This window comes from Pseudomonas sp. MAG002Y (assembly GCF_019400845.1).
In the GTDB taxonomy this organism is placed as follows: Bacteria; Pseudomonadota; Gammaproteobacteria; order Pseudomonadales; family Pseudomonadaceae; genus Chryseomonas; species Chryseomonas luteola.
In genome coordinates, this window is sequence record NZ_WOEJ01000001.1 from 114,346 (window position 1) to 170,586 (window position 56,241).

Here is a 56,241-nt window from a genome sequence, read left to right on the forward strand (position 1 = left end):
CCAAGCGGGTACGGATGGTTTTAAACGCAGCCACAAGCACCAGCAAAATGCCGATTAACAAGGCAGCCTCGACGGCCCAGATTGCCGTTAGCTTACTGACTTCGCTGGTAACAGGCGTTGCCAGCCCCGGTAGCGTTAGCGTGTGCGTCTTGCCGTACCACTGAGGAATCCAGTGGGTAAATAGCAGATTCATGACGCCGACCAGGATAAGTGGCGACAGCGCCAGAAGCGGGTTCGGCAAGTTGATGTTGTCCGGTGTTTCCGGCTCGTTGCGCAACTCGGTGCCGTACCCTTCTCCACGCGCCATCGCTTTACGACGCTGCCGCCCCAGATAGGTCAACCCGACCGCGATGACAAACAACGAGCCGATCAACCCCAGCCACGGGGCGGCCCAGGCCGTCGTGTTGAAGAATGTCGTAGGAATGATGTTCTGTATTTGAGGCGTACCCGGCAAGGCATCCATGGTGAATGAAAACGCACCCAGTGCAATGGTGGCTGGAATCAAACGTTTGGGAATGTTGCTCTGACGAAACATCTCGGCTGCGAATGGGTACACCGCAAACACGACAACGAACAGCGAGACGCCACCATAGGTCAGCAAGGCGCAAACCAGCACGATGACCAGCATGGCCTGCCGTGTGCCCAGCAGACGAATCGCAGCAGCCACAATGGAACGGGAAAAACCGGAAAGCTCGATCAGCTTGCCGAAGACTGCACCCAGCAGAAAGACAGGAAAGTACAGCTTGATGAAGCCGACCATCTTGTCCATGAACACACCGGTAAATGCCGGAGCCACAGCGGAAGGATCGGTCAGCAGCACCGCCGCAAGGGCTGCAATCGGTGCAAACAGGATAACGCTATAACCACGGTACGCCGCCAGCATCAGCAGACCCAGCGCCGCCAGAGCAATCAATACGCTCATGTTTTCTCCTCGCTGGCCGGTCAGCACCGAACGCAGCGGCTAGTTATTGTTGTAGCTGTGGAGACAGCAAGGCTTTGTTAGCGAGATCCATGCCAGACACTAACACCTTGAATTACTTAACTAATTGCTCCTTCAATTCATTGATTTCTCCAATTGGAGACAACTTCGCATCGATTTTGTCTCCAACTTGAGAATAGTCTCTATTTCAAGACAAGAGCCCTAGGGCAGCCATTTTCTTATAAAGGGTGGAGCGTCCGAGGCCCAAGCGTTTGGCAGCCTCCTCGACCCTGCCTGAGCACGATGACAAGGCCTGGGTAATGAGCTCATGCTCGAATTGGCGCTTCGCCTCTTCATACGTCATGTTGTTACTAGGCGTACTGGTAGTGCTAATGGACACCAGCTCAATCGCTTTGGGTGGCAAGGGTTTTCCTAATGCCGAGCCAATGCTGAGCGCGCCAATAACGGCCTCATCACTCAACAGCGATGCGCGCTCTAGAACATTGCGCAGCTCACGTACGTTGCCAGGCCAATCGTAGCAGGCGAGCAAAGCCAGTGCTTCCTCATCCAGCTCCCGAGGCGCATGTCCTTCCGCCAGCAAACTGTCCAGGATGGCTTCGCATAACGCCGGCAGGTCTTCTCGCCGTTCACGCAGCGGCGGAACCACAATGGGCAGTACGTTCAAGCGGTAGTACAGATCCGCCCGAAATAAGCCTTCAGCTACCAGCGCATCCAGATTGCGTGAGGTTGCCGCAATCAGCCGAACGTCGCAGCGCAGCACCTCGTTGGACCCCAGCGGCTCGAATTCCTTTTCCTGAAGTACCCTCAAAAGTTTTGCCTGTAAGCTCAGGGGCATGTCGCCGATTTCGTCCAGAAATAGCGTTCCGCCCTGCGCAATCTGCAGTTTTCCTGCCCGCGCCTTGCGGTCCGCGCCTGTAAAGGCACCAGGCGCCGTGCCGAAGAACTCAGCTTCCAACAGATTTTCAGGGATGGCAGCCGCATTCACACTGACAAACGACTTATTGGCCCGAGGGGATGCCGCATGAATGGCATGCGCCAACAACTCTTTTCCTGTGCCGGTCTCGCCCAACAGCAAGACAGAGGTCTCTACCGTAGCTGCACGTCTCGCACGTCGCTTGACCTCCTGACTGGCCGGGCCGCTGCCTACGAAGTGGGCAAAACTGTATTTGGCCTGCCGGGCGTTCTGCAGCGACCGCCGCGTCGAAGCCAATTCCTCCTGAATCCGTAAGAACCGCGTCACCAAGGGGGCCAACGTCCGTAACTCATCGAACAAGGCAAAGCCAATGGCACCGATTACCTGACCGGTATCGTCATGAATGGGCAAACGCATCACCACCATTGGTCCTTTGGGTGTATCAAGCAGATCCAGCAGGATGGGCTGGCCCGTGTTGACCACCTCCCGCAACAAGCTTCCCGGAATCACCTGCTCACACACCTGCCCGATCGCCGACTTTGCGCTGGGCAAGCCAAAGCGCCGGGCATAACGCTCATTCATCCAGACGATACGGAGGTCACGGTCCACAATCACGGTGCCTTCGCTGCTCTGCTCGATGCTTTCAAATAGCGAGCGAATCGCCCGCAGACTAATCTGCTGATAGTCGCTCAGGTCATTGGCGGTCGCCATATCGACACCTGTATAGCGATTCATGGCCGCAAGGCATGCTGTAGCTGATGGGCACGCCGCTCGGCTATCCGCGCCTTGCGCTCCTCGCTCCACTCATAAAACCCATTGCCGCTGCGTAGGCCTGTTCTTCCCTGCCCGACGCGTTCACGCAAAACCTCCAGCACCTCCTCATCCTTGGCCAAGGTCGGCATCAGGTGGCTGGCGATATCCAGAAAGGTATCGAGGCCACCCATGTCTGCCGCTTCCAGTGGTCCCACCATGCCATAGCGCCTACCCAGAGAAGCTCGCATGACCCGGTCCACATCTTCAGGCGACGCCGCACCGCTTTGTACGATATGCAGGGCCTCACGTAGCACGGCAAACTGCAGGCGGTTGCCAATAAAGCCCGGAATCGCCCGCATGAGCAAAACAACTTCCAGGTCCATGACTTGCAATACATCCCGCACCCTCTCCAAACAGGCTGGGTTGGTCTTTTCTCCCGGCACCAGTTCGACCAGTGGAATCAGATGAGGCGGGTTCCAGAAATGAGCAATGAGCAACCGTTCGGGATATGCCATTCCCTGAGCCAGTTGATCGGGAGGAAAGCCGCTTGTGTTACTGGCAATGATGGCCTCTGGCGAAATGACTGACTCAAGCTCCGCATACAACGCATGCTTGAGCGCCAGCCGCTCAGGTACAGCCTCGATCAGTAGCGTGGCATCAGCCAAATCGGCCAGCGCATCGGTTGTCGTGATCCTGCTCAGCACTGCATGGGTCTGACTGGATTCAAACAGCGCAGCCGCTGATAGCTCTTCCAGAACACTTTTGGCAATGGCGGGCACATCGCTCAAACGCTCGGCGGAAACGTCTCGCAGCAGAACCGAATGTCCGTGACGAGCAAAATGAGTGGCAATCCCGACACCCATGAGGCCGGCGCCAATAATTGCGATTCGAGGCGTTTGCATTGTTGTTGTCCTGAATAGCCTGTCGAAGGGCCAGTCTGCAATCGTCCCAAGGCAAAGGGCAAGCGCCGGAAACAACAACGCCCCATCGCCAGCATGGCAGACGGGGCGTTAGGGAAGAGTAGCGAGCGATCAAAGCAGTTCGAAGTCGTCCACATCCCGATACGCGGGGAACGCATCGCGGTAGCGCGACAGCGTGTCGGCAGACAGCGACACCGTAAACACTCCTGCGCTGTCCTTGGCGTCTAGGAGCGGCTCGCCCTGGTAGTCCAATACCTGGCTGTCGCCGCTATAGGCGATTCCTTTTCCGTCTTCGCCAATGCGATTCACGGCCGCGACATAACAGAGGTTTTCAATGGCCCGAGCGGGAAGCAGCCGATTCCAGTGGTTACGCCGTGCGGCTGGCCAGTTGGCGGTATAGAGCAACAGATCAGTCTTGACTGGATCACGGCTCCACACCGGAAACCGCAAGTCGTAACAGATCAAGGGACGAATGCGCCAGCCGTTAAGCTCGAACACCGCTTGCGCTTCACCTGCGGTGTAATGTTCGTGCTCTCCGGCCATGCGAAACAGGTGACGTTTGTCATAATGGGACATCGTGCCGTCAGGCCGCGCCCACAGGAGTCGATTACGGTACTGCCCTTGGGCATCACGAACGATCAGACTGCCCGTTACCACAGCATTGAGCGATGCCGCCTGCTCGCGCATCCACGCATGGGTACGTCCGCCTTCATCCTCAGCCAGCAGGGCTGATTCCATCGAAAAGCCGGTAGTGAACATCTCAGGCAGTACAATCAGATCCGCGCCTTTCGCCTGTTGCAGCAAGGCAGTGAACCGGTCGCGGTTGGCCGAAGCATCATGCCAGAACAGTTCAGTCTGGATGAGTGCCAGTTTCAAATCAGGTCTCAGGCTTAGATCGCGCACAGTTTTTCCGCTGCTAGCCGCAGCGTCTCCTCTCGTTTAGCGAAGCAGAAACGTACCAGACGCAAGTCCTTTGGAGCTTCCTGATAAAACACGGAGATCGGAATGGCAGCCACACCGTGCTCACGCGTCAACCACTCGGCCATTTCGACATCGCTTACGTCATCCCGAATAGCGGAATAGTCCGCCAGCTGGAAATAGGTCCCTGCTGCACGTGTAAACGCCAATTTAGACGAACCCAACAAATCACAGAACAGATCTCGTTTGGCCTGATAAAACGCTGGGAGTTCGGTTACATGCTCGGGATGCGCTTCCATGAAATCCGCCAGTGCCCATTGCAAAGGCGTCACCCCGCAAAAGCTTACATACTGGTGAATCTTGCGCAGTTCGCTTGAAAGCTCGCGCGGAGCAATCACATACCCGGTCTTCCAACCTGTCACATGATATGTTTTGCCAAAGGAGCTGATAACGAACGCACGGGCGTAGAGCTCATCATGGGTGAGTACACTGGCATGCTCTGCTCCGTCGAAAACCAAGTGCTCATATACCTCATCACTGATCAGGTAGATATCCCGATCGCGAATCAATGCAGCGAGACGGTCCAGCGCGTCGCGACCAACCAGCGAGCCGCTCGGGTTATGGGGCGTGTTCAGCACGATAGCCCGTGTGCGCGACGTCAGGGCTGCCTGCAAACGATCCCAGTCGATCCCAAAATCCGGCAGTGCCAAGGGTAGGTGGATGCAGCGCCCACCGGCCAGTTCAACCGAGGGTGCATAAGAATCGTAGCAGGGATCGAATACAATCACTTCGTCACCGCTGCGAACCACGGACTGAATGGCGCAAAAGATGGCCTGCGTCGCACCGGGCGTAATGGTGACTTCCTGTTCGGCATCAACCGTGCGCCCATAGAGCGTAGCCACTTTGCGGGCCACTTGCTCACGCAAGGCGGGCAATCCTGTCATGGGCGCATACTGGTTATGACCGGCCATGACGTGCCGACTTACCGCCTCGCGCAAGGCATCCGGGCCGTCGAAATCCGGGAAACCCTGAGACAGGTTGATTGCACCCGTTTCCATAGCCAGCTGGGACATGCGGGTAAAGATAGTCACACCGAGGGAAGGCAACTTGCTCTGGATCATCGAACGCTCCGACAACAAGGCGGTCGGCTTCGATGCCGTCGACGGCTCAGCGAAGCACTATGCACCGCTATCATGACTTAAGACTGGCCACTCGGAAGGTGCCCGAGCGGCCTGGTATTCGAACGGGCCAGGCAGCGCTGGCCTGTTACAACAGAGAAGCGACTAGCGACGCTTATCCTTGCGCTTCTTCTCCGCTTTCTTGTGATGGCTCATCAAGCGGCGCTTCTTGTTCACCTGCCGCTCGGTCAGCGTGTTCTTCTTGTCGGCGAAGGGGTTTTCACCTGACTTGAACTCAATGCGAATAGGCGTACCTATCAGCTTCAATACACGGCGATAGGTGTTTTCCAAGTAGCGGACATAGGCGCGCGGGACCGCATCCACTTGGTTACCATGGATAACCAACAGCGGGGGGTTGGCTCCGCCCATGTGCGCATAACGCAGCTTGATTCGACGACCATTGACCAGCGGCGGCTGGTGCTCCTGAACCGCATCCTCAAGGATCTTGGTCAGACGACTGGTAGGCCAGCGGGTAACGGCCGAAGCGAATGCCTGCTGCACCGACTTGTACAGATGTCCCACACCGGTGCCATGCAATGCGGAAATGAAATGAATATCTGCGAAATTGGCAAACATCAGGCGGCGTTCGAGTTCGGTCTTCACGTAATCGCGCTCACTGGACTCCATGCCGTCCCACTTGTTGAGCGCAATCACCAGGGCGCGACCGGTTTCCAGGACAAAGCCCAACAGGTTCAGATCATGCTCGACTACCCCTTCACGGGCGTCCATCACAAAGATAACGACGTTGGCGTCCTGAATGGCCTGAAGCGTCTTCACAACAGAAAACTTTTCTACCGCTTCGAAGATCTTGCCGCGGCGACGCACACCGGCGGTGTCGATCAGCGTGTATTTCTCTTCGTTGCGCTCGAAGGGAATGTAGATACTGTCGCGAGTGGTGCCAGCCTGGTCATATACGATGACCCGCTCTTCGCCAAGCATACGGTTGACCAGCGTGGACTTGCCCACGTTGGGACGGCCAATGATGGCGATCTTGATCCCGGCCTTTTCATCCGGTCCCGGAATACGCTTCTCGATGACACTCTCATCCGAAGCCTGATCGCCCTCTTCGTCTTCCGCATCAACAATGAACTCTTCTTCCTCATCCTTAGGGAAGGAGCCCAGCACCTGCTCAAGCATGCCGTTGATACCGCGGCCATGCGCAGCCGCAATGGTCAGCGCATCACCCAGACCCATTGGGCTGAATTCAGCCCGGGCAATGTCTGGATCAACCGCGTCAACCTTGTTGGCGATCAAAAAGCAGCGCTTGTTACGCGTACGCAGGTGCTCGGCGATCATCTGATCGCCGGCCGTCATCCCGGCACGGGAATCCACCATGAACAGAACGGCGTCGGCTTCTTCAATGGCCTGAAGCGACTGCTCGGCCATTTTCATATCGATGCCTTCTTCGTCGCCGGAGATACCTCCGGTGTCGACAACGATGTACGTCCGCCCCTGCCAACGCGCCTCGCCATACTTGCGGTCGCGGGTCAGGCCCGCGATATCGGCCACAATGGCATCACGGGTTTTGGTAAGTCGATTAAACAAGGTGGACTTGCCTACATTAGGGCGTCCTACCAGAGCAATAACGGGAACCATACGGCTCTCCACAGGAATACAGAAAACACAAAGGCCGCTACCGTGAGGGCGATAGCGGCCATACACATACAGGACAGCTTAGCGAATGGTGTAGGCAGCCAGCTTACCGCCGTTGCCGTACACATACATCCAGTCGCCATCCACTAACGGGCGAACCCGAACGCCGCCGTTACCCAGCTTCTGACGACCGGCCATATGACCATCCGTCTGGCTTAGCAGGTGAATATAGCCTTCATAATCACCTACAGCGACGTAGTTCGACAGCACAGCCGGGGCGGACAACATACGACGCGCCAGGGAATCATTGCTCCACAGCGCTGAAGCCGAATTTTGATCTACTGCTTCAACGGTGCCATTTTCCAGGCTTACATATACGTTACCGAAACCTTCAGCGACACCGGTATAGCTGGATGCATCACGTTGCCAGAGCACACGACCGCTCTCAAGATCCAGTCCGGCAACCCGGCCGTGGTACGTGGCCACATACAGCGTAGTACCTGAAAGCAGCAGTCCGCCGTTGATATCAACCATACGATCCAGCTCGGAGCGCCCCTGTGGGATGGCAACCTGCTGCTCCCAGATCGGCAAGCCACGCTGTTCATCCAGCGCAATCACCTTTCCGCTGGCCAGGCCGGCGACAACATAGCGATTGGTTACGACCGGAGCACCTGTGCCACGCAGGGTCAGAACAGGCATGCTCTCCTCATAGAGCCAGCGACGGTCACCCGTCTCGGCATCAAGGGCATAAAGCTTGTCGTCCTGAGTCTGGACAGCCACGATGTCACCGTTGCTGACCGGCGGAGCCAGTACTTCACTGGAAACCCTGGCGCGCCATTTTTCATCGCCCGAGGTTGCGTCCAGGGCAACGACATCCCCTCTCAACGTACCAACCAGAACCAGCCCGTAGGCAGCGCCAACGCCACCTGAAACAGGCAGGTCCAGCTTTTTCTTCCAAATGATGTCACCGTTTTCACGGTTCAACGCCATGACCAGGCCTTCGTTATCAGTCACGTACAGGGACTGACCGTCAATGGCAGGCGTCAACAGGTTGTAGGTATCACCCTGCCCTTCCCCTACCGAGCGGCTCCATTGCTCCTGCAACTGAACATCGGCCTTGAAGTCCTGCAATTCAGCAGGCGGCAGCTCTTTTTTGCTGTTACTGCTGCACCCGACAGCAGTCAGGGCCAAGGCCAGTAGCGCAACATGTTTCCAACGCAGCATCAGGCATCTCCTTTTGCCAGGTCATCCAGCTTCATCTGCAGCGTGCCTTCGGCGGCATCGGCAGGCAATTCGGACTTGGCTTTTTCATAAGCGGCACGGGCATCGTCGACACGGCCCAGACTGACCAACAGATCACCACGTAACTCTTCGCGGTTGGCGACATAAGGCTCTGCAACCTTGCCTTCCAGTAGTTTCAGGCCATCTTCAGCCTTGCCCTGCGCAGCCAGCACACGCGCCAGACGCTGGCGTGCCAGTTCGCCCACAGTATCATCCGCCGGCTTATCGACAATCGCCTTCAGCTCGTTGGCTGCGTCATCCAGCTTGCCACTCTCAACAGCAACCTTGGCCACGAAAAGACTACCGTATTGGGAATAGGTAGTACCTGAATACTCCTGCTTGAGCTGGTTGGACAGGTCCGTTACCCGAGCGGTATCCGGTTTGCCGCTGGGATCCAGCGCTGCCTGAACCAGCTCCTGATATACGATGGACGCAGCCTGAGACTGATTGGTCTGATTACGCTCCCACCATTGCCAGCCCAGCACGGCCACCAGGGCCACAACGCCACCGGTGAGCAGCGGCTTGCCGTTACGCTGCCACCAATCCTGAAGGTGGGCGACATTTGGATCTTCATTCTGCGAACTCACCGGTCACTCCTATTCGCTTTCGCTGTGTGCGGACGTCTGCTGCTGCAAGCTATCGTGCAGGCGTGCGGACAACTGATCCCAGGCGACCATCTCCTGGGCACTATCATTACGCAAGGGCTTGAGGCCAACCTGGCGCTGCGCCAGCTCATCCTCGCCCAGAATCAGAGCAAACCATGCACCGCTCTTGTCTGCCTTCTTGAACTGACTCTTGAAACTTCCGCCGCCAGCATTAACCGCCAGACGCAAGGACGGCAAGGCCGTACGCAGCTGCTCGGCCAAGGCCAGACCGGCCAGTTCTGCCGCTTCACCAAAGGTGCATAGGTAGATGTCCATCGGACGGCTAAGCTCGGCGGGAATCTTGTTCAGCGTCTCAAGCATCAGCACCAGACGCTCGACACCCATAGCAAAACCAACGCCTGGCGTAGGCTTTCCACCAAACTGAGTGATCAGACCATCGTAGCGTCCGCCAGCGCACACCGTACCTTGTGCGCCCAGCTTATCGGTTACCCACTCGAATACGGTACGACCGTAGTAGTCCAGACCCCGTACAAGCTTCGGATTGATCGTGTACTCGATGCCTGCTGCCTCAAGGCGTGCCTTCAAGCCTTCAAAATGGGCACGAGACTCTTCATCTAGATAATCCGACAACGTGGGAGCATCGGTCAGCAAGGCCTGTGTCTGGGCATTCTTGCTGTCCAGAATACGCAGGGGATTAGTCGTCAAACGACGCTGACTGTCTTCATCCAGCTGATCGAAATGCTGCTTGAGGTAATCAACCAAGGCATCCCGATAGGCTGCACGCGCTTCGCTTGAACCCAAGCTGTTCAGCTGCAGTGTAACGGCATCATTAATACCCAGCTGCCTCCACAGGCGCGCCGTCATGATGATCAGCTCAGCATCGATATCCGGCCCAGGCAAGTTAAAGACCTCTACGCCAATCTGATGGAACTGGCGATAGCGTCCTTTTTGCGGCTTCTCGTAGCGGAACATGGGTCCCGTATACCAGAGTTTCTGAACCTGGCCACCGCCTGTAAGGCCGTGCTCCAGCACGGCGCGGACACACCCTGCTGTGCCTTCCGGACGCAGCGTCAGCGACTCACCGTTACGGTCGAGAAAAGTATACATTTCCTTGTCGACCACATCGGTGCCCTCGCCGATACCCCGAGCGAACAGCTCGGTGAATTCGAGGATAGGCAGTCGGATTTCCTTGTAGCCGTACCCATCCAGCAAGGTAGCGAAAGTTGTTTCCAGATAGCGCCAGGCTGGCGTCTGCTCTGGCAGTATGTCGTTCATGCCACGAATGGCTTGCAAAGACTTGCTCACGAGGAGTCCTTAATTCAATTCTCTAACGGCATTCAGCTACGGGCAATAACAGCCGCATCCGCTTCCATTTTTTCAGCCGCTTTGCGGCGAATCAGCTGCTCCAGCTCATCCACCAGATTCTCATTGGTCAGCTTTTGTGCAGGCTTGCCATCGATATACACTAGGTTATTAGGCGTGCCGCCAGTCAACCCTACGTGAGCCTCTTTGGCCTCTCCCGGCCCATTGACCACACAGCCGATAACGGCCACATCTAAGGGAACCAGAAGATCTTCCAGGCGCCCTTCCAGATCATTCATGGTCTTGACCACATCAAAGTTCTGGCGAGAGCAGCTTGGACAGGCAATGAAGTTGATGCCGCGTGACCGTAAGCGCAACGACTTCAGGATATCGAAACCCACCTTGATCTCTTCGACCGGATCCGCCGCCAGGGAGATACGAATGGTATCGCCAATGCCTTCGGCCAGCAGCATGCCCAGGCCAACCGCAGATTTTACGGTGCCGGAACGCAAACCACCTGCCTCGGTGATGCCCAGGTGTAGCGGCTGCTCGATCTGCTTCGCCAGCAAGCGATAAGCCGATACGGCCATGAAGACGTCACTCGCCTTCACACTGACCTTGAAGTTCTGGAAATCCAGTTTGTCGAGGTAATCGACATGACGCATGGCTGATTCCAGTAGCGCTTCAGGGGTAGGCTCACCATATTTTTTCTGCAGATCCTTTTCCAGAGAGCCCGCATTCACGCCGATACGAATCGGAATGTTCTTGTCACGCGCCGCATCGACTACCGCCCTGACCCGGTCTTCACGCCCGATGTTGCCAGGGTTGATACGCAGACAATCCACACCGAGTTCAGCTACCCGAAGGGCAATTCTGTAATCAAAATGAATGTCTGCAACCAGAGGAACATTCACCTGCTGCTTGATTTGACCGAATGCTTCTGCAGCATCCATGTCGGGAACTGAAACCCGAACGATATCAGCGCCTGCATCTTCCAGACGACGGATTTGCGCAACTGTTGCGGCAACATCACAGGTTTCGGTGTTCGTCATGCTCTGTACCGCGATAGGAGCATCGCCTCCTACCGGCACGGAGCCTACCCAGATCTTTCGAGAAGGGCGACGTTTGATCGGCGATTCGCTATGCATGACAGGACTCTTCTTCCTGATAAATACCAGATCCTTACGGAGACTGGTTAAAACCAGAGAACTATAAAATATGATCCGATAATAAAATCAAAGCGGCAGAATGATGCCGCTTTGATCGTACTGCAATTCTGGTTACTGAGACGCCTGCCCTACTTTGAAGCGAGCAGTTTCCCCACGTACATAGGGCTTGATGTCTACCGGCTGGCCGTTATAGGTAATTTGCGCACCTCGTGCGTAGCCTAAACGAATCTCCACAGGAGCTTTTACCGTTTCAAACTGCAGGGTATCACCCTTTCGTTTGAGGCCACTGTAAATAACTTTCCCCGACGCATCTGTGATCTGCATCCAGCAGTCCGCTACCAGCTGAATGCTCAAGCCTCCCTGCCCTGCCGCTGGCGCAGTCTCGCCGGCTGGCGGCGTGGTAGGCGCAAGCGCAGCATCGGTCGATACAACCGGAGTAGTCGGTGTAGCGGCCGCAGCAGGAGCAGCATTCGCAGCGCCATTGGCTGCCGCACCGGAAGCGGTATTCGCTACAGGCACAGGCGTTTGCGCAACAGCATTGGCAGCGGGAGCAGTCGGTGTAGCGGGCACACCTGGCTCTGATGCAGCGGGCACCTCAGCCTTTTGAGCTTCCGCCACCGCCTGATCTTCAGGCTCATCAAGCGTATGAATTTCAGTAGTGCCGTCTGCGCTTTCTACTTCGACATGCTCAAGGCTAAGGCCATTACCGCCCATACCAAGCCCGGAGCGCTCCTGCCACCAGAACAGGCCAAGCCCAATGATAACAACGACCAGAATAAAGCTGACGATACGCAGGACATTACGCGACAAGCGCACCGGTTCTTCAACACGGTTTATGGTGTGAACCGTACTGCCTTTGGCATCGGTCCCTGTGTACTGATCGAAGACCTTTACAAGCTCAGCCTGATCAAGCCCCAGCAGCTTCCCATAGGAGCGGACATAACCGCGGGCAAACGTATGCCCTGGCAGCTTTTGATAGTCCCCAGCTTCCAGCAACTCGATGACATGCCCACTCAGATTCATCTGAGCAGCCACTTGAGCGATGCTCCACCCATTGGAAATGCGAGCCTGGCGCAGTATGTCGCCTGGATTACCACGAGCTGACATTACAGCCTCAGGTTGCACATTACTCATCGTTGCTCCGACTGAAGTTGTTTATATTCTTCAGAAGCGGGATAAAGCCGCTTCAATTGCAAGGTATAACTGGCAGCCGTATCGCGATCGTTGAATACTTCGGCCAGACGGATGCCCAGTAAAAGGCTACGCGCATCCTGGGGCGAAATACGGCTAAATGCTTCGTAATACCCACGTGCAGGTACATACTCACGAGCCGCATAAGAGAGCTGCGCCATTTCCAGCAAAGCCTTGGGTTGGTTGCTGTTCAGTCTCAGCGACTTCTCCAAATACTGGCGTGCCAATTCGGGCTTATTCAACCTTAACGCAGTTAAACCGAGGTTTTCAAAGACTCGCGAGCGTTCAGGGTACAAAGGATCCTGCGAGGCCTCTATGAAACGATCGTAGGCTTCGCTGTATCGCTTCTGCTCAAAAAGAAAGCTTCCGTAATTATTGAGAATACGGGAATCGTTACGGCGTGCTGACATGGCCTTGCGGTATTCTTCGTCAGCCAGTTTGGGCTCCATCTCGGTCTGGAACACCAATGCCAGCGCGGCATGGGCATCGGCGCTCGAGGCGTCAAGCTGCAGGGCCTGTTTCAGCGGGATCTTGGCCTGCTCGGTGTTTCCTTCCTGCAGATAGCCCAGACCCAACTGAATGTAGGCGTCCCGGGCATGATCACGACCTTTTTCCGTACTCAGAGGGTCAGTAGAGCCAGTAGTGACGCAGCCGGTTAAAAGTCCTGCAACTGCCAAAGCCAATACTGCACGCAACATCACTAACCCTCTCCTTTTAATTAATTCTGGCGAACACCCAAAGCCGCATCGTTCTCATTATTCAACTGGCGTACAGCAATGTACCGCTCGCTTCGTCGAGTACGGTCCATAACCTTTCCTACCAGCTGCCCACAGGCTGCATCGATATCATCGCCACGCGTAGTACGCACGGTGACATTGAAACCGGCCTGCTGCAGGAGTTCCTGGAAGCGACGCACCGCATTCTTGCTGGGGCGCTCGTAACCGGAATGAGGGAAAGGATTAAAAGGAATCAGATTGATCTTGCAGGGCACGTTGCGCAGCAATTCAATCATCTGCACAGCATGCTCGGGCTGGTCGTTGACGTCCTTGAGTAGAGTGTACTCAATGGTCAGAACACGTTTTTCACCCAGCTGACCAATGTACCGCTGACAGGCATCCAGCAGCATGGCCAGAGGATACTTGCGATTGATCGGTACCAGCTCGTTGCGCAAGGCGTCGTTGGGCGCATGCAGCGACAGCGCCAGAGACACATCGACGTGCTTGGCCAGCTCCTCAATCATGGGCACTACCCCTGACGTGGATAGCGTTACCTTGCGCTTGGATATTCCATAACCCAAGTCATCCATCATGATTTGCATGGCAGCTACGACATTGTCGAAATTGAGCAGCGGCTCACCCATGCCCATCATCACGACGTTCGTAATGGCACGGTCGATCTTGGCCGGCACAGTACCAAATGACTTGTTGGCAACCCACACTTGGCCGATGACTTCGGCAGCCGTGAGATTGCTATTGAAACCTTGCTTTCCGGTCGAACAGAAACTGCAGTCAAGTGCACAGCCTGCCTGTGACGAAACACACAGCGTGCCACGCTTGTCCTGAGGAATGTAAACCGTCTCAACGCAGCTACCGGAAGCCACACGAATGACCCACTTGCGGGTGCCATCCGCCGAAATATCTTCACTTACTACTTCGGGGCCACGAATCTCGGCGCAGGCCTTGAGCTTTTCGCGCAAGGCCTTGCCGAGATTACTCATGGCGTCAAAATCATCAACGCCAAAGTGGTGAATCCATTTCATCACTTGGCCGGCACGAAAGCGCTTCTCTCCGATGGACTCGAAGAACTGCTCCATTTGTGGCTGGGTAAGCCCCAGCAGGTTAGTCTTGCCGACTGTATTACTCATGGATTCACCTGTGGATCAGCGAGTGCGCTCGCAAACTTCAGTTGCAGCGAAGAAGTAAGCAATTTCACGGGCAGCCGATGCTTCGGAATCAGAACCGTGAACAGCGTTTTCATCGATGGAAACAGCGAAATCAGCGCGGATGGTACCGGCGTCTGCTTTCTTGGGATCGGTAGCGCCCATCAGCTCACGGTTCTTGGCAATGGCGTTTTCGCCTTCCAGAACCTGAACAACGACCGGACCGGAAGTCATGAAGGACACCAGATCCTTGAAGAAAGGACGCTCTTTGTGCTCAGCATAGAAGCCACCGGCTTCGCGCTCGGAGAGCTGAACCATCTTCGCGGCCACAACGCGCAGGCCAGCCTTTTCGAAGCGAGTGATGATTTCACCAACGACGTTCTTGGCTACAGCGTCCGGCTTGATGATAGAAAGGGTGCGTTGAACAGACATGACAACTCCAAAGTTGGGCATTTAGCAAAAACGAAACCCGCGGATTATACGCGGGCTTCGGTCAAAAGCGTAGGCTAACGAAGAATAGGTTAGTCCGCTTCTTCAATCCACGCAGCTTGGATGGCTTCGAGTACCTTCTCGCCACCCCGCTGGGGGTCATCGTCAAACCCGGGCAGTGCGGTGACCTAGTTACGCAAATTCACGAAATTTACATAGCGGGGATCCACATCCGGGTGAGCTTCGGAAAGAGCGATTGCGATATCCAGCACATCGACCCATTTCATCGCCATGATGATCTTCCTTAGTGACGTTCCGATACCTGATTGATGGTGTAGCGGGGAATTTCAACGACCAAGTCGGCAGTGCCAACCTTTGCCTGACAGGACAGCCGGGACTCCGGCTCCAGTCCCCATGCCTTGTCCAGCATGTCATCTTCAAGCTCGTCAGACGGCTCCATGGAGCCAAAGCCTTCACGAACGACGACATGGCAGGTCGTACAGGCACAAGACATTTCACAGGCATGCTCGACTTCAATACCGTTGCGCAACGCTGCATCGATAATGGTTTCACCTTCTTCGGCCTGGATCACCGCGCCCTCGGGGCAATGCTCTGGGTGGGGCAGAAAAACGATCTGCGGCATGGTGAACTTACTCCTGGATTTCGTTAAGACGACGACCCGCCAGGGCCGCCTTGATCGATGCATCCATCCGGCGAGCCGCGAATGCATCGGTCACTTGGGAAAGACGCTTGGTTTGTACTTCAATAGCAGAGGCATCTGAATGGTCGACAAGACTCTTTAGCTTGTCGATCTCGGCCTCTATAACTTCACGCTCTTCAGCGTCCAGCAAACGATCGCCGTCCTCAGCGACAGCCGCCTGGACCGCCTCTAGAAGACGTTGCGCCTCGACTTGCTGCTCACGTAGCACGCGAGCGTTCATGTCATCGCCGGCATTCTGGAAAGAATCCTGCAGCATACGCGCGATTTCACCATCCGTCAGACCATAGGATGGCTTGACCTGGATACTGGCTTCCACACCACTGGAGAGCTCTCGCGCAGAGACGCTCAGCAAGCCGTCCGCATCTACCTGAAAAGTCACACGGATCTTGGCAGCGCCAGCCACCATAGGCGGAATGCCGCGCAGCTCGAAACGAGCCAGCGAACGAGCATCTTTCACCAGCTCTCGCTCACCCTGCAGCACATGAATCATCATGGCTGACTGGCCATCTTTATACGTTGTGAAATCCTGGGCACGTGCCACAGGTATGGTCGTGTTACGCGGGATAATCTTTTCCATCAAACCGCCCATGGTTTCAAGCCCAAGGGAGAGCGGAATGACATCCAGCAGCAAGAGTTCTTCGCCACCACGGTTACCCGCCAGGGTATCAGCCTGAATGGCCGCACCGATGGCAACAACCTTATCCGGATCAATGTCCGTCAGTGGCTCGCGACCGAACAGTCTGGCCACTGCGGATCGGACTTGCGGCACGCGAGTGGAGCCACCCACCATGACTACCGCCTTGACTTCCTCAAGCTCGCAACCAGAGTCACGCACTGCGCGACGGCAAGCTTTCAGGCTTCGCGCGATCAACGGCTCGATCAGTGTTTCAAAGTGCTCGCGAGTAAGCTCGCCCTGCCAGGTACCGTAACTGAGCGTAACAGTAGGTTGCGCCGACAATTGCTCTTTGGCCATGCAGCCTAATTGCAGTAACTGACGTTGCTCCGAGGGCGACAGATTAGTAGACAGCCCCGCCTGTTCGATTACCCAGGTCGCAATGGCATGGTCAAAATCATCACCACCCAAGGCACTATCACCTCCGGTAGCCAGGACTTCGAAAACCCCTTTGCTCAAACGCAAGATGGAAATATCAAATGTGCCGCCACCCAGGTCATAGATCGCAATGAGGCCCTCCGCACCACGATCCAACCCATAGGCCACTGCCGCTGCGGTGGGCTCGTTAAGCAGCCGCAACACATTCAAACCGGCCAGCTTGGCAGCGTCCTTGGTCGCTTGGCGCTGCGCGTCATCAAAGTAAGCCGGAACGGTTATTACCGCGCCAACCAATTCACCACCCAGGGTCTTTTCTGCACGCGAACGCAGTACACGAAGGATTTCGGCTGAGACCTCAACAGGGCTCTTGAGCCCTTGTATCGTCTCAATGAAAGGCATGTGGGACTCGCCTTCAGCGAATCGATAGGGTAACTGCTCGCCCAATTGCTTGATATCAGCCAGACCGCGACCCATGAAGCGCTTTACGGAAAGAATCGTATTGAAAGGGTCTTGTGCAGCACTTTGCTTGGCTACATCCCCTACTTCAATATCCTTTTCCAAATAGCGAACGGCTGAGGGAAGAATGACACCGCCCTGCTCATCAGGAAGCGGCTCAGAGACGCCGCTGCGCACGGCAGCGACAAGAGAATTCGTAGTGCCCAGATCAATCCCTACCGCCAACTTGCGTTGATGCGGCTTGGGAGCCATTCCAGGTTCGGCAATTTGCAATAAAGCCATTGCTATTCAGCTTGTGCTAGGGGCGCCTTTAAGCAGGCGCCAGATTAATCGTCGAGGCGCTCTTCCAACTGACGCACTTCGCTGCTCAGCTTGTCGAGAAACTGCATGCGGCGAACAAGCCGTTCTGCAGTTTCCTGTTTCGAAGCGTTCTCCCAACACGAATCGAACTCATGCTCGAGTTCAGCCTGGGATTTCTTCAAACGCTGCTTGAAGGGCGCGATACCATCAACGTCCCCCTCATCCTGCAGTTCTTCCAACTCTTCACGCCACTGCATCTGCTGAAGGAGAAAGTCGGGATCCTGGATAGTCGCCTCAACAGGCATTTCATGCCCTTGAAGCGACAGCAGGTAACGGGCTCGCCGCGAGGGAGTCTTGAGAACGTGATACGCCTCGTTCAACTGCGCCGCACGCTCCAGTGCCTGTCGCCGCTCCCGCTCGGGGGCATCGGCAAAGCGATCAGGATGCACTGTACGCGCAAGCTCACGATAGCGACTCGAAAGCTGCTCGAGATCAAGCGCAAAAGACGGCTTGAGATCGAACAAGGCAAAGTGACAAGGCGTTCCCACGGGCGACCTCAAACGTTGAAGCTTTCGCCGCAGCCACACTCACCGCGCACGTTAGGGTTATTGAACTTGAATCCCTCGTTGAGTCCTTCCTTGACGAAGTCCAGCTCGGTACCGTCAAGGTAGACAAGGCTCTTCGGATCAATGATGACCTTGACGCCATGGCTTTCGAACACCTGATCTTCTTCAGCCAGCGTATCAACGAATTCCAGCACATAGGCCAAGCCCGAACATCCGGTGGTACGTACGCCCAGACGGATACCTTCGCCTTTGCCGCGTCCTTCCAGAGAACGCTGCACGTGACGTGCAGCAGATTCAGTCATGCTAATGGCCATCAGTGCCTCCTCAAGCCAAACCTTTCTTCTGCTTATAGTCCTGCACCGCCGCCTTGATGGCGTCTTCGGCCAGAACCGAGCAGTGAATCTTGACCGGAGGCAAAGCTAGCTCTTCAGCAATCATGGAGTTCTTGATCGCCTCTGCCTCATCGATGGTCTTGCCCTTCATCCACTCGGTAGCGAGCGAGCTGGAAGCGATGGCAGAGCCACAGCCATAGGTCTTGAAGCGTGCATCTTCGATGACGCCCTGATCGTTGACCTTGATCTGCAGACGCATGACATCACCACACGCCGGCGCACCAACCATGCCTGTTCCGACGTCAGGATCTTCGGCATCGAATTTGCCAACGTTACGCGGGTTTTCGTAGTGATCGATTACTTTATCGCTGTAAGCCATTTCTCAATCCTCACTCATCAGGAGCGGTTTAGTGTGCCTGCCATTCAACTGTGGTCAGGTCAACGCCCTCTTTGTACATATCCCACAACGGAGAAAGTTCACGCAGCTTGGTTACTGCATCACGCACTTTCTCGGCGGCGTAATCAACTTCTTCTTCGGTCGTGAAACGGCCAAAGGTGAAACGAATGGAGCTATGAGCCAGTTCATCGTTACGGCCTAACGCGCGCAGCACATAGGAAGGCTCAAGCGAGGCCGAAGTACAGGCCGAACCCGACGATACCGCCAGATCCTTGAGCGCCATGATCAGGGATTCACCCTCTACATAGTTGAAGCTCAAGTTCAGGTTATGCGGTACGCGTGAAACCAGACTGCCGTTTACATACAGCTCTTCCATATCCTGAAGCTTGCTGTAGAAACGATCGCTCAGCGCCTTGATACGAACGTTTTCCTGCGCCATCTCTTCCTTGGCAATTCGGAAGGCCTCGCCCATCCCGACGATCTGGTGAGTCGCCAGCGTACCGGAACGCATACCACGCTCGTGACCGCCGCCATGGGTCTGCGCCTCAAGACGAACGCGCGGCTTACGACGAACATAAAGCGCACCAATACCTTTCGGACCATAGGTCTTGTGTGCCGAGAAGGACATGAGGTCAACTTTCAGCGTCTCAAGGTCGATCTCAACCTTACCGGTTGACTGAGCAGCATCCACATGGAACAGGATGCCACGGGCACGCGTAAGCTCGCCCAGCGCAGCGATGTCATTGATGGTGCCGATCTCGTTATTGACGTGCATCAGGGAAACCAGAATGGTGTCCTCACGCAATACTGCTTCAACCATATCCGGCGTGATCAGGCCATCTTCGCCCGGCTCTAGGTAAGTCACCTCAAAACCTTCGCGCTCGAGCTGGCGAGTCGTATCCAATACGGCCTTGTGCTCGATCTTCGACGTAATGATGTGCTTGCCCTTGCTCTGATAGAAGTGAGCCACACCTTTGATCGCCAGGTTATCCGATTCGGTCGCACCGGATGTCCAAACGATTTCACGTGGATCGGCATTCACTAGCTCGGCAACCTGACGGCGAGCATTCTCGACCGCTTCTTCAGCCTTCCAGCCAAACATGTGCGAGCGCGAGGCTGGATTACCAAAGTTACCATCTACCAAGAGACACTCGCTCATTTTCTGAGCGACACGTGGATCGACTGGAGTAGTTGCAGAGTAATCAAGATAAATCGGTAATTTCATCGGTAACTCCTATATCAGGCTGGCGGCCGGCTCACTCAATAGCGGACGCTTCAATCTTTTCAATGTCCGAGGCACGAGTTCGGCTATTGCACACTCGCTTGTCCTGACGGTTCGCTACAGCTTGTATCTCATTACGCGCGACTAGATCCGCTAGCGTAATACCGCTGAGAAACGTATGAATCTGCTCGCTCAGATCGCACCACAAGTGATGCGTCAGGCATATGTCACCGGAGTGGCAATCGCCCTGCCCCTGACAGCGGGTAGCATCGACAGACTCGTTTACGGCATCGATGACCTGAGCGACATGAATGTCCTGCATATCGCGCGACAGTTGATAACCACCGCCCGGTCCACGCACACTGGTTACCAAAGTGCCACGGCGCAACTTGGCAAACAGCTGCTCAAGATAGGAAAGCGATATACCTTGGCGCTCAGAGATGTCAGCCAGGGAGACCGGTCCACGCTGCGCATGCAGCGCCAGATCAAGCATGGCGGTGACGGCGTATCGTCCTTTGGTTGTCAGTCTCATGGCAAAACCAGGATGTACTTTAGATAGGTCAAGTATGCAATTCCTGACTATTTAAGTCAACTATAAGTCCTATCGATTCAGTCAACCATTAAAGCCGACCAGAGGCGTTGGCGCACTCGGCTAAAACTGGCCTTCAGACATCATCAGTTTTGCATTTTTCGCCACGAACAACCTTTTGCGTCTCGGTCAGAACACCACGAAGGATATTCATCTCCAGCTTGGTGATTGCACTGCGCCCATAAAGCCTGCGTAGGCGAGACATGAGATGGCGAGGCTTCTCGGGATCGAGAAAACGAATATCGATAAGCGTTTCCTCGAGATGGCGATAGAACAGCTCCAACTCCTCAACAGTGACCAGCTGGGTATTGAGCATGGCCGTACTTTCGACCTTGTTCATCTTGGTGGGCTGCCCTTGAAGGGCCAACCATGCCATGCGTACCTCGTAGACGAGCACCTGTACCGCAGCCGCAAGATTCAGAGAGCCAAATTCCGGATCAGAAGGAATATGAACATGAAAATTGCAGCGCTGAAGCTCTTCATTCGTCAGACCTGCATATTCGCGACCAAATACCAGCGCCACCTCCCCACCCACCTCGGCATGCTGCAGCGACGTTTGTGCGCACTCACGGGGATCGAGCAGCGGCCAGGGGATACGGCGATCCCTTGCGCTGGTTCCCAGAACAACGCTGCACCCTGTCAGCGCATCTTCCAGCGTTTCGACAACACAAGCATTATCCAGCACATCCGTGGCACCGGATGCGCGCGCTACGGCATCGCCATGGGGGAACTGCTCAGGCTGCACCAGATACAGCCGCTTCAATCCCATGTTCTTCATGGCGCGAGCCGCACCGCCAATATTGCCAGGATGGCTTGTGTTAACTAGGACAACGCGTATGTTCTCGAGCAAGTAGCACCCCCTCTTTAAAGGTGCGAATCTTACCGGACCCCTTTGCGCAAAACCATTCATGCCGACAAGGCAACCGCTCTCTGCATTCTTTTCTGCTAGAATAACCGGCTTTCTTTTACAACCAGGTGGTTTCTCATGCAGCCCATGCTGAACATTGCGCTGCGCGCAGCTCGTAGTGCCGGTGAATTGATCTTTCGCTCAATCGAGCGCCTGGACCTCATCGCTATCGACGAAAAAGGCGCCAACGATTTCGTGACCGAGGTCGACCGGGCCGCCGAACAAGCTATTTTCAACGTTTTACGCAAGGCTTACCCCAACCACGGCTTTCTAGGCGAGGAGTCCGGACTCATCGAAGGCCAGGGTGATGGCGCTGATTATCTGTGGGTCGTCGATCCGCTGGATGGAACCACCAACTTCATTCATGGCGTCCCGCACTTCTCTGTCAGCATCGCGTGCAAGTATCGCGGCCGCATCGAGCATGCCGTTGTATTGGACCCGGTTCGTCAGGAAGAATTTACCGCCAGTCGCGGACGTGGCGCCGCTCTCAATGGCCGACGCTTGCGTGTCAGCACTCGTAAAAGCCTTGAGGGTGCCTTGATCGGCACTGGCTTCCCGTATCGCTCCAGCAATATGGACTACCTGGATAATTATCTAGGCATGTTCCGCACCCTGAGCACCCAAACCGCAGGTATTCGCCGCGCGGGATCTGCTGCATTGGATCTAGCTTATGTGGCCGCCGGTCGATTCGACGCCTTCTGGGAAATGGGGCTATCCGAGTGGGATATGGCAGCAGGTGCGCTACTGATTCAGGAAGCTGGTGGTCTGGTCAGCGACTTCAATGGCGGCCATGACTACCTTGAAAAAGGCCATGTAGTAGCAGGCAACACCAAGTGCTTCAAGGCACTGTTGACTACGCTGCAACCTCACCTACCCGCCTCACTGAAGCGCTGAATGAAAACCGCCCACTGATGTGGGCGGTTTCGTTTTACTTAACTACTTTCAGGCTAGGCCTCCCTTGCGGCTTGCTTGGCGCCGACTTAGGCGCAGAACCTTCCGGCTTACCCTTGGGATCATCATCTGGAGAAGAAGGCTCCAGATCAAACACCATCCCCTGCCCATTTTCGCGCGCATAGATAGCCAGAACAGCTTGGGTGGGCACATAGAGACTATGGGCTACACCACCAAACCGCCCATCGAAACTCACGGCTTCGTTATCCATGTGCAATTGGCGAATAGCTCCTGGCGCAACGTTGAGAACAATCTGACCGTCACTGGCATAGCCCGGCGGAACCAGCACATTCGGATAGTCCGCATTGACCAGGATATGCGGTGTGCAATCGTTATCCACGATCCACTCATACAGCGCCCGAATCAAATAGGGACGGCTTGAATTCATTATGTTCCTCCTATCAGCGCATCTCGCGCTCAACTGGCGACAAGCTCGCCTGAAAGGTATCGCGGACGAAATGGCGATCCATATAATCAAAAATCGGCTTGGCTTGTCGCGGCAACTCAACACCCAGGCCAGGTAAACGCCAGAGCAAAGGCAATAAATAGCAGTCAACCAAGCTCATTTCCTCATTTAAGAAGAATTTCTTGTCTGCAAAAAGAGGAGCAACCGAAGTAAGACTGCTGGCGAGCTGCCGGCGGACCTGCTGAACATCACCACTTCCCTTTTGCTGACTCATGATGAGATCAGCGTTGTCGCACCAATCCTTCTGGATGCGATGCATGAGCAATCGCATCTGTGCTCGAGCAACAGGGTAAGCCGGCAATAGCGGAGGATGGGGATAACGCTCCTCCAAATACTCCAGCACGATGGTCGAGTCATATAACACAAGATCACGATCCTGCAGAACAGGTAGCGTTCTGTAGGGATTCGCATCAGCCAGTGCTGCCGGATACCTGGCAGGATCGATATCTTTAACCTCCACATCGACCTGCTTCTCGGCAAGCACAAGGCGAACACGATGCGAGTACGGATCCCTAGAGTCAGAAAAACAGGTGAGACGCGTTACATTAGCCATACACTTCTTCGCTGTGCAGCCCCAAACAGGGCAAACGATCGCACCTCACGGCACAGATCCCACTAAAAACAGACATCATTGGACGTCTTTCCAATATTCTCGCTTGAGCAGGTAGGCAAATACAAAAAGAATTGCCAGATACGCCAGAACATAAACGCCAATCCGCTCAGCCTTTTCTTTATTCGGGTCCGCTGAATACGCTAGAAAAGCCACAAGATGGCGAACCGTTTGGTCAAACTGCTCAGCGGTTTGCGATCCTGTCCCTGAAATGACAACAAGCTCCCTGCAACTGCCTGCGCTATTCTCTTCTACAGGCAGACAGGCCTGACGGCCCTGCAAAGCGCCCAGGACATTTGGCATGGCTACATTGGGGTATACGAGGTTGTTCACGCCCCAGGGCCTGGAGGGATCTTCATAAAATCCTTTGAGATAGTGATACAGCCAGTCTTCCCCTCGAACGCGAGCCACCAGCGTCAAATCAGGAGGTACGGCGCCAAACCAGCCCATTGCATCCTCAGCACGCATACTTGAAGTCATGTGATCGCCTGGCTTGGCCTCAGTAAAAATCAGTGTTTTTTGTAGAACATCCTCAGGAATGGAAAGGTCCCTAGCTACATGCTCATAACGCTGATACTGGGCGCCATGACACCCCATACAAAAATTAACAAAGGTGCGCGCCCCTTCCTGAAGGGCGGCCTTGTCAGAAAGGTCAACGCGAACCTTCTCAAACGGAACATTTTCCGCCCCCTTCAGGGCTAATGGCATACACGTGAGCACCAGCAATGCCATTAGCCTGAACAGCATCACCTTACTACCCTCTCAGGTACCAGACCTACCCGCTCGACACGGGTGTAAAACGGCATGAAGACGAAATAGCCAAAGTACAGCACAGTAGCCAAGCGAGATAGAAAAATCCGTTCAGACGTAGGGGGAAGAACCCCTAGTACGCCAAGCGCTACAAAGGCCATACAAAAGAGCAACAGCGCCAATCGACTCATCCATCCTTTGAAGCGCATCGATTTTACAGGACTGCGATCTAGCCAGGGCACTACGAATAGGACGGCAACAGCTGCTCCCATAATCATGATGCCGGCCAGCTTGTCAGGCACAGCTCGAAGCATCGCGTAAAAAGGCGTGAAATACCAAACTGGAGCGATATGCTCAGGCGTCTTCAGCGGATCGGCAATTTCAAAATTCGATCTCTCTAGAAAATAACCACCACCTTCAGGAAAGAAGAAAACCACGCTACAGAAGATAAAGAGAAAGACCGCCACACCCATTAGGTCTTTGACGGTGTAATACGGATGAAAGGGAATACCATCAAGCGGCCTACCCGTTTCATCAAGGCTTTTTCTGATATCCACCCCCAGCGGATTATTGGAACCCACTTCGTGCAGGGCAAGAATATGCAGCACCACCAATCCGACCAGCAGTAGTGGCAGCGCGATAACATGCAGCGCAAAGAAGCGATTGAGCGTAATACCTGAAATTAGGTAATCGCCGCGTATCCATTGCGCCAGGTCTTCGCCCACCACAGGAATGGCGCCAAACAGAGCGATGATTACCTGAGCCCCCCAATAAGACATCTGCCCCCAAGGCAGCAGGTATCCCATGAACGCCTCGGCCATGAGTAGAAGATACAGCAACATGCCAAAGACCCAGACTAACTCGCGCGGCTTTTGGTAAGACCCATAGAGCAGGCTTCGAAACATATGCAGGTAGACAACAATAAAAACAGCTGAGGCGCCTGTTGAATGCAGATAACGAATGAGCCAGCCGTAATCGACATCGCGCATGATGTATTCAATTGAAGCAAAGGCACCTGCTGCCGTGGGGGTATAGCTCATCGCCAACCAAATGCCTGTTACCAATTGGTTGAACAGGACAAGCAAGGCCAGGGATCCAAAAAAATAAAGGACATTAAAGTTCTTGGGTGCGTAATAGTGGCTTAGGTGCTCGCTCCATAAACGCGAAGCAGGAAACCGAGCATTTAACCAAGCCTTCAATCTGCTCATCCCGCCTCCTTTTGACTCATGCCTATCACAATAATATGCTCAGACTCGTAAGCGTAAGGCGGGACCACTAGGTTGAGCGGCGCAGGCTGCGCCTTGTATACCCTTCCAGCCAGATCATAGCGTGAGCCATGACACGGGCAGAAATATCCTCCCAACCACTCCGTTCCTAGGTCAGCAGGAGCAACTTCCGGCCTAAAGATCGGGGAGCAGCCCAAATGAGTGCAAACACCTACCACGACCAGCACATCCGGCCTGATTGAACGCAAGCGACTGTTTACATAATCGGGCTGTATTGAGTCATGAGAATCAGGGTCAGCCAGCTGATTTTCCAACCTCGACAGGCGCTCCAATGCATCTGCGCCACGCCTGAGTACAAAAACAGGCTGACCACGCCATTCAATAACAATTTGCCGCCCCGGCTCCAACTTGGAAATATTGACCCTTATCGGAGCGCCAGCGGCTTTCGCCTTGGCACTTGGAGACCATGATTTAATAAACGGGATAGCGGCGCCAGCGACCCCCACTGCGCCGATTACCGAGGTTGCCGCCACCAATAGTCGGCGACGCCCCTGATTGACACCCCCATCACTCATTCAAAGCCCCTTCGGCCACCACCAACCAAGCCATGTCACGCGAAGGCAGAGGATACTTAAATTCAACGAGAGAACCTATTCATCTGCTTTAGCCAAACCTGCCCAAACATAGCTAGGCAACAGACGCAGGGCAAAAAAAACCCAGTCTCGAAAGAGACTGGGTTTTGCAAGCGAAGCTGCTGGAGCTTAACGCTTGGAGTACTGCGGACGCTTACGCGCTTTACGCAGACCGACTTTCTTACGCTCAACTTCACGCGCGTCACGAGTGACATAACCCGCCTTGCGCAGAGAGCTGCGGTAGGTTTCGTCGTATTCGATCAGAGCACGAGTGATACCGTGACGAATAGCACCGGCCTGGCCGCTAACACCGCCACCCGCAACAGTTACGTACACGTCGAACTTCTCGAGGGTTTCAGTCAGCTCAAGCGGCTGACGAACCACCATGCGAGCTGTTTCACGACCGAAGAATACGTCGATGTTACGATTATTGATGGAAATTTGGCCAGTGCCCGGACGCAGGAAAACGCGAGCGGTAGCTGTCTTACGACGGCCAGTACCGTAATTTTGAGTCGCCGACATTATGTACTATCCCGTTTAAATCTTCAGTTCTTGAGGCTGCTGAGCGGTATGCGGATGAACGCTACCTTTGTAAACCTTCAGCTTACGATACATGTCGCGACCCAGTGGGTTCTTCGGCAGCATACCTTTGACTGCGGTTTCGATAACGCGCTCAGGAGCACGAGCGATCAGCTTTTCGAAGTTGATCGACTTGATACCACCCGGGAAGCCGGAATGGTGGTAGTACATCTTGTCGGTAGTTTTGGCGCCAGTTACACGAACCTGCTCGGCATTGATAACAACGATATAGTCGCCAGTATCAACATGAGGAGTGTATTCCGGCTTATGCTTGCCACGCAGACGGCTAGCAATTTCAGTAGCCAGACGACCCAGGGTCTGGCCGGCAGCGTCGACGACATACCAGTCGCGCTTAACAGTTTCCGGTTTTGCTGTGAAGGTTTTCATTCGTTATGGCCTCAGGGCCGCCTGAAAAAAGACGGCAAATCTTACAGAACAGTACGATCCTTGACAAGTCAAGGGCAGCCGGAAACAGACGCTAATCGGGGGCTCGGGTCAGCGCGTCCGCTACGGCGAAAATCGACAGGCTAGGCATCCCCTGTCAATAAAGCTGCGGAATTATGACGATTACTGTGAAAATATCAACTGTTATCACATCAAGAAAGGAAATTAAATGAAGCATCGTAGCCTTGGACGAACCACTATCAGCGTCAGCGAACTCTGCCTGGGCACCATGACCTGGGGAGAGCAGAACACTCAGGATGAAGCTTTCGCTCAAATAGACCGGGCAGCAGAACATGGCATCAATTTCATGGATGCCGCCGAGATGTACCCTGTCCCGCCGCGACCAGAGACCTATGGCCAAACAGAGCGCATTATCGGAAATTACTTCAAGAAACGAGGCAACCGTGACCAATGGATCTTGACCAGTAAGGTTGCCGGGCCGGGCAATAACATTTCCCACATCCGTGACGGCAACCTAAAGCACAACCGGCAGCACATTGTCGCGGCGCTGGAAGGTAGCCTTGAACGTCTGCAAACGGATTACATCGACCTTTATCAATTGCATTGGCCGGACCGAGAAACCAATTTTTTCGGCAAGCTGGGCTATGTCCATAACGACAAGACGTTTACGCCGCTTGAGGAAACGCTTGAAGTCTTGAATGAGCAGGTCCAGGCGGGAAAGATTCGCCATATCGGACTTTCCAATGAGACACCATGGGGCACGATGCGCTTTCTTCAACTGGCGGAAGAGCGCGGCTGGCCACGTGCGGTCACCATTCAGAACCCCTACAACCTACTGAACCGATCCTTTGAAGTAGGTTTGGCGGAAATCGCTATCCGCGAGCAATGCGGGCTCCTGGCCTATTCGCCACTGGCATTTGGCATGCTGACCGGAAAGTATGCCAACGGCGCAAGGCCAGAACACGCACGCCTGACACTGTTCAGCCGCTTCACTCGCTACAACAACCCTGAAACGATGCGAGCTACCGAACAATACGTTCAGCTAGCCAAGCAGCACGGCCTTGATCCTGCACAAATGGCACTGGCTTACGTTACCAGCCGTCCATTTGTTACCAGCAATATCATTGGAGCGACCTCTCTAGAGCAGCTTCAAAGCAATCTCGACAGCACAAACCTGACGCTATCGGAGGAAGTGGTCGCAGGCATTGAGGCCATTCATAAAATCCAACCCAATCCAGCACCCTAACGGAAAAGCGCTTTCCCTCAAGAAAGCGCTTACGCTACGAGAATAAATCACTCTGATCCTCAAGCTGACCTGATGTCTGAGAAGACTTGTCTCGCCGAGAAGCCAGTCGATCAGCCAATCGGGTCGGCTCAGGCAGACGGTGTTTACGCACGCACGCCATAACCAGTTCCGGTGCTGTTTTCAAACTGACCCGATTACCGGGCGACACGATCAGAGGCTTTACCTTGTCCTTGCTGCGTAAAACAGTGCCAATCAACTCTCCCTTGGCAAGCAGGCCCACTTGAGAGCCCCGCGTTTCTGCCAAAGGCTCATGGCTTCCCGTCAGGATTTTTTTCGCAACCCCTATCGTTGGCAGTCCTGTAACGACCCCCAAGTGGGCAGCGATACCCAAGCGCCTTGGGTGAGCAATCCCGTGACCATCGCAAAAGATCAGGTCCGGGGTTTCAGGCAGCTCCGATAAGGCCTGCAGAACCGCAGGCAGCTCCCGAAAGGAAAGCAACCCTGGAATGTAGGGCATATTGGTGGGGATACGAGCTACCGCCTGAGCAATGGGATCCAATGTTTCAGCATTGAGCAGGATGGCCGCAGCACGGGTCACGGCACCCTCCTCCTCAAAGCCTACATCCACGCCAGCAATCAGACGCAGCGAAGGAAAGTCATCCTCCAGTCTGACCTGCTTGGCCAGCTCAATCTGCTGTTTGCGCGCAGCGGCGGGCGTGCCGTCCCACTCATTGAAAGGTGATGTAGCCACATTGACTCCTGTCGTTACCATTACGGTATTCGAACCGGATTGAATGCAGCCAGTTCCAGATAGCAGCAGGGCCACACTTGCGGCCCCTGAATCTTATGGCTTATGCGCTCTCGACAGATATTCGTGGGATTGCATTTCCAGCAAACGGCTCAGCGTACGCTGAAATTCAAACTCGAGCCGTCCACCTGCATACAGATCCTTAAGCTCAACTTCTGCCGACAGGATCAATTTAACGTTACGGTCGTAGAACTCATCGACCAGGTTGATGAAGCGACGCGCCATATCGTCTTTCGTTGCATTCATCTGTTCGACGTTGGAAACCAGTACCGCCTGGAAGATCTTACCCAGCTCAATGTAGTCGTTCTGGCTACGAGGACCGTCACAGAGCTCTCGAAACTCGAACCAGGCTACATCGTCGCACGTCTTGCGTGGTTTGATCTCCCGGTTCTCGATAACCAACGGCTCACCAGTTGATGCACTACCGCACTCCACCGTAAGCGCCTTGAAGCTTTTGGCCATTTCCGTCTCGGCCTGCTCCGTTAACGGCCAGTGATAAAGCTCAGCCTGCTCCAGCGCACGCAAACGATAATCCACACCGCTATCGACATTGACGATTTCGGTGTGCTGCTTCAGCAATTCAATCGCAGGCAGGAAGCGGGCGCGCTGCAATCCATCCTTGTAAAGCCCATCAGGGACGATATTGGAAGTTGCCACTAGCGATACGCCGTTTTTGAACAGCTCATCCAGCAGCGTTGCCAGAATCATGGCGTCGGTAATGTCCGATACGAAAAACTCGTCAAAGCAGATGACACGAGCTTCGTCCGCAAAGCGCCGACCAATGATGGTCAATGGGTTCTTCTCACCTTTTAGTGTCTTCAACTCCTCATGCACCCTCTTCATGAACCGATGAAAGTGGGTACGCATCTTCTTGTCGAAGGGAAGTGAGTCATAAAAGGTGTCAACCAGATAGGTCTTGCCGCGCCCTACTCCGCCCCAGAAATAAAGCCCCTTTACAGGGCCGGCGGGCTTTTTACCCAAAAGACGGCCTAGCAACCCAGGTTTGCTGTCTGCCTGGCTAACCAGGTCATCATAAAGCCGCTGAAGATGCTTTACCGCCTGCTCCTGAGCAGGGTCATGAAAAAAGTCGGGACGTTCCAGATCGGCCTTGTAGCGCTCTAAGGGTGTCATGACAGGCTGCATAGATTCGAAGGGGAGCTCACTTTAGCGGCGAGCTTCCAAGTTGACAATTAACGAGGCAAGCGGCTTAAGCTGCCCGCCTCGGCGATAGGCGCCATTACTCGGCAGTCATTTCCACCAGTGCTTCACGCAAGGCATCAACAGCGTGTTGACGCTCATCGGCATTAGCGAAGTCCGGGCTTTCCGCCACAGGCTCGCCAGCCAGCCATACCGTGAAGCGTAGCTCTTCTGCCTTGACTTCCAGCTGCCCAACCTCGCTCTGGAGGCGCTGCGTCATCTGCCCAGCGGTTTTTGGATCCGCAAAGGCGCGAGAAAGCAGCAGTTGAGAGCCATCGGCGGCCAGCAGTCTGAAGCGGAAAGTACCATCATGTTCGCGGAAGCTAACGAAACGCGCCCGCTTCGCGGCCTTTTTCTTGGTCTTTTCAGTCTTGACCTGGGCATTCAGGGAGCGAAGCCCCACAGCCTCGCGCAACTCACCCAGGAACGGTGTAGCTATCTTACGCGCCTTGGCAGCACCGGCTAGAAGAACGTCTTCAATGTCGTCTGGTTTGGCAATCAATGCATTGTAATGCTCTCTTGCCTCGCCCAGCTCTGCCTCTAAAAGCTGGAACAGACGCTGCTTGGCCTCCCCCCAAGCCAGACCACCCTGCAGATCATGACGGAACTCGGCCGTCTGCTCGGCTGTAGCAAATGCCTGATAAAGCGTAAACAAATGAGCGCTGTCCGGATCTTTGGGTTCGCCCGGCTCTCGCGAATCAGTGACGATACGGGCAATCGCCTCCTTGAGCTGCTTGGCGGTCCCAAAAAGTGGGATCGTGTTATCGTAGCTTTTGGACATCTTGCGACCATCCAGCCCCGGCAGCGTAGCAACCGTCTCCTCAATAAGCGCTTCAGGCAGCTCAAAGAAATCCTTGCCGGCACCAAACAGATGATTGAAGCGTTGAGCGATGTCACGTGCCATTTCAACGTGCTGGATTTGGTCCCGACCTACCGGTACTTGATGAGCGTTAAACATCAGGATGTCTGCTGCCATCAGGACCGGATAGCTGTATAGCCCCATCGTGACGCCAGCATCCGGGTCTTCGCCAGCAGCGACGTTCTTGTCAACGGAAGCCTTGTAAGCATGAGCGCGGTTGAGCAAGCCTTTGGCGGTGACGCAGGTTAACAGCCATGTCAACTCCGGTATTTCTGGAATATCGGATTGGCGATAGAACGTGACCCTTTCAGGATCAAGACCACACGCCAGCCATGTAGCAGCAATTTCAAGGCGAGAGCGTTGAATACGCAACGGATCATCGCACTTGATCAAGGCGTGATAATCCGCCAGGAAATAAAACGAGTCGGTATCGGCCGAGCGACTGGCTACAATGGCAGGACGGATAGCGCCTGCATAATTACCAAGGTGAGGAGTACCGGTTGTGGTAATACCGGTCAGAATACGTGTGGTCATGGCGTATGGTGCATTCTCATCTAGGGCGGCCAGTATCAGGCATGGCCGCCAATTACGGCGTCTTCGGACGCAACGGCTTAATCAGTCCAGTCGAGGCTGGACCAGCGCTTTGAGGTCAGTCAGTTTGCCATGAAAGAAATGGCTGCACTCAGGGACTTTGATCAACTCATGGCGCTGCTGCAACGCTTCAGACCAGGCATAGACCTTTTCCGGCGTAACGACTTCATCGGCCTCGGGCTGAATGACCGTCAAAGGACAGCGCAGCGGTAGCTTACCTTCAATATCGAAGCGTTCGACAGAAGGAGCCAGCATGAACAGACGAGTCAATGCCTGCCCGTCTCCTTCCAGACGCCCTGCCAGGCATCCCGCCACACAGGCACCGAATGAAAACCCCATGACGGTTAAAGGTACCCCTGGGTGCTGCCTTATCAACCACTGTGCAGCCGCATAGGCATCATCAATCTCACCTGCTCCCTCACCGTAGCTTCCAGCGCTTTGTCCTACGCCTCGAAAGTTGAAACGTAGCGTGGAAAAGCCTGCATCCCTTACAGTACGTTGCAGCGTAGAAATGACTTTATTGTGCATAGTCCCGTCAAACAGGGGATGCGGATGGCAGATGATCGCTACGCCATGGGCGTCAGGCTGATCAAGATGCAAGGCTTCGAGTGGCCCTGAAGGCCCTTCGATCGAAACTGGATTTTCTCGTGTAGACACACCTGAACTCCGTGACCCTCTATCGGGTCGACTCGTCTAGCTCGTTGACTGCGCTCACTATTTAACATGGGACAGTGTACAAGCGCAGCAAGAAGCCGTTACCGTAATGCAAAAGACGTTCAGAGAGGAAGATTCGTGGACCAGTCCCTGACTATTTGGCTAATGCCTGTTATTGCCCTGCTCGTTGGTATAGGCATCGGCTTTCTGATTGCGCGCCTGATGCCTGGCACCGCGCCCAACCGAGTACAACGCCAGCTTGACGAGCTTCAGCAGCGCTTTGACAGTTATCAACATGAGGTCACTAGCCACTTCAGCACAACGGCAGGACTTGTGAAAAAACTCACCCAGAATTACCAGGATGTACAGCGTCACCTTTCCGAAGGTGCGGATCGCCTGGCTCTGGACGAGTTGACACGCCAGCGCCTACAAGCGGCCCTGCATAGCCATGACAACTACCCATCACCACGCGACCGTCTGGACGGTCCTGCAGAGGCGCCCAAGGACTACGCGCCAAAGGGCGATACTGACAGCGGGCTGGATGAGGCCTACGGCCTTAAGAATCATCGTTGAAAAGATAAATAAAAAGCCCGGCAATAGCCGGGCTTTTTATTAACACCTAGATATGACCTCTGGCCCGCAGCAAGGCGATTACCTGCCTGGCTCCTTCCTCAATGGAAAGGCTTTGCGTATCGATTATCAGGTCGGCGTTTAGCGGCACATCGTAGGGGAAGGACTCACCCGGGATATTGTCACCCTCAGCCGCATATAGCCCCTGAGGATCGCGTTCACGACATGCCTGCGGAGAGGCCTGAACGTACACTGTAATGACCCGCTCAGGACCGATCAGCGTCTTGGCCTGCTCACGCCCTTCGGCGTCCGGCGCTACGAATGCGGCAAGGGTCAATAGGCCGGCTTCATTGAACTGACGGGCCACATGGGCCGCCCGAAGCCAATTTTCACGGCGCCCTGCACGATCCTGCGGAAGCCCCTTGTTAAGGTCATGACGCAGGTTCTGCCCATCCAGTACATACACCGCACGTCCGGCATCGAACAGCTTGCGCTCGACTGCGTACGCCAGCGTGCTCTTGCCTGCGCCGGAAAGACCTGTAAAGAGCACCGTAGCAGGCTGCTGACCGAACCGAGCCGCGCGCTCCTCAGTGGAGACATGTAGCTGATGGCCATGCTGATCGGCAGTACCGCCCACCTTGGGATCCGCGATGATCATGCCTGCGCCGACCGTACCATTGGTAAGCCGATCGATAACGATGAAGGCACCCGTGGTACGGTTGCGCTCGTAACTGTCTAGAGCGATAGGGGCATCCAGGCTGACCTTGACCCGCGCAATCTCGTTCAGCTTGAGCTGGCTGGCCTGACCTTTTTCCAGCGTGTTCACATCAACCGTATGCACGATGCTGGGCAGAGAGCCAGGGACATAGCTGGTTGCACGCTTGATATCGTATTTCTTGCCGGGCAGCATGGGCTCTTCAGCCATCCAGACCAGCATGGCTTCGAAATTGTCAGTCACCTGCGGGCAGTTATCTGGATGAACCAGCAGATCTCCACGGGAGATATCGATTTCATCTTCAAGCGTCAGCGTAACGGCCTGACCAGGAATAGCCTGCTCCAGCTCGCCTTCGAACGTGACGATGGATTTCACGCAGCTACCCTTGCCTGACGGCAGCACAACAACCTTATCACCCTTATGCACCACGCCAGAGGCCAGAGTACCGGCAAATCCGCGGAAGTTCAGGTTTGGACGGTTTACGTACTGGACCGGAAAGCGCATGTCGGTGACATTGCGATCGGCTGCGATCTCAACGGTTTCCAGAATTTCCATCAGCGGCTTGCCGGTATACCAGGGCGTTTGCTCGCTGCGATTGACCACGTTATCGCCCTTGAGCGCTGACATCGGGACAAAGTGTATGTCCTTGGCGCCCAGATTGATGCGCTCGGCAAAGCTCAGGTAGTCCTCGCGGATCCGGTTGAAAACCGCTTCGTCAAAGCCCAGCAGATCCATCTTGTTCACCGCAACCACAACATGCTTGATGCCGAGCAGCGATGCAATAAAACTGTGGCGACGTGTCTGGGTTTGCACACCGTAACGTGCGTCGATCAGGATGATCGCAAGGTCACAGGTGGACGCACCGGTCGCCATATTGCGAGTGTACTGCTCATGACCAGGGGTATCGGCGATGATGAACTTGCGCTTGGCCGTAGAAAAATAACGATACGCCACATCAATAGTGATGCCCTGCTCACGCTCGGCCTGCAAGCCATCCACCAGCAGCGCCAGATCCACTTCCTCGCCTGTGGTACCGACTTTCTTGGAGTCGCGAGTAATTGCCTCAAGATGATCTTCATAGATCATCTTGGAATCATGCAGCAGACGACCGATCAGGGTGCTCTTGCCATCATCTACGTTGCCGCACGTCAGGAAGCGAAGTAGCTCCTTGCGCTCGTGCTGGGCCAGGTATGCCAGGATGTCCTGACTAATCAGTTCGGATTGATGCGACATATTAGAAATACCCCTGACGTTTCTTCTCTTCCATTGACCCCGCCGCATCATGGTCAATGACTCGACCCTGACGCTCGGAGGTCCGAGTCAGCAGCATTTCCTGAATGATATCGGGTAGCGTAGCCGCAGAAGACTCGACCGCCCCGGTAAGTGGATAGCAACCCAAGGTACGGAAGCGGACCTGCTGCTTCTGAATACGTGCTTTTTCCTCGTCGGAAAGGTGTTCGAGAATGCGCTCGTCGTCAATCATGATGAGCGTGCCATTCTTCTCGATTACGTCCCGCTCTGCCGCAAAGTACAGCGGAACGATCGGGATACTTTCCAGATAGATGTATTGCCAGATATCCAGCTCGGTCCAGTTCGAAAGTGGGAAGACCCTAATCGATTCGCCCTTATTGATGTTGCCGTTGTAGATATTCCACAACTCCGGGCGCTGGTTCTTTGGATCCCAGCGGTGCTTGGTGTCACGGAACGAATAGACGCGCTCCTTGGCACGAGACTTTTCTTCATCGCGACGGGCGCCGCCAAAGGCAGCGTCGAAGCCGTATTTATCCAATGCCTGTTTGAGGCCTTGAGTCTTCATCACATCGGTATGCTTGGCGCTACCATGTGTAAAGGGATTGATTCCCTGAGCGACGCCTTCTTGGTTTTGGTGAATCAGAAGATCCAGCCCCATTTCCTTGACCATGCGATCACGAAACTCGTACATGGCTTTGAATTTCCAGCCTGTATCGACGTGCAGAACAGGAAACGGCAGCTTGCCGGGAAAAAAGGCTTTGCGCGCCAGATGCAGCATTACCGCGGAATCTTTACCGATGGAATACAGCATCACAGGGTTGTCGAATTCGGCGGCCACCTCACGAATGATGTGGATGCTTTCCGCCTCGAGCTGTTTCAAATGAGTCAGTTTATCGAGCATGGCTACTCACGGAATTGCGGAGGGACGGCCAGCGGGCCGTGGACGAACACTCACGATACCACAGCATAACTCTTCTATTCAGGAGCCTGCTTAGAACCAAATGTTCTATATATATATTCAAGCAGGATTCGAACTGTCGATGAAGATATGCTCTATGTCAAAACGTCCTGCAAGATACTCTCCCAAAGCCTGAACGCCGTAACGCTCGGTCGCATGATGGCCAGCCGCAAAAAAACTGATGCCATTTTCACGCGCACTGTGAACGGTCTGCTCCGATACTTCACCTGTAAGATAGGCATCAACACCAGCGGCGATAGCCTGATCGATATAACCCTGGGCTCCCCCTGTACACCAGGCGATCCGCTTGATGGGGCGATCACCCTCGATTACGAGAGGTTCGCGCCCTAGAACATGCTTGATATGAGCTGCAAACTCGGCAGCGGTACGCGGTTCACTTAGTGTCCCTTGCAAAACGATAGAGCGTGGATTACCTGGCTCGATCCCTCCCTCAACCGTGATACCCAAGCGCTCGGCCAGCTGAACGTTATTACCCACCACAGGATGCAAATCGAGCGGCAGGTGATAAGCCACCAGGCTCACGTCATTAATGATCAAGGTCTTGAGTCGACGCTGCTTCATTCCGATGACACGCGGATCCTCGCTTTTCCAGAAGTAGCCATGGTGCACAAGCACCATGTCGGCCCCTGCCTCTATCGCGGCATCCAACAACGCCTGGCTTGCGGTCACACCGCTAACGATACGAGCCACCGTAGCGCGACCTTCCACTTGCAGGCCATTGGGGCAGTAATCCTTGATTGCAGCAGCATCAAGATAGCGGTTCGCCTCATCCAGTAGTGTCGTCAAGGCTATGGTCATGGTTATATTCTCCATTAAACAGGCTCTACCAATCGGCCCGCATGTCTTTATAGACAAAGGCAGCTCCGTATAATGGCCGCACCTTATCGGCCGTACACAGGCCTCGCAACAAGGATTGGTAATAATGTTAAAGGCCTTGCGCTCCTACGGCTGGCCCATCGTGGTAGGCATCCTGCTGGCAGCGGTGGTAGTCATTCGATTTCCTGAATGGGTAGGCTTGCCCAAGCAGCAGGTACATTTCGAGCAGACGGCTGAGACCTCTCCTCGCATTCAAGGCCCGGTCTCTTATGCTGATGCCGCCAGTAAGGCAGCTCCGGCCGTAGTTTCACTACGTTCGACCAAGCATCCCAAGAAACCCAGCGCGCCAATTCAGGATGACCCCTTATTCAAACCCTACTTTGATAAGAATCCACCAAAGAGTAACGAAGAGCTGAGCCTGGGTTCGGCAGTGATCATGAGCCATGAAGGCTATCTGCTGACCAACAACCATGTCACCTCTGACGCCGATACCATTGTCGTGGCGTTACAGGATGGCCGGCAGACAGTGGCGCATCTGATAGGAAGCGATCCCGATACGGATCTGGCTGTTCTCAAGATTGATCTGGATAGTCTTCCGGCCATCTCCATCGGCCATTCGGAAGCCATTCGCATCGGGGATGTGGCACTGGCTATTGGCAACCCGTTCGGCGTAGGTCAGACGGTGACCATGGGTATTATCAGTGCCACAGGCCGTAACCAGCTGGGGCTAAATACCTATGAGGATTTCATCCAGACAGATGCAGCCATCAACCTGGGTAACTCTGGTGGGGCACTGGTAGATGCCAACGGCAATCTGATTGGTATCAACACAGCGATTTTATCCGGTGGCTCGCAGGGTATCGGCTTCGCCATTCCCATCAAACTGGCCATGGACGTCATGCAATCAATCATTGCCCACGGCCAGGTAATCCGCGGCTGGCTAGGAGTTGAGGTAGAACGTATTTCCCCAGAGCTTGCCGCCTCGTTCAACCTGCCTAATCAGGACGGCATTGTCGTTTCTGGGGTTTACCCCAACGGTCCGGCACAACGTGCCGGCCTGCAGCCAGGCGACATTCTGCTTAAGCTGGACAACGAACCTGCGATCGATGGTCGCCAGTCCATGAATCAGGTCGCACGCAGCAGACCCGGAGACAAGATCTCGATAGAAGTGCTTCGCAATGGAAAGCCGCTTAAACTGGCCGGAATTATAGGCTTAAGGCCACCCATTGATACCAGCACGTCATCCGAGCCCTCTTCTGATGAGTCAACACAAAAAAACGGCGCCCCATAGGCGCCGTTTTTTCTTCCATCAGGCGAGTACGTAGTCCTTCAACGCCTCGATCAAAACAGCATTTTGTTCTGGCGTACCAATAGTGATACGCAAGAACTTATCGATTCGAGGCTTATTGAAATGACGCACAATGACGCGTCTTTCACGCAGTGCAGCCGCCAATTCAGCCCCCTCATACGAAGGGTGCTGAGCGAACACGAAATTTGCAGCAGAGGGCAGCACATGGAAACCCAGTGCTTCCAATTCGGCTACCAGCACCGTTCGGCTTTCAATCACTGCTCCGCACGTTTGACTGAAATAGTCCCTGTCTTCAAAGGCTGCGACGGCGCCTGCCAGCGCCAACCGATCAAGCGGGTATGAATTGAAACTGTTCTTGACCCGCTCCAATGCTTCGATGAGATCGGGATGACCTACTGCCAGCCCAACCCTCAAGCCTGCCAGGGAGCGAGACTTGGAGAGCGTTTGAGTCACTAGCAGATTTGGATAACGACCCACCAGTGAAATAGCAGTCTCGCCACCAAAATCCACATAGGCTTCATCAACCACCACAACCGAGTCCGTGTTCTTTTGCAGAAGCGACTCGATGTGCCCCAACCCTACCAGACACCCTGTAGGCGCGTTAGGATTGGGGAAAATAATACCGGCGTTAGGCCGGATGTAGTCTTCCAGATTGATTTGATAGTGTTCATCCAGTGGCAACGCTTCGAATGGAATTTCATACAACCCACAGTACACTGGGTAGAAGCTGTAAGAAATGTCCGGGAACAGCAAGGGCGCCTTGTGCTGAAACAAGCCGTGAAAGATATGGGCAAGCACTTCATCCGAACCATTGCCTACAAACACTTGCTCGACATTGATTGAATAATACTCTGCTACCGCCTGCTTCAACCGATCCCCATTGGGATCAGGGTACAGCCGCAAGCCCTCGCCCAGTTCGGCCCGTATCGCATCAATAACCTTGGGCGAAGGGCCGTAGGGGTTTTCGTTGGTGTTGAGTTTTACCAGATTGGCAATCTTGGGCTGCTCGCCAGGTACATACGGCACCAGCTTCTCGACGAAGGGACTCCAGAATCGACTCATGACATCACTCCTTGATCCGGTATTCAGCGCTGCGCGCATGAGCCGTCAGGGACTCCCCACGCGCAAGCACCGAGGCGGTACGACCCAGCACTGAAGCGCCATCCGCGGAACAAAAGATCAAGGACGAGCGCTTCTGGAAGTCATACACGCCCAAAGGAGAAGAGAAACGTGCAGTGCCGGACGTGGGTAGAACATGGTTGGGCCCTGCACAATAATCTCCCAGTGCCTCAGCGGTATAACGCCCCATGAAGATCGCGCCCGCGTGGCGAATACCCGGCAACCAGGCTTCAGGATCAGCTACAGAGAGCTCCAAATGCTCAGGCGCAATGCGATTGACGACCTCGCAGGCCCGAGCCTGATCGGCAACATGAATCAGAGCACCTCGTCCTTCCAAGGACGTTCGGATGATTTCAGCACGCTCCATTGTCGGCAGAAGACGAGCGATACTTTCAGCAACCCTGTCCAGAAACTCGGCATCAGGGCTGACAAGTATCGACTGGGCATCTTCATCATGCTCAGCCTGAGAAAACAGATCCATGGCGATCCAGTCTGGATCAGTCTGGCCATCACAGACCACTAGAATCTCGGAGGGCCCGGCAATCATGTCGATACCCACCTGTCCGAAGACATGACGCTTGGCCGTTGCAACATAGATATTGCCTGGCCCTACGATCTTGTCCACACGAGGGACGCTTTGCGTACCGTAAGCCAGTGCCGCTACTGCTTGCGCACCACCCACAGTAAAAACGCGGTCCACGCCTGCAATGCACGCAGCAGCGAGCACCAGCTCGTTGATTTCACCGCGAGGCGTTGGCACGACCATTACAACTTCAGCAACACCGGCAACCTTGGCAGGAATGGCGTTCATCAACACCGAAGAGGGATAGGAAGCTTTGCCGCCAGGTACATATAACCCAGCCCGATCAAGCGGCGTCACTTGCTGCCCAAGAACGGTGCCATCCGCTTCCGTATAACGCCAGGAGTCCTGCTTTTGCTTTTCGTGATAGCTGCGAACACGATCTGCTGCATGCTCAAGAGCATTTCGCTGCTCATCGGTAATGCGCGTAAGAGCCAACTCAAGTCTTTCGCGAGGCAGAATCAGATCAGACATTGAGCTAGCCTGGACGCCATCAAAGCGCTGTGTGAACTCCACCAGAGCTTCATCCCCTCGGATGCGAACAGCCTCGATAATCTCCAGGACTCGCTGATTGACGCCAGCGTCAGAAACACTTTCCCAGCTCAACAGATGATCCAGATGACGCGCGAAATCAGGATCGGCAGCGTCGAGTCGGCGAAGCGTAATCGGTGCGGTCATAGCGAAGCCTCTTATCAATGGCTAGTCTCAGGCACCGCTAGAGTATCAGCCCTGCCGTGCGGGTACCTGAGAAAATTGGCTATGACACGGATAGGCAGGCACGGCATCAGCCGTGCGAAAGGTCAGGCCTGGTGTCGCTCTTCGACCGTAGCACGTAGCACATCGATCAGCGCCTGGATACGCGCGTGCTGCATCTTCATCGAAGCCTTGTTGACAATCAATCGAGAGCTAACATGGGCAATCAGCTCCTGTGGCTCAAGCCCATTGGCGCGCAAGGTATTACCTGTATCGACCACGTCAATGATCTTGTCAGCCAGCCCCACTAGCGGTGCAAGCTCCATGGAGCCATAGAGCTTGATGATATCGACCTGACGTCCCTGCTCGGCATAGTAACGTTTGGCGATATTGACAAACTTGGTCGCTACCTTGAGGCGGCCACGTGGCTCTGGAGCATTTACTGCACCCGCTGTCATCAGCCGGCATTTGGCGATCTGCAGATCCAGCGGCTCGTAGAGTCCTTGGCCAGAGTGCTCCATAAGCACATCCTTTCCCGCAACACCCAAGTCAGCTGCGCCTTGCTCAACGTAGGTCGGCACGTCAGTCGCACGTACGATCAACAAGCGCACATCATCCAGACTTGTGGGGATGATCAGCTTGCGGCTTTTATCGGGGTCTTCAGTTGGGACGATACCCGCCGCCGCAAGAAGCGGCAGCGTATCGTTCAGGATTCGGCCTTTTGAAAGCGCGATAGTCAGCATGAGCCCTTAACCCGGAACACGGCGAATTTTAGCACCCAGAAGTTGTAGCTTTTCCTCGATGCACTCATAACCCCGATCGATATGGTAGATGCGGTCGATCAGGGTATCGCCTTCCGCTACCAGCGCAGCGATTACCAGGCTGGCCGATGCACGCAAGTCAGTAGCCATTACGGGGGCAGCCTTCAGGTGAGGAATGCCGGTTACGATGGCAGCATTACCTTCCACAGCGATCTGAGCACCCATGCGAGTCATTTCATAGACGTGCATGAAGCGGTTTTCAAAGATCGTTTCAACGACCGTTCCTGTGCCTTCTGCCACAGCGTTCATGGAGATGAACTGCGCCTGCATATCTGTTGGGAATGCAGGGTACGGTGCAGTACGCACATTGACTGCCTTGGGTCGATTCCCTTTCATGTCCAGCTCGATCCAGTTGGATCCAGTAGAAACGTGGGCACCTGCCTCTTCCAGCTTGAGCAGAACAGCTTCGAGAATGGAAGGATCAGTATCCTTGAGCTTGACGCGACCACGGGTAGCCGCCGCCGCAACCAGATAACTACCCGTCTCGATACGGTCGGGCAGTACGGAATAACGGGCGCCACCCAGACGCTCGACACCTTCTACCGTAATGGTATCGGTACCGGCACCTTCAATATGGGCTCCCATGGCGATCAGGCAATTGGCCAGATCCACGACTTCCGGCTCACGTGCAGCATTCTGGATGACGCTACGTCCTTTGGCCAGCGTTGCCGCCATCAGAACGTTTTCAGTACCGGTTACACTGACGGTATCAAAGAAGTAATGTGCGCCACGCAGGCCGCCCGCTGGAGCCTTGGCTTTGATATAGCCTGCCTCGACTTCAATCTGGGCACCCATCGCCTCAAGGCCGCGCAGATGCAAATCGACCGGACGCGAGCCAATGGCACATCCGCCGGGCAGTGCGACTTCGGCTTCGCCGAAACGAGCCAGCATCGGACCCAGCACCAGAATAGAGGCTCGCATGGTCTTGACCAGCTCATAGGGCGCTACAAGCGTCTTGATAGTCGAAGCATTTACTTCAACGTTGAGCTTTTCGTCGATAACCGGCTGCACCCCCATACGACCGAACAATTCGATCATGGTAGTGATGTCATGCAGATGCGGCAGATTGCAAACAGTTACAGGCGTATCCGCAAGCAAGGTGGCAGCCAGGATCGGCAAGGCAGAGTTTTTTGCGCCTGAAATACGGATCTCTCCGTTTAGGCTGGCGCCACCGGTAATAATCAATTTATCCATAGGTATCTCGGCGGCGCCGAACTCAAGCCCGTTCAGCCCAAGCGGCGCGCGTATAGAATTTCATAGTGACTGCATGGATGCTGCCATCAGCGATCAATGCATTGAGATGGGAATAGACTTGCTGCTGGCGCTTTACTGGGCTCATAGCAGCCAATTCATCGCCAATCAGGTTCAATTGGAAGTTGCAGCCCTCGCCTTCTACCTCAACCTGAGTTTCCGGCAGTTGTGCTTCCAATAAGCGTTTAACTTCTTCAGCCTGCATGTTCAACCTCCTGGCAGCCTATTCCGCAGCCAGACATAATACAAAAAAGCCCTCCAACTGCGAACCCCAAGGTTGCAGATAGAGGGCGATGGGATATTCAATGAGAGAGAGGAAGAATGTCCAGCAAACCGGACACACTTGCGATCTGCTTCATATCTGCAGGCAAATTCCAAACCTCAAGTTTTTTGCCAGCCTGCAACACATCACGCTGAAAGGACAGCAACAAGGAAAGCCCTGCACTGTTGGAGCGCTCGACACCAGCACAGTCGATCACGATCACATCGGTATTACTCTGCTGTATATAGCGCTGCCCTTCCTGACGCAGCGCTACCGTCGTCTGATGATCGAGAAGACCAGACAGCGTCATGACGCCCGGCACCTTCTCTCCTAGATGCGCCTGCGTACTCATGAGCCAGCCTGGGCCTTTTGAGCTTCAGGAGAGTTTTTGGCACGCGCCACGGTATTAGCCCAGCTATCGATAACCTTGTCCAGGTTATTGCCGTTAGCCTGCATGGACTGGGCAAACTGATCACGGAACAGCTTACCGATATTAATGCCGTTGATGATTACGTTACGCACTCTCCAACTGCCATTGATATTTACCATAGTATAGGAGACCGGATAGACAGTTCCGCGGCTATCACGTACTTCCATACCTACGCTAGTACGCTCGGGATCATTGTCAGTTGCTGGCAGAACCTTGATACCCTGATTGTTGTACTCCAACAGTGCGTTACCATAGAACTGCATCAGGCTTCGCTTAAAGTTCTCCTGGAAGCGAGCCATTTGCTCAGGCGATGCCTGACGACTGTACCTTACGGTCATGATGCTGCGGGAGATACCTTCGGCATCAACGACCGGACCAAGGATCTCGTTCAAAGAGTTATAGAAAGCATCTGGATTGCTCCGGTACGTTTCCTTGTTGGTTTGCAGATCAGACAGCAACTTATCTGTAGTCTGTTGAATGACATCGTGAGCCGAAGGCGCTGCAGAGGCCAGCAATGGCACTATGGCCAGCAAGGCCAGAACGCTGTTTCGCAATAATTTGAGCATGTCGTGTCCTTCTTACTTATCGCCAGACGAATCTTTGTTGACGGTGTTGAGCAGGAATTTGCCGATCAGATCTTCCAATACCAGCGACGACTGGGTATCACGAATAGTTCCGCCATCTTTAACAACCTCCTCATCCCCTCCCACGCTAATACCAATATATTTTTCACCCAACAGACCTGCTGTCAGGATGGAGGCGGTGGAATCGACCGGAATGTTATCGACCTGTTGGTCGATCTGCATGGTCACTCGACCACGGTAGCTATCACGATCCAGATCGATTGCGGTGACTCGGCCAATCGTGACGCCTGACATCGTGACTTTTGCACGTACGGTCAGACCGGCGATATTGTCAAAATAGGCATACGCTTTATAGGTGTCATTGTGCTCGCCAACGCTCAAGCCACTCACTCGCAAAGCCAACAGCAAGAGAGCCAGCAAGCCAGCGAGCAGAAACAGGCCGACACCAATTTCCTGGGTGCGGGTTTGCATCAGATATCTCCAAACATCAAAGCAGTCAAAAGAAAGTCGAGACCCAGCACTGCCAGAGAGGCATAGACAACTGTTCGGGTCGTCGCGCGGCTGATCCCTTCGGAAGTAGCGTCGCAGTCGTACCCCTGGAACACGGCGATCCAGGTCACCACAAAGGCAAAGACAAGGCTTTTAATCATGCCATTGATGACATCCGCCATCTGGACGCTGTTCTGCATGTTGCTCCAGAACGAGCCGTCGTAGACGCCGAGCCAGTCAACCGCAACCATCGCACCGCCCCAGATACCTACAACACTGAAGATGGCCGAGAGCAGAGGCAAGGAAATAAAGCCCGCCCACAGGCGCGGAGCCACTATATATTTGAGAGGATCAACACCGATCATTTCGAGGCTGGACAACTGCTCTGTCGACTTCATGTTGCCGATTTCAGCCGTTAACGCGGAACCTGCGCGACCTGCGAACAGAAGCGCACTAACTACAGGGCCCAACTCTCTCAACAGGGTAAGCGCCACCATCTGCCCAACCGCCTGTTCCGAACCATAGGTAACCAGAATGTTATAGCCCTGAAGTGCTATAACCATACCGATGAAAAGACCGGAAACCAGGATGATGGGTAGCGATAAAACCCCTACCGAATAGAGCTGCTTGATCAGCAACTGTCCACCCTTGCCTGCGCCGGAGCGGCCAAACAAGGATTGCAATAGCAAAAGAACAGAACGACCAGCTGCAGCCAATACATCCAGGCCTGTGCGCCCCAATAAGCGGATGCGCTCAAGCAGTGAAATGTGACGCATTAGCGCCTCCCCAAAAGATCTTCGCTATAGTCAGGCGCTGCGAAATGGAACGGTACCGGGCCATCCGGGGTACCTTTTATGAACTGAAGCACTCGTGGATCAGACGACTCCTTGAGCTCTGCGGGGGTTCCTTGGCCCAGCACCTGTGTATCCCCGACAATGTAAAGATAGTCAGCGATACTTGCCGTCTCGGCCAGATCATGTGACACAACGATACTGGTCAATCCCAGTGCATCATTGAGCAGACGAATCAGGCGCACCAGTACGCCCATGGCAATGGGGTCCTGTCCCACGAAAGGCTCGTCATACATCAGGATCTGAGGATCCAATGCAATCGCCCGAGCCAGAGCCACCCGACGTTTCATGCCTCCGGACAGCTCATCGGGCATCAACTCGATAGCGCCCCGCAGACCGACCGCCTGAAGTTTCATCAGGACGATATCCCGGATCATCTCCTCAGGCAGCTTGGTATGGACCCTGAGAGGAAAGGCCACGTTTTCGAAAACATCAAGGTCTGTAAACAGTGCACCGCTCTGAAACAGAACGCCCATCTGCTTACGCACATTGAACAGGTCACTTCGAGACAGCGTGGGAAGATTGAGATTGTTAACCCATACCTCACCCTTTTCAGGGCGCAACTGGGCTGCAATCAAGCGTAACAGCGTTGTCTTGCCGCTCCCTGAAGGCCCCATAATACCGGTCACCTTGCCACGCGGGATGCGGATATCAACATTCTCGTAGATGGTACGCTCGCCTCGCTTGAAGGTAACGCCTTTAAGCTCGACCGCATACTCGCTATCGGTGTTCATCTAAACTCCTAGCTTACAGCCCTCCTGGCAGACGCATCGAATGGCATCCAAGGCACTTTTAAGGGCCTATTCGACAAGGACATAGCATAACATTTCAGCGCTACCTCCCCAACATGAACATAATTCAATCGTTTTCATAGGAGGGGGGATTGATTGTCGTTATAATTCTGCATTTTCAATCAATCTGCTGCCCAGCAAACTGGTAGACAAATGACCCACGCTGCAAATTTCATCGAATCCGCAAATCGTACCATCAGCTATGAAGTGGAAGCCGTGAACGCATTGCGTGGGCGTATAGATGATCGCTTTGTCAAAGCCTGTGAACTGATGCTGGACTGCAAGGGCCGCATCGTTGTACTGGGCATGGGAAAGTCCGGACATATCGGCAATAAGATTGCGGCCACGCTGGCAAGCACAGGCACACCCGCGTTTTTCGTCCATCCCGCCGAAGCAAGCCACGGCGACATGGGGATGATTACCCAGGCGGACATTGTGCTGGCCCTGTCCAACTCTGGCTCTACCCCTGAAATAGTGACGCTCTTGCCACTTATCAAGCGACTGGGAATCACGTTGATCAGTATGACAGGCAATCCCCTGTCACCTCTGGCTCAGGCAGCCACTGTCAACCTGGACGCAGGCGTTGCCAAGGAAGCCTGCCCGCTGAATCTTGCACCGACCTCCTCCACCACTGCCAGCCTGGTTCTGGGGGATGCCCTTGCCATTGCCTTGCTCGATGCACGAGGCTTCACGGCTGAAGATTTTGCCTTTTCTCACCCCGGCGGCGCTCTGGGCCGACGCCTGCTTCTCAAGGTCGAGCATGTCATGCATAGCGGGAAGGAATTACCTCAAGTGCCACGAGGCACTTCGCTTAGCGGTGCATTACTTGAGATGTCCCAAAAAGGACTTGGCATGACCATCGTCACGGAGCCTGATGGCCGACTGGCAGGTATTTTTACTGATGGGGACCTTCGGCGTGCGCTTGACCGTGGAATTGACGTACGCTCAATAACCATAGACCACGTCATGACGGAGCATGGTCGTACGGCACGCCCACAGATGCTGGCAGCCGAGGCATTGAAAGTCATGGAAGATCACAAGATTAGCGCCTTGGTTGTGGTCGACGAGAAAGATTACCCTCTGGGGGCATTGAACATGCACGACCTGCTTCGCGCAGGCGTCATGTGAATGCAGCTCATATCGAGAAATAGCCCATCATTGCTGCTGCATGGCAGTGATGGCACTCATAAATGCTTTATGTCTCAAATGGTACAGAGCCTTTGCCGTGCTTTATGCCGCCGTTTGACTACAATGCTTTTGCAGGCCTTTTGTCATGTTCCGTACACTGCGTAAACCTGTACTTTATGTCCTGATTGCCCTGGCGCTAGTCGCTATCGGTTACTGGAACCTCTTGCCGCAACGGTTTATCGATGACCCGGCAGGCAATGCCCAGACCGATAATGCCATTGATGCCTATGCAACAAATGTCAAAACGATCCAGTACCGTGCCGATGGAAAGGTACAATACGAGATGACAGCCGAACGGCTTGATCACGTTCAGGCCACCGATGTCACACTGGTTTCGAAACCCGATATGCTGGCATACCGCGGTACTGACCTGCCCTGGCATGTTCGCAGCGCAAGGGCCGAGGTGGCGCCAAAAGGTACACAGGCTGAGTTGATCGATGATGTAAGAGTCGAGCGTACAGACGAAAAGGGCCGCCCTATCGTGATGACGACGACGCGAATGACTGTTTTTCCTGACAAAAATTATGCGCAGACTGAGCAAGCCGTTAAGATTGAGGCCGCTAATAGCGTGACCACAGCGAAAGGCATGAAAGCGTACCTGAATGACGGCAGAATGCTCCTGCTGTCCAATGTAAGAGGCCAGCATGAGGTTCGTTAAATCTCTACCCCTTCTTTTAACCCTAGGCGCTACGTTCGGAAGCGTTAACGCCTGGGCTCTGCCTTCTGACCGCAACCAGCCCATCCGGGTACAGGCCGACAGCGCCGAACTCGATGACAAGCAGAACGTAGCGGTTTATCGAGGCGACGTCATCATTACCCAAGGCACGATGAAGATCACGGGTAACACCGTGACCATCACCCAGGACAACAACGGCAACATCAAGGTTGCAACTGCCGTTGGCAAGCCGGCTCACTATGAGCAGAAGCCATCTGCGGACAAAGATACGGTGAAGGCTTACGGCCTGACTATCCAGTACTATGCGGATGAAAACCGAATCGTATTGATCGACCAGGCACGCGTTGAACAGCAAGGCAATACGTTCGAAGGCGAAAAGATCGTTTACGACACCCAGCGCCAGATCGTGAATGCTGGCCGTGCAAACGGTAACAAGATCACCACACCAAGACCGCGTATCGACATGGTCATCCAGCCCAAGAACAAAGACCAGCAGCCGGGGCAAGCTCAATGACAGTACTGCTCAAAGCCCAGCATCTGGCCAAGAGCTATAAGGGTCGCCAAGTGGTCCGGGATGTCAGCCTGACCATCGAAAGCGGCCAGATAGTGGGACTGCTCGGACCTAACGGTGCGGGCAAGACGACATGCTTTTATATGATCGTAGGGTTGGTCAACGCCGATCATGGCCGTGTCCTGATCGATAACCAGGATGTCACCAACCTGCCTATGCACGGCAGAGCGCAGGCAGGTATCGGTTATCTCCCCCAGGAAGCATCGATATTCCGCAAGCTGACCGTGGCCAACAACATCATGGCCATCCTTGAAACACGCAAGGACCTGGACCGAAACGGACGCACCCAGGCGCTCGAGTCGCTGCTTCAAGAATTTCACATCACCCATATTCGTGACAACCTAGGCATGAGCCTGTCGGGTGGGGAACGTCGTCGCGTCGAGATTGCTCGCGCCCTAGCCACGGCGCCCAAGTTCATTCTGCTGGATGAGCCCTTTGCCGGTGTCGACCCTATTTCAGTGGGTGATATCAAGCAAATCATTCGCCACTTGAAAGCCAAAGGCATTGGCGTTTTGATCACGGATCACAATGTTCGGGAAACCCTCACAATCTGTGAGATGGCTTATATTGTGAATGACGGACAGCTGATTGCTGAAGGCGATGCCGAAAGCGTGCTGGCCAACGACCTGGTTAAGGAAGTTTATCTGGGGCACGAATTCCGCCTCTAGGCAAAAGGGTAAAAACCAGGCATATAATTTGCTCATCCCTACCAAATTATCTGGTGGGCTCCGTGGCGCAGTTCGCGTCTGTAGATTAAGGTGCTAAGCCCGCAGCCATGAAACCATCGTTAGTTTTAAAGATGGGCCAGCAGCTGACCATGACTCCTCAGCTGCAACAGGCCATTCGATTGCTTCAACTTTCGACGCTTGATCTCCAGCAGGAAATTCAGGAAGCCCTGGAATCCAACCCCATGCTCGAGCGGCAAGAAGAAGGCGATGATTTTGATCACAGCGACCCGCTTGCCGATGGCGAGGAGCTATCGAATCCTGGTAGCCAGGAGGTTACGTTCAAGGATACGGCTCCCTCGATAGAGACCTCTGAGTCGGACGAGTCCGAATGGAGTGACCGTATCCCCAATGAGCTTCCCGTCGATACCGCCTGGGAAGATATCTATCAGACAAGCGCGAGCAGCCTTCCGAGCTCTGACGACGATGAATGGGATTTCACATCCAGAACATCGACAGGTGAAAGTCTGCAGAGCCATCTTCTCTGGCAACTGAATCTGGCCCCGATGTCGGACGTGGATCGCATGGTCGCCATGTCGATCATCGACGGCATCAATAATGATGGCTACCTCGAAGAATCACTCGAAGACATACACGCCTCGCTAGATCCTGAGCTTGAGGTAGAGATTGATGAAGTCGAAGTAGTTTTACGCCGTGTTCAACAGTTCGAACCGGCAGGCGTAGGCGCACGTAATCTCAAGGAATGCCTGCTGCTGCAACTCAATCAGCTTCCAGGCAAAACACCACGGCTGGCGGAAGCCAAGCGCTTGGTCACAGATTATCTGGACGTCCTAGGCAGCCGTGATTACAGCCAGCTCATGCGCCGCATGAAGATCAAGGAAGATGAGTTACGCGACGTAATCGAGCTGATTCAAAGCCTGCACCCCCGACCAGGCTCCCAGATCGAATCAGGTGAAGCCGAGTACGTGGTTCCTGATGTCATCGTGCGCAAACACAATGACCGTTGGCTGGTTGAGCTGAACCAGGAGGCGGTGCCGCGGCTACGCGTAAACTCACAATATGCCGGTTTCGTGAAACGTGCCGACAGCAGTGCAGATAACACTTTCATGCGTAACCAGTTGCAGGAAGCTCGCTGGTTCATCAAGAGTCTGCAGAGCCGTAACGAGACCCTGATGAAGGTTGCGACGCAAATCGTCGAGCATCAGCGTGGCTTTCTAGAGTATGGAGAAGAAGCCATGAAGCCACTCGTACTTCACGATATTGCCGAGGCGGTTGGCATGCACGAGTCTACAATTTCTCGTGTGACTACCCAAAAGTATATGCACACGCCTCGTGGCATATACGAATTGAAATACTTCTTCTCCAGTCATGTAAGCACAGCCGAGGGCGGTGAATGCTCGTCAACCGCCATTCGCGCCATCATCAAAAAACTTGTTGCCGCCGAAAATGCAAAAAAGCCATTGAGCGACAGCAAGATCGCTGGTTTACTGGAGTCACAAGGCATACAGGTCGCGCGTCGGACTGTAGCCAAATACCGTGAGTCGCTGGGCATTGCTCCATCGAGTGAACGGAAAAGGCTGGTCTAGACTTAGGCGGCTCGCCACGAGCGGACTGCGAGCGCGGGGGAAAGAGGCGCTTATCGCTCAACAGTGTTTCTTCGGCAGGCCTAATGCCTGCCTGTTACACCACGGCAATAAGGAGAACGCGGTATGCAAGTCAACATCAGTGGGCATCAACTGGATGTTACCGACTCCCTTCGCAGCTACGTTGGAGAAAAGCTCGCCCGACTTGAACGCCACTTCGATCGCATTACCAGTGCTCAGGTAATCATGCAGGTCGATAAACTGAAACAGAAAGTTGAAGCCACCTTGCATGTTGCAGGTGCGTCTGTCGTTGCAAATGCCGAACATGAAGACATGTACGCTGCCATCGACCTTCTCACCGATAAACTCGACCGCCAGTTGATCAAACACAAAGAGAAACAGCTCGAGAGGCAGCAAGGGTTGGGCGTCCGTTGAGACTTAACATCACCCTATGATTCGATTAGAAACCATTCTGACCCCTGGCCGCTCACACGTGAGCGTGCCAGGGGTCAGTAAAGAAAGCGTGCTTCAGCAGATTTCTGAAATTGCTGCGACTGACTTGCCAGGGCAAGACGCTCACTCAATTTTCGAAAGCCTCATGGCCCGAGAAAAGTTAGGGTCGACCGGTTTCGGCAACGGAATAGCTATTCCTCACTGCCGCCTGAGTGGCTCCAAGGAACCTATTAGTGTGCTGTGCCACCTGCAAACGCCGGTGGACTTCGACTCACTCGACGGAGCGCCAGTAGACCTTATTTTCGTCCTGCTGGTACCCGAAGCCGCTACCGAGCAGCATCTGGAGTTGTTGCGCCAGATTGCAGCCATGCTGGATAAGGCTGAAATCCGCGATCGACTGCGCCATGCAACTACTAGCAATGGGCTCTATCAAATAGTTATCGACGCCCAAAGCGGTCATTAACATGCATCTGATTATCGTCAGTGGACGCTCCGGATCTGGCAAAAGCACAGCACTAGATGTGCTGGAAGACAACGGCTTTTATTGCATCGATAATCTACCTGCCGGTCTTTTACCAGACCTGTCCGAGCGTGCTCTGACTGAATCCGAAGGGGCTCAGTCTCAGATAGCCCTGTCTATCGACGCCCGCAACTTGCCCAGCCAGCTACAACGCTTTCCCGAGCTGCTTGAGCAAGTCAGATCACGCCATATCCGTTGCGATGTGCTGTATCTGGATGCAGATGATCAGACACTGCTCAAACGATTCTCGGAAACCCGCCGTCGTCATCCGCTTACAAGCGAGTATCGTTCTCTGGCTGAAGCCATCGAGGATGAACGTCAGCTGCTGATGCCTATTGCCGATCTGGCTGACCTGAAGATCGACACCACTCATCTGAATCTTTATCAGCTCAAGGATATGATCAAGCTACGCTTGCTCAATGCACCTGAGCCTGGCACTGCGTTTCTGATCGAGTCGTTCGGTTTCAAACGGGGCTTGCCGGTTGATGCAGATATGGTCTTCGACATCCGCTTCCTGCCCAATCCCTATTGGAAAGCAGAGCTCAGGGAGCTTTCAGGTCTGGATCAACCCGTGATCGAGTATCTGGAGGAGCAAACCGAGGTCGAAGAGCTCTACCAAGACATCTATAATTACCTTTCTAAATGGCTGCCCAATTTTGCCGCCAACAATCGCTCTTATGTAACAATTGCGATTGGCTGTACGGGAGGTCACCACCGCTCGGTTTACATTGCCCAGCGACTGGGAACAGCTCTCAAATCAAAACTGAAAAAAGTCCAGATTCGCCACCGCGACCTACCTGGACAATAGCGATTAAGGACACTCAACGTAATGCCCGCCCAAGAAATCACCATCATCAATAAGCTAGGGCTGCATGCACGCGCAGCGGCCAAGTTCGTCGGTGTGGCTGGGCGCTTTCCGTGCGAAGTCAGAGTCGGTAGAAGCCCTGAAAGCACAATCGATGGGAAAAGCATCATGTCTGTCATGATGCTGGCTGCTGGCAAAGGCACGATGCTTCACTTGGCAACAGAAGGCGAACAGAGCGAAGAAGCCTTGCAAGCATTGATTGAACTGATCAACAACCGGTTCGACGAAGGCGAATGATCGCCTACGCTCCTCTACCCTAACGCGGTATCCATTACCATCATCAGACAAAAACCAATGCCGAGCCCTACGGTGGCAGCACTGCGGTGACCCTTTTTAAGGTGCGCCTCAGGAATGACTTCGTGGGTTACGGCAAACAGCATGGCACCTGCTGCCAGCGACAGCCCCCAGGGCAGCATCATCTGACTGAAATTAACCAGCCAGGCACTAATGACTGCGAAAAGCGGCTCAACCAGCCCTGAGGCTGCGCCAATGCCCACCGCTTTATACCGGTTTACACCCGCTCCAGCTAACACCAGCGCAATCACCATCCCTTCCGGAAAGTCCTGCAGGGCGATTCCAAGCGCCAGGCTCTCTGCCCCTTCAACAGCACCACCTGCGGCTACACCGACAGCCATGCCTTCGGGAATGTTATGAAGAATAATGGCTGCAACGAACAGTAGGATTCGCGGCTCTACGGCGGAAATAGAATCACGCTGCTCTAACTCCTGCTCCGGCATGACACGTTCCAACCCTAGCATGCCAAGAACGCCTAGCATGATTCCACAGCTGACTACCGCTCCACTGCCCCACTTGGAATACCCTAGCGAGCCCCCTGCATCCAATGCAGGCAATAAAAGAGAAAAGGCAGTAGCCGCAAGCATGACGCCTGCACCAAAGCCCAACATGATATTGGACAGACGCTCAGAAATACGAGAAACGGCAAGTACAGGGAGCGCACCGAGCGCAGTGCCTAGCGCACAGAGCATGCCGTCTTTCACTGCGCTTTGCATGGAAGGTCTTTGAAATAGCGCCTGTAAGGCTTCGAACTGAAGAAGAGTGCCCCCAATAAACAGCAAGACGATACACAACGCCAATCCGAGATAACTTGATAAAAACGTCTGTATCGAACGCATAGGCCTACTGAGGCGAAAAAAAAGATCAGAGGACGCGGTGCAAGAACCTCTTACACCGCGAAGATCACGACGCTTGTACCCCGTTAGGCCATTGCTGCCTGATAGCGACGAGCAACTTCAGGCCAATTGACTACATTGTAAAAGGCACCAATGTATTCCGGACGACGGTTCTGATAACGCAGGTAGTATGCGTGCTCCCATACGTCCAGGCCCAGAATAGGCGTATTGCCATTCATGATGGGGCTGTCCTGGTTGAGTGTACTTTCAACAACCAGTTTCTTTTCAGGCGTCACGCTCAACCATGCCCAGCCACTGCCAAAGCGAGACACCGCAGCCTTGGTAAAGGCTTCTTTGAATGAGTCCATACCGCCCAGCTGGGAATCGATCGCCTGAGCCAATTCACCTTCCGGGTTACCACCGCCTTGCGGAGTCATAACAGTCCAGAACAGAGAGTGGTTGGCATGTCCGCCGCCGTTGTTTACTACCACACCACGCTTATCTTGAGGCAGCTTGTCCAGTTGAGTCAGCAGTTCTTCTACCGGCAGGGACTCAAGGCCGGTCCCCTCGAGCGCAGCATTCAGATTATTGATGTAGGTCTGATGATGCTTGGTATGGTGAATTTCCATTGTCTGCGCATCGATGTGAGGTTCCAGTGCATCGTAGGCATAGGGTAAAGCTGGAAGCGTATGAGGCATGATGTCGTCTCCTGATGTGAGGATAACTATCGTCTGCCTAAGGGCAGACCCGTGTTGCTCGAACGTTCACGTGTTTACTGCTGAGTGAAGCGCGCCAGTGAGGCTTGACGCTGAAAGTTATTAGCTATGGGTTAACTGGCCAGAATTAAAGACCTGTCACCCCATAAAACCAGACTTCATAAGAAATGAGATTCTTTATCAATAACATATCTAACAGATTCGACAAACGAAAGCGACGTTTTACGCCTGCCTACAGTAGTTTGATTAGCAGGCGCAAAAGCTTGAATCAACGTCCGGCCAGAGTCATGGACTCAATCAGCACCGATCCGGTTCGAATACCACCGCGACGATCTACATCCGAACCGATCGCAACGATGTTGCGAAACATATCCTGAAGACGCCCCGCAATAGTGACTTCCTGCACCGGAAACTGTATTTCGCCGTTTTCGACCCAATAACCGGCAGCGCCCCGTGAATAGTCGCCCGTTACCAGATTGACCCCCTGCCCCATGAGTTCGGTTACAAGAAGTCCTTTGCCCATGCGACGGATCAGGGCCGCCTGGTCATCACTGCCGTGACTGACAAACAGGTTATGCACGCCTCCGGCATTGGCTGTACTTTGCATCCCCAGCTTGCGGGCGGAATAGGTGCCCAACAAATAGGAAACCAACTCACCTTTATCGATAAAGGGCTTGGCATAGGTCGCCAGTCCTTCATTGTCGAACGATGCACTGCCCAACGCCCTAGGGATTAGCGGTCGTTCATCAATGGATAACCACTCAGGGAAGAGCTGCTGCCCCATTGCGCCTTCCAGGAAGGTCGTCTTCCGATAGAGGTTGCTGCCAGAAATAGCGGCCAGGAAATTACTGAACAATCCTGAGGCCAGTTCAGGCGCAAACAGCACAGGAACCTGGGCCGTCGGAACCGGACGAGCCCCCAAGCGACTCACCGCCCGTTCTGCTGCGCGCTGACCAATATAGACAGGGTCCATCAGCTCTTCAGCCACACGATTGACGTCGTAAAAATAATCGCGCTGCATATGGCCATTACTTTCCGCAATCATGACGCAGCTCAGGCTATGTCGACTGCTGGCATACCCACCGATAAAGCCATGGCTGTTGCCATAGATACGGCAACCCTGATGAGTGTTGAGGCTTGTCCCATCAGCATTGGTGATTTTGGGATTGGCTGCAAAGGCCGCTGACTCGCAAATAAGCGCTTTCTCGATCGCCTCGTCAGGCGTAATGCTCCAGGGATGGAACAGGTCCAGGTCAGGTAGGCTCTTGGCCATTTTTTCCGGATCGGCCAAGCCTGAATATTCGTCTTCGGAAGCGTGCTGGGCAATGGCAAGAGCCGCAGCCACGGTCTCACGGATAGCATTTTCGCCCGTTGCGGACGTACTGGCCGAGCCCTTGCGGTGCCCGACGTACAAGGTAATACCGAAGCCCTCATCACGATTGAACTCAACCGTTTCAACCTCGCCTTTGCGAACGGTTGTAGATAACCCCTGCTCAATAGATACCGAGACCTCACAAGCAGTGGCACCCTGCTGACGCGCCTCCGCCAAAATGTGCTCGACCTGTTCACGCAAGGCAGGTAAGGCAGCCGGGCCGACAGCTTCCACGGATTGATTCATGCTTCTCTCCTATACAGCGTTGGCAGCCCGGCGGACCGGACAACCGACCTTCAACTCGTTATGATGGCGACCTTTAGTTATGGACCACCCTCATGTCTGATTTTCTTGACGACGACTCCTTCTCCGGAGAGAAGAGCA

Annotated in this window: 63 protein-coding genes and 1 pseudogene (2 of these 64 cut by a window edge); 14 read left to right on the forward strand and 50 right to left on the reverse strand. The window is 54.3% G+C overall.

Going from position 1 to position 56,241, the window contains the following annotated elements:
* The 23 genes and pseudogenes from GM154_RS00545 to trmJ all read right to left on the reverse strand — a co-directional run.
* On the reverse strand, positions 1-922 hold the 5' portion of the coding sequence (locus GM154_RS00545; protein WP_219650602.1) for a GntP family permease. It extends 470 nt beyond the left edge of the window; the window shows 922 of its 1,392 coding nt (coding positions 1-922); the start codon lies at positions 920-922; the stop codon falls past the left edge of the window.
* A 205-nt stretch (positions 923-1,127) separates the two neighbouring features.
* Entirely contained in the window at positions 1,128-2,564 is a 1,437-nt protein-coding gene (locus tag GM154_RS00550) for a sigma-54-dependent Fis family transcriptional regulator (RefSeq protein ID WP_219650935.1), read from the reverse strand.
* A gap of 20 nt (positions 2,565-2,584) precedes the next feature.
* A complete protein-coding gene (locus GM154_RS00555) occupies positions 2,585-3,508 on the reverse strand; it encodes a 3-hydroxyacyl-CoA dehydrogenase family protein (RefSeq protein ID WP_219650603.1) in 924 nt (307 codons plus the stop codon).
* Between the two features lie 129 nt (positions 3,509-3,637).
* Complete coding sequence (locus tag GM154_RS00560) at positions 3,638-4,429, reverse strand: amidohydrolase (RefSeq protein WP_019365635.1); 792 nt, start codon at positions 4,427-4,429, stop codon at positions 3,638-3,640.
* On the reverse strand, positions 4,417-5,565 hold the full coding sequence (locus GM154_RS00565) for a pyridoxal phosphate-dependent aminotransferase (RefSeq protein WP_010797335.1): 1,149 nt from the start codon (positions 5,563-5,565) through the stop codon (positions 4,417-4,419). Before GM154_RS00565 ends, GM154_RS00560 begins: the two co-directional genes overlap by 13 nt.
* A gap of 162 nt (positions 5,566-5,727) precedes the next feature.
* Positions 5,728-7,218, reverse strand: a complete 1,491-nt coding sequence (gene der / locus GM154_RS00570) for a ribosome biogenesis GTPase Der (RefSeq protein WP_010797334.1) — start codon at positions 7,216-7,218, stop codon at positions 5,728-5,730.
* A 78-nt stretch (positions 7,219-7,296) separates the two neighbouring features.
* Complete coding sequence (bamB, locus tag GM154_RS00575) at positions 7,297-8,439, reverse strand: outer membrane protein assembly factor BamB (RefSeq protein ID WP_010797333.1); 1,143 nt, start codon at positions 8,437-8,439, stop codon at positions 7,297-7,299.
* Complete coding sequence (locus GM154_RS00580; RefSeq protein WP_122043290.1) at positions 8,439-9,083, reverse strand: tetratricopeptide repeat protein; 645 nt, start codon at positions 9,081-9,083, stop codon at positions 8,439-8,441. Before GM154_RS00580 ends, bamB begins: the two co-directional genes overlap by 1 nt.
* A 9-nt stretch (positions 9,084-9,092) precedes the next feature.
* On the reverse strand, positions 9,093-10,406 hold the full coding sequence (hisS, locus tag GM154_RS00585) for a histidine--tRNA ligase (RefSeq protein ID WP_219650604.1): 1,314 nt from the start codon (positions 10,404-10,406) through the stop codon (positions 9,093-9,095).
* Between the two features lie 32 nt (positions 10,407-10,438).
* Positions 10,439-11,551: a flavodoxin-dependent (E)-4-hydroxy-3-methylbut-2-enyl-diphosphate synthase gene (gene ispG, locus GM154_RS00590; protein ID WP_010797330.1), complete on the reverse strand. Its 1,113-nt coding sequence runs from the start codon at positions 11,549-11,551 to the stop codon at positions 10,439-10,441.
* Between the two features lie 132 nt (positions 11,552-11,683).
* A complete protein-coding gene (locus GM154_RS00595) occupies positions 11,684-12,706 on the reverse strand; it encodes a RodZ family helix-turn-helix domain-containing protein (protein ID WP_010797329.1) in 1,023 nt (340 codons plus the stop codon).
* Positions 12,703-13,464, reverse strand: coding sequence for a type IV pilus biogenesis/stability protein PilW (gene pilW / locus GM154_RS00600; protein WP_374940292.1), 762 nt, complete (start codon positions 13,462-13,464; stop codon positions 12,703-12,705). The genes GM154_RS00595 and pilW overlap by 4 nt, the downstream gene beginning before the upstream one ends.
* A gap of 17 nt (positions 13,465-13,481) precedes the next feature.
* Complete coding sequence (gene rlmN / locus GM154_RS00605) at positions 13,482-14,627, reverse strand: 23S rRNA (adenine(2503)-C(2))-methyltransferase RlmN (RefSeq protein WP_019365644.1); 1,146 nt, start codon at positions 14,625-14,627, stop codon at positions 13,482-13,484.
* 15 nt (positions 14,628-14,642) lie between these two features.
* Complete coding sequence (gene ndk / locus GM154_RS00610) at positions 14,643-15,074, reverse strand: nucleoside-diphosphate kinase (protein ID WP_010797326.1); 432 nt, start codon at positions 15,072-15,074, stop codon at positions 14,643-14,645.
* An 89-nt stretch (positions 15,075-15,163) separates the two neighbouring features.
* Positions 15,164-15,364: pseudogene (gene iscX, locus GM154_RS00615) on the reverse strand (Fe-S cluster assembly protein IscX).
* A gap of 11 nt (positions 15,365-15,375) precedes the next feature.
* On the reverse strand, positions 15,376-15,714 hold the full coding sequence (gene fdx / locus GM154_RS00620) for an ISC system 2Fe-2S type ferredoxin (RefSeq protein ID WP_010797324.1): 339 nt from the start codon (positions 15,712-15,714) through the stop codon (positions 15,376-15,378).
* 7 nt (positions 15,715-15,721) lie between these two features.
* The gene (gene hscA / locus GM154_RS00625) at positions 15,722-17,581 is read right to left on the reverse strand and encodes a Fe-S protein assembly chaperone HscA (protein ID WP_219650605.1); all 1,860 of its coding nucleotides are present in this window, start codon (positions 17,579-17,581) and stop codon (positions 15,722-15,724) included.
* A gap of 44 nt (positions 17,582-17,625) precedes the next feature.
* Complete coding sequence (gene hscB, locus GM154_RS00630) at positions 17,626-18,147, reverse strand: co-chaperone HscB (protein ID WP_122043296.1); 522 nt, start codon at positions 18,145-18,147, stop codon at positions 17,626-17,628.
* 8 nt (positions 18,148-18,155) lie between these two features.
* Complete coding sequence (gene iscA, locus GM154_RS00635) at positions 18,156-18,479, reverse strand: iron-sulfur cluster assembly protein IscA (protein WP_074827960.1); 324 nt, start codon at positions 18,477-18,479, stop codon at positions 18,156-18,158.
* A 10-nt stretch (positions 18,480-18,489) separates the two neighbouring features.
* Positions 18,490-18,876, reverse strand: a complete 387-nt coding sequence (gene iscU / locus GM154_RS00640) for a Fe-S cluster assembly scaffold IscU (protein WP_010797320.1) — start codon at positions 18,874-18,876, stop codon at positions 18,490-18,492.
* A 28-nt stretch (positions 18,877-18,904) separates the two neighbouring features.
* Positions 18,905-20,119 (reverse strand): IscS subfamily cysteine desulfurase, encoded by a 1,215-nt coding sequence (locus GM154_RS00645; RefSeq protein WP_010797319.1) that lies wholly within the window; start codon positions 20,117-20,119, stop codon positions 18,905-18,907.
* A gap of 31 nt (positions 20,120-20,150) precedes the next feature.
* On the reverse strand, positions 20,151-20,648 hold the full coding sequence (gene iscR / locus GM154_RS00650; protein WP_010797318.1) for a Fe-S cluster assembly transcriptional regulator IscR: 498 nt from the start codon (positions 20,646-20,648) through the stop codon (positions 20,151-20,153).
* Between the two features lie 133 nt (positions 20,649-20,781).
* Positions 20,782-21,555: a tRNA (cytosine(32)/uridine(32)-2'-O)-methyltransferase TrmJ gene (gene trmJ, locus GM154_RS00655; protein WP_026003925.1), complete on the reverse strand. Its 774-nt coding sequence runs from the start codon at positions 21,553-21,555 to the stop codon at positions 20,782-20,784.
* Between the two features lie 135 nt (positions 21,556-21,690).
* Here trmJ and suhB point away from each other — a divergent pair, with 135 nt between their 5' ends.
* Positions 21,691-22,506 carry an inositol-phosphate phosphatase gene (gene suhB / locus GM154_RS00660; RefSeq protein ID WP_010797316.1) on the forward strand — a complete coding sequence of 272 codons (816 nt, stop codon included), beginning with the start codon at positions 21,691-21,693 and terminating at the stop codon, positions 22,504-22,506.
* 34 nt (positions 22,507-22,540) lie between these two features.
* Here suhB and GM154_RS00665 read toward each other — a convergent pair whose 3' ends face one another.
* The 7 genes from GM154_RS00665 to rplM form a co-directional block, all read right to left on the reverse strand.
* On the reverse strand, positions 22,541-22,951 hold the full coding sequence (locus tag GM154_RS00665; RefSeq protein WP_219650606.1) for a ClpXP protease specificity-enhancing factor: 411 nt from the start codon (positions 22,949-22,951) through the stop codon (positions 22,541-22,543).
* 13 nt (positions 22,952-22,964) lie between these two features.
* A complete protein-coding gene (locus tag GM154_RS00670; RefSeq protein ID WP_219650607.1) occupies positions 22,965-23,582 on the reverse strand; it encodes a glutathione S-transferase N-terminal domain-containing protein in 618 nt (205 codons plus the stop codon).
* 75 nt (positions 23,583-23,657) lie between these two features.
* Positions 23,658-24,386, reverse strand: a complete 729-nt coding sequence (locus GM154_RS00675; RefSeq protein WP_139208861.1) for a cytochrome c1 — start codon at positions 24,384-24,386, stop codon at positions 23,658-23,660.
* The gene (locus tag GM154_RS00680) at positions 24,386-25,597 is read right to left on the reverse strand and encodes a cytochrome bc complex cytochrome b subunit (RefSeq protein WP_010797312.1); all 1,212 of its coding nucleotides are present in this window, start codon (positions 25,595-25,597) and stop codon (positions 24,386-24,388) included. Before GM154_RS00680 ends, GM154_RS00675 begins: the two co-directional genes overlap by 1 nt.
* Positions 25,594-26,190, reverse strand: coding sequence for a ubiquinol-cytochrome c reductase iron-sulfur subunit (petA, locus tag GM154_RS00685; RefSeq protein ID WP_010797311.1), 597 nt, complete (start codon positions 26,188-26,190; stop codon positions 25,594-25,596). The genes GM154_RS00680 and petA overlap by 4 nt, the downstream gene beginning before the upstream one ends.
* A 186-nt stretch (positions 26,191-26,376) precedes the next feature.
* On the reverse strand, positions 26,377-26,769 hold the full coding sequence (gene rpsI / locus GM154_RS00690; protein ID WP_010797310.1) for a 30S ribosomal protein S9: 393 nt from the start codon (positions 26,767-26,769) through the stop codon (positions 26,377-26,379).
* A 15-nt stretch (positions 26,770-26,784) separates the two neighbouring features.
* Positions 26,785-27,213: a 50S ribosomal protein L13 gene (gene rplM / locus GM154_RS00695; RefSeq protein WP_010797309.1), complete on the reverse strand. Its 429-nt coding sequence runs from the start codon at positions 27,211-27,213 to the stop codon at positions 26,785-26,787.
* A 226-nt stretch (positions 27,214-27,439) separates the two neighbouring features.
* Here rplM and GM154_RS00700 point away from each other — a divergent pair, with 226 nt between their 5' ends.
* Entirely contained in the window at positions 27,440-28,477 is a 1,038-nt protein-coding gene (locus GM154_RS00700) for an NADP(H)-dependent aldo-keto reductase (protein WP_219650608.1), read from the forward strand.
* A gap of 34 nt (positions 28,478-28,511) precedes the next feature.
* Here the strand turns inward: GM154_RS00700 and nfi are convergent, their stop codons facing one another.
* From nfi to GM154_RS00720, 4 genes are all read right to left on the reverse strand, one after another.
* Complete coding sequence (gene nfi, locus GM154_RS00705; protein ID WP_219650609.1) at positions 28,512-29,249, reverse strand: deoxyribonuclease V; 738 nt, start codon at positions 29,247-29,249, stop codon at positions 28,512-28,514.
* 72 nt (positions 29,250-29,321) lie between these two features.
* Positions 29,322-30,416, reverse strand: a complete 1,095-nt coding sequence (zapE, locus tag GM154_RS00710) for a cell division protein ZapE (protein WP_037030784.1) — start codon at positions 30,414-30,416, stop codon at positions 29,322-29,324.
* Positions 30,417-30,522: 106 nt separating this feature from the next.
* Positions 30,523-31,875, reverse strand: coding sequence for a tryptophan--tRNA ligase (locus GM154_RS00715; protein ID WP_219650610.1), 1,353 nt, complete (start codon positions 31,873-31,875; stop codon positions 30,523-30,525).
* An 81-nt stretch (positions 31,876-31,956) separates the two neighbouring features.
* Positions 31,957-32,589 carry an alpha/beta hydrolase gene (locus GM154_RS00720; protein ID WP_019365659.1) on the reverse strand — a complete coding sequence of 211 codons (633 nt, stop codon included), beginning with the start codon at positions 32,587-32,589 and terminating at the stop codon, positions 31,957-31,959.
* A 135-nt stretch (positions 32,590-32,724) separates the two neighbouring features.
* Here GM154_RS00720 and GM154_RS00725 point away from each other — a divergent pair, with 135 nt between their 5' ends.
* Positions 32,725-33,159 (forward strand): YhcB family protein, encoded by a 435-nt coding sequence (locus GM154_RS00725; RefSeq protein WP_122043306.1) that lies wholly within the window; start codon positions 32,725-32,727, stop codon positions 33,157-33,159.
* 46 nt (positions 33,160-33,205) lie between these two features.
* Here the strand turns inward: GM154_RS00725 and cysN are convergent, their stop codons facing one another.
* The 3 genes from cysN to GM154_RS00740 all read right to left on the reverse strand — a co-directional run bounded on the left by cysN (position 33,206) and on the right by GM154_RS00740 (position 36,899).
* Positions 33,206-35,104 carry a sulfate adenylyltransferase subunit CysN gene (gene cysN / locus GM154_RS00730; RefSeq protein WP_219650611.1) on the reverse strand — a complete coding sequence of 633 codons (1,899 nt, stop codon included), beginning with the start codon at positions 35,102-35,104 and terminating at the stop codon, positions 33,206-33,208.
* Between the two features lies 1 nt (position 35,105).
* Positions 35,106-36,023: a sulfate adenylyltransferase subunit CysD gene (gene cysD, locus GM154_RS00735; RefSeq protein ID WP_219650613.1), complete on the reverse strand. Its 918-nt coding sequence runs from the start codon at positions 36,021-36,023 to the stop codon at positions 35,106-35,108.
* A 117-nt stretch (positions 36,024-36,140) separates the two neighbouring features.
* Positions 36,141-36,899: a Nif3-like dinuclear metal center hexameric protein gene (locus tag GM154_RS00740; RefSeq protein ID WP_219650614.1), complete on the reverse strand. Its 759-nt coding sequence runs from the start codon at positions 36,897-36,899 to the stop codon at positions 36,141-36,143.
* 124 nt (positions 36,900-37,023) lie between these two features.
* Here GM154_RS00740 and GM154_RS00745 point away from each other — a divergent pair, with 124 nt between their 5' ends.
* The gene (locus GM154_RS00745; protein ID WP_219650615.1) at positions 37,024-38,208 is read left to right on the forward strand and encodes a S1C family serine protease; all 1,185 of its coding nucleotides are present in this window, start codon (positions 37,024-37,026) and stop codon (positions 38,206-38,208) included.
* An 18-nt stretch (positions 38,209-38,226) separates the two neighbouring features.
* On the opposite strand, the gene hisC is transcribed toward GM154_RS00745, so the two are convergent.
* From hisC to GM154_RS00795, 10 genes are all read right to left on the reverse strand, one after another.
* Positions 38,227-39,288 carry a histidinol-phosphate transaminase gene (gene hisC / locus GM154_RS00750; protein ID WP_219650618.1) on the reverse strand — a complete coding sequence of 354 codons (1,062 nt, stop codon included), beginning with the start codon at positions 39,286-39,288 and terminating at the stop codon, positions 38,227-38,229.
* A 4-nt stretch (positions 39,289-39,292) separates the two neighbouring features.
* Positions 39,293-40,603: a histidinol dehydrogenase gene (hisD, locus tag GM154_RS00755; protein ID WP_219650619.1), complete on the reverse strand. Its 1,311-nt coding sequence runs from the start codon at positions 40,601-40,603 to the stop codon at positions 39,293-39,295.
* A gap of 122 nt (positions 40,604-40,725) precedes the next feature.
* Positions 40,726-41,361 carry an ATP phosphoribosyltransferase gene (gene hisG, locus GM154_RS00760; RefSeq protein WP_019365667.1) on the reverse strand — a complete coding sequence of 212 codons (636 nt, stop codon included), beginning with the start codon at positions 41,359-41,361 and terminating at the stop codon, positions 40,726-40,728.
* Positions 41,362-41,367: 6 nt separating this feature from the next.
* Positions 41,368-42,633 carry a UDP-N-acetylglucosamine 1-carboxyvinyltransferase gene (gene murA, locus GM154_RS00765; protein ID WP_010797295.1) on the reverse strand — a complete coding sequence of 422 codons (1,266 nt, stop codon included), beginning with the start codon at positions 42,631-42,633 and terminating at the stop codon, positions 41,368-41,370.
* Between the two features lie 22 nt (positions 42,634-42,655).
* Positions 42,656-42,895 carry a BolA family protein gene (locus tag GM154_RS00770; RefSeq protein WP_010797294.1) on the reverse strand — a complete coding sequence of 80 codons (240 nt, stop codon included), beginning with the start codon at positions 42,893-42,895 and terminating at the stop codon, positions 42,656-42,658.
* 97 nt (positions 42,896-42,992) lie between these two features.
* On the reverse strand, positions 42,993-43,304 hold the full coding sequence (locus GM154_RS00775) for a lipid asymmetry maintenance protein MlaB (RefSeq protein ID WP_219650621.1): 312 nt from the start codon (positions 43,302-43,304) through the stop codon (positions 42,993-42,995).
* Complete coding sequence (locus tag GM154_RS00780) at positions 43,301-43,948, reverse strand: phospholipid-binding protein MlaC (RefSeq protein ID WP_219650622.1); 648 nt, start codon at positions 43,946-43,948, stop codon at positions 43,301-43,303. The genes GM154_RS00775 and GM154_RS00780 overlap by 4 nt, the downstream gene beginning before the upstream one ends.
* A gap of 12 nt (positions 43,949-43,960) precedes the next feature.
* A complete protein-coding gene (gene mlaD, locus GM154_RS00785; RefSeq protein WP_019365671.1) occupies positions 43,961-44,437 on the reverse strand; it encodes an outer membrane lipid asymmetry maintenance protein MlaD in 477 nt (158 codons plus the stop codon).
* The gene (gene mlaE, locus GM154_RS00790) at positions 44,437-45,231 is read right to left on the reverse strand and encodes a lipid asymmetry maintenance ABC transporter permease subunit MlaE (protein ID WP_010797290.1); all 795 of its coding nucleotides are present in this window, start codon (positions 45,229-45,231) and stop codon (positions 44,437-44,439) included. Before mlaE ends, mlaD begins: the two co-directional genes overlap by 1 nt.
* Positions 45,231-46,040, reverse strand: a complete 810-nt coding sequence (locus GM154_RS00795; protein ID WP_074827898.1) for an ATP-binding cassette domain-containing protein — start codon at positions 46,038-46,040, stop codon at positions 45,231-45,233. The genes mlaE and GM154_RS00795 overlap by 1 nt, the downstream gene beginning before the upstream one ends.
* Before the next feature lie 210 nt (positions 46,041-46,250).
* Between GM154_RS00795 and GM154_RS00800 the strand changes: the two genes are divergently transcribed.
* The 9 genes from GM154_RS00800 (at position 46,251) to GM154_RS00840 (ending at position 52,876) form a co-directional block, all read left to right on the forward strand.
* Entirely contained in the window at positions 46,251-47,225 is a 975-nt protein-coding gene (locus GM154_RS00800; RefSeq protein ID WP_219650623.1) for a KpsF/GutQ family sugar-phosphate isomerase, read from the forward strand.
* Between the two features lie 145 nt (positions 47,226-47,370).
* On the forward strand, positions 47,371-47,943 hold the full coding sequence (lptC, locus tag GM154_RS00805; protein ID WP_010797287.1) for an LPS export ABC transporter periplasmic protein LptC: 573 nt from the start codon (positions 47,371-47,373) through the stop codon (positions 47,941-47,943).
* Positions 47,930-48,475 (forward strand): lipopolysaccharide transport periplasmic protein LptA, encoded by a 546-nt coding sequence (gene lptA, locus GM154_RS00810; protein ID WP_010797286.1) that lies wholly within the window; start codon positions 47,930-47,932, stop codon positions 48,473-48,475. Before lptC ends, lptA begins: the two co-directional genes overlap by 14 nt.
* Positions 48,472-49,200: an LPS export ABC transporter ATP-binding protein gene (gene lptB, locus GM154_RS00815; protein ID WP_010797285.1), complete on the forward strand. Its 729-nt coding sequence runs from the start codon at positions 48,472-48,474 to the stop codon at positions 49,198-49,200. The genes lptA and lptB overlap by 4 nt, the downstream gene beginning before the upstream one ends.
* A 107-nt stretch (positions 49,201-49,307) precedes the next feature.
* Complete coding sequence (locus GM154_RS00820) at positions 49,308-50,804, forward strand: RNA polymerase factor sigma-54 (RefSeq protein WP_074827893.1); 1,497 nt, start codon at positions 49,308-49,310, stop codon at positions 50,802-50,804.
* Positions 50,805-50,927: 123 nt separating this feature from the next.
* A complete protein-coding gene (hpf, locus tag GM154_RS00825; RefSeq protein WP_010797283.1) occupies positions 50,928-51,236 on the forward strand; it encodes a ribosome hibernation-promoting factor, HPF/YfiA family in 309 nt (102 codons plus the stop codon).
* Between the two features lie 16 nt (positions 51,237-51,252).
* On the forward strand, positions 51,253-51,717 hold the full coding sequence (ptsN, locus tag GM154_RS00830; protein WP_010797282.1) for a PTS IIA-like nitrogen regulatory protein PtsN: 465 nt from the start codon (positions 51,253-51,255) through the stop codon (positions 51,715-51,717).
* Position 51,718: 1 nt separating this feature from the next.
* Positions 51,719-52,582, forward strand: a complete 864-nt coding sequence (rapZ, locus tag GM154_RS00835) for an RNase adapter RapZ (protein ID WP_010797281.1) — start codon at positions 51,719-51,721, stop codon at positions 52,580-52,582.
* 21 nt (positions 52,583-52,603) lie between these two features.
* Positions 52,604-52,876, forward strand: a complete 273-nt coding sequence (locus GM154_RS00840; RefSeq protein ID WP_010797280.1) for an HPr family phosphocarrier protein — start codon at positions 52,604-52,606, stop codon at positions 52,874-52,876.
* Positions 52,877-52,890: 14 nt separating this feature from the next.
* On the opposite strand, the gene GM154_RS00845 is transcribed toward GM154_RS00840, so the two are convergent.
* From GM154_RS00845 to pmbA, 3 genes are all read right to left on the reverse strand, one after another.
* A complete protein-coding gene (locus GM154_RS00845; protein WP_256680626.1) occupies positions 52,891-53,772 on the reverse strand; it encodes a ZIP family metal transporter in 882 nt (293 codons plus the stop codon).
* Between the two features lie 83 nt (positions 53,773-53,855).
* Entirely contained in the window at positions 53,856-54,467 is a 612-nt protein-coding gene (locus tag GM154_RS00850) for a superoxide dismutase (protein ID WP_219650624.1), read from the reverse strand.
* A 286-nt stretch (positions 54,468-54,753) separates the two neighbouring features.
* Entirely contained in the window at positions 54,754-56,103 is a 1,350-nt protein-coding gene (gene pmbA / locus GM154_RS00855) for a metalloprotease PmbA (protein ID WP_219650625.1), read from the reverse strand.
* Positions 56,104-56,195: 92 nt separating this feature from the next.
* Here pmbA and yjgA point away from each other — a divergent pair, with 92 nt between their 5' ends.
* A protein-coding gene (gene yjgA / locus GM154_RS00860) for a ribosome biogenesis factor YjgA (protein WP_010797276.1) crosses the window boundary here: on the forward strand, positions 56,196-56,241 show its start. The gene runs 479 nt beyond the window's last position; only the first 46 of its 525 coding nucleotides appear in the window; the start codon lies at positions 56,196-56,198; its stop codon lies beyond the right edge, outside the window.

Coding starts and splice junctions, on each gene's coding strand:
- GM154_RS00550 (WP_219650935.1), bottom strand. CDS start 2,564: ATGGCGACCGCCAATGACCTGAGCGACTATCAGCAGATTAGTCTGCGG.
- GM154_RS00555 (WP_219650603.1), bottom strand. CDS start 3,508: ATGCAAACGCCTCGAATCGCAATTATTGGCGCCGGCCTCATGGGTGTC.
- GM154_RS00565 (WP_010797335.1), bottom strand. CDS start 5,565: ATGATCCAGAGCAAGTTGCCTTCCCTCGGTGTGACTATCTTTACCCGC.
- der (WP_010797334.1), bottom strand. CDS start 7,218: ATGGTTCCCGTTATTGCTCTGGTAGGACGCCCTAATGTAGGCAAGTCC.
- bamB (WP_010797333.1), bottom strand. CDS start 8,439: ATGCTGCGTTGGAAACATGTTGCGCTACTGGCCTTGGCCCTGACTGCT.
- ispG (WP_010797330.1), bottom strand. CDS start 11,551: ATGCATAGCGAATCGCCGATCAAACGTCGCCCTTCTCGAAAGATCTGG.
- GM154_RS00595 (WP_010797329.1), bottom strand. CDS start 12,706: ATGAGTAATGTGCAACCTGAGGCTGTAATGTCAGCTCGTGGTAATCCA.
- rlmN (WP_019365644.1), bottom strand. CDS start 14,627: ATGAGTAATACAGTCGGCAAGACTAACCTGCTGGGGCTTACCCAGCCA.
- ndk (WP_010797326.1), bottom strand. CDS start 15,074: ATGTCTGTTCAACGCACCCTTTCTATCATCAAGCCGGACGCTGTAGCC.
- fdx (WP_010797324.1), bottom strand. CDS start 15,714: ATGCCGCAGATCGTTTTTCTGCCCCACCCAGAGCATTGCCCCGAGGGC.
- hscA (WP_219650605.1), bottom strand. CDS start 17,581: ATGGCTTTATTGCAAATTGCCGAACCTGGAATGGCTCCCAAGCCGCAT.
- iscA (WP_074827960.1), bottom strand. CDS start 18,479: ATGGCCATTAGCATGACTGAATCTGCTGCACGTCACGTGCAGCGTTCT.
- iscU (WP_010797320.1), bottom strand. CDS start 18,876: ATGGCTTACAGCGATAAAGTAATCGATCACTACGAAAACCCGCGTAAC.
- GM154_RS00645 (WP_010797319.1), bottom strand. CDS start 20,119: ATGAAATTACCGATTTATCTTGATTACTCTGCAACTACTCCAGTCGAT.
- iscR (WP_010797318.1), bottom strand. CDS start 20,648: ATGAGACTGACAACCAAAGGACGATACGCCGTCACCGCCATGCTTGAT.
- suhB (WP_010797316.1), top strand. CDS start 21,691: ATGCAGCCCATGCTGAACATTGCGCTGCGCGCAGCTCGTAGTGCCGGT.
- GM154_RS00665 (WP_219650606.1), bottom strand. CDS start 22,951: ATGAATTCAAGCCGTCCCTATTTGATTCGGGCGCTGTATGAGTGGATC.
- GM154_RS00670 (WP_219650607.1), bottom strand. CDS start 23,582: ATGGCTAATGTAACGCGTCTCACCTGTTTTTCTGACTCTAGGGATCCG.
- GM154_RS00675 (WP_139208861.1), bottom strand. CDS start 24,386: ATGCTGTTCAGGCTAATGGCATTGCTGGTGCTCACGTGTATGCCATTA.
- GM154_RS00680 (WP_010797312.1), bottom strand. CDS start 25,597: ATGAGCAGATTGAAGGCTTGGTTAAATGCTCGGTTTCCTGCTTCGCGT.
- petA (WP_010797311.1), bottom strand. CDS start 26,190: ATGAGTGATGGGGGTGTCAATCAGGGGCGTCGCCGACTATTGGTGGCG.
- rpsI (WP_010797310.1), bottom strand. CDS start 26,769: ATGTCGGCGACTCAAAATTACGGTACTGGCCGTCGTAAGACAGCTACC.
- rplM (WP_010797309.1), bottom strand. CDS start 27,213: ATGAAAACCTTCACAGCAAAACCGGAAACTGTTAAGCGCGACTGGTAT.
- GM154_RS00700 (WP_219650608.1), top strand. CDS start 27,440: ATGAAGCATCGTAGCCTTGGACGAACCACTATCAGCGTCAGCGAACTC.
- nfi (WP_219650609.1), bottom strand. CDS start 29,249: ATGGTAACGACAGGAGTCAATGTGGCTACATCACCTTTCAATGAGTGG.
- zapE (WP_037030784.1), bottom strand. CDS start 30,416: ATGACACCCTTAGAGCGCTACAAGGCCGATCTGGAACGTCCCGACTTT.
- GM154_RS00715 (WP_219650610.1), bottom strand. CDS start 31,875: ATGACCACACGTATTCTGACCGGTATTACCACAACCGGTACTCCTCAC.
- cysN (WP_219650611.1), bottom strand. CDS start 35,104: ATGTCGCATCAATCCGAACTGATTAGTCAGGACATCCTGGCATACCTG.
- cysD (WP_219650613.1), bottom strand. CDS start 36,023: ATGCTCGATAAACTGACTCATTTGAAACAGCTCGAGGCGGAAAGCATC.
- GM154_RS00740 (WP_219650614.1), bottom strand. CDS start 36,899: ATGACCATAGCCTTGACGACACTACTGGATGAGGCGAACCGCTATCTT.
- GM154_RS00745 (WP_219650615.1), top strand. CDS start 37,024: ATGTTAAAGGCCTTGCGCTCCTACGGCTGGCCCATCGTGGTAGGCATC.
- hisC (WP_219650618.1), bottom strand. CDS start 39,288: ATGAGTCGATTCTGGAGTCCCTTCGTCGAGAAGCTGGTGCCGTATGTA.
- hisD (WP_219650619.1), bottom strand. CDS start 40,603: ATGACCGCACCGATTACGCTTCGCCGACTCGACGCTGCCGATCCTGAT.
- hisG (WP_019365667.1), bottom strand. CDS start 41,361: ATGCTGACTATCGCGCTTTCAAAAGGCCGAATCCTGAACGATACGCTG.
- murA (WP_010797295.1), bottom strand. CDS start 42,633: ATGGATAAATTGATTATTACCGGTGGCGCCAGCCTAAACGGAGAGATC.
- GM154_RS00770 (WP_010797294.1), bottom strand. CDS start 42,895: ATGCAGGCTGAAGAAGTTAAACGCTTATTGGAAGCACAACTGCCGGAA.
- GM154_RS00775 (WP_219650621.1), bottom strand. CDS start 43,304: ATGAGTACGCAGGCGCATCTAGGAGAGAAGGTGCCGGGCGTCATGACG.
- GM154_RS00780 (WP_219650622.1), bottom strand. CDS start 43,948: ATGCTCAAATTATTGCGAAACAGCGTTCTGGCCTTGCTGGCCATAGTG.
- mlaD (WP_019365671.1), bottom strand. CDS start 44,437: ATGCAAACCCGCACCCAGGAAATTGGTGTCGGCCTGTTTCTGCTCGCT.
- mlaE (WP_010797290.1), bottom strand. CDS start 45,231: ATGCGTCACATTTCACTGCTTGAGCGCATCCGCTTATTGGGGCGCACA.
- GM154_RS00795 (WP_074827898.1), bottom strand. CDS start 46,040: ATGAACACCGATAGCGAGTATGCGGTCGAGCTTAAAGGCGTTACCTTC.
- GM154_RS00800 (WP_219650623.1), top strand. CDS start 46,251: ATGACCCACGCTGCAAATTTCATCGAATCCGCAAATCGTACCATCAGC.
- lptC (WP_010797287.1), top strand. CDS start 47,371: ATGTTCCGTACACTGCGTAAACCTGTACTTTATGTCCTGATTGCCCTG.
- lptA (WP_010797286.1), top strand. CDS start 47,930: ATGAGGTTCGTTAAATCTCTACCCCTTCTTTTAACCCTAGGCGCTACG.
- lptB (WP_010797285.1), top strand. CDS start 48,472: ATGACAGTACTGCTCAAAGCCCAGCATCTGGCCAAGAGCTATAAGGGT.
- GM154_RS00820 (WP_074827893.1), top strand. CDS start 49,308: ATGAAACCATCGTTAGTTTTAAAGATGGGCCAGCAGCTGACCATGACT.
- hpf (WP_010797283.1), top strand. CDS start 50,928: ATGCAAGTCAACATCAGTGGGCATCAACTGGATGTTACCGACTCCCTT.
- ptsN (WP_010797282.1), top strand. CDS start 51,253: ATGATTCGATTAGAAACCATTCTGACCCCTGGCCGCTCACACGTGAGC.
- rapZ (WP_010797281.1), top strand. CDS start 51,719: ATGCATCTGATTATCGTCAGTGGACGCTCCGGATCTGGCAAAAGCACA.
- GM154_RS00840 (WP_010797280.1), top strand. CDS start 52,604: ATGCCCGCCCAAGAAATCACCATCATCAATAAGCTAGGGCTGCATGCA.
- GM154_RS00845 (WP_256680626.1), bottom strand. CDS start 53,772: ATGCGTTCGATACAGACGTTTTTATCAAGTTATCTCGGATTGGCGTTG.
- GM154_RS00850 (WP_219650624.1), bottom strand. CDS start 54,467: ATGCCTCATACGCTTCCAGCTTTACCCTATGCCTACGATGCACTGGAA.
- pmbA (WP_219650625.1), bottom strand. CDS start 56,103: ATGAATCAATCCGTGGAAGCTGTCGGCCCGGCTGCCTTACCTGCCTTG.